Origin of the sequence: Pseudomonas sp. 43mfcvi1.1 (assembly GCF_900115935.1) — a bacterium.
Taxonomy (GTDB): domain Bacteria; phylum Pseudomonadota; class Gammaproteobacteria; order Pseudomonadales; family Pseudomonadaceae; genus Aquipseudomonas; species Aquipseudomonas bijieensis.
This window is the reverse complement of record NZ_UETT01000003.1, coordinates 512,406-570,076: the sequence shown is the minus strand read 5'-3', so window position 1 is coordinate 570,076 and position 57,671 is coordinate 512,406. Positions and strand designations below refer to the sequence as shown.

The following is a 57,671-nucleotide window of genomic DNA, read 5'->3' as shown; positions in this document are numbered from 1 at the left end:
GCGGGTCAGGTCGGGTTCGTCGATGCCCAGTTTGCTCAAGGCGAACTGGATCGAACGGGTGATGCCCTCGCGGGGGTCGGTGAGGGTGCCGTCGAGGTCGAAGAGTACGGTTTGGTAATGCATGAACATTCCTGGGAGTGGCGGGCGATTCAGACCTGGTCGTAGCCTTCGGCCAAGTGCAGATCCTTGAGCTTCACGTAGTTCGCCGCGCTGTAAGTGAAAAAAGCGCGCTCCTTGTCAGTCAGTGGCCGGGCCTGTTTCACCGGGCTGCCCACATACAAGAAGCCGCTTTCCAGGTGCTTGCCCGGCGGTACGAGGCTGCCGGCACCGATGATCACATCATCTTCGACCACCGCGCCGTCCATGACGATGCTGCCCATGCCGATCAGGATCCGACTGCCTACGGTGCAGCCATGGAGCATGACTTTGTGGGCGATGGTCACGTCGTCGCCGATCAACAGCGGGAAGCCATCGGGATTGAAGGGACCGGCATGGGTGATGTGCAGCACGCAACCATCCTGGACGCTGGTACGCGCACCGATACGGATGCGGTGCATGTCACCGCGAATCACCGTCAGCGGCCAGACGGAGCTGTCTTCGCCGATTTCGACGTCGCCGATCACCACCGCGGTGCTGTCGACAAAAGCGCCACGGGCTAGCCGCGGGCTGTGGTTCTGGTACGTACGAAGGGTCACGATAGGCTCTCTCTTATCCAGTGATAGGCGCTGCTAGCTGCGGTGAACGTCGATTGTAATTAAGATGGGCCCATGTTTCTTCCAGCCAAGGTGTCAACCGTGAGCGTGAACAACCCTCTTTTGCAATCCTACGACCTGCCGCCATTCTCGACGATCCGTGCCGAGCACGTGCAACCGGCCATCGAGCAGATCCTGGCTGACAACCGTGCCGCCATCGCCGAACTCCTCAAGACCCAAGTCCAGCAGCCTACCTGGGCCGGCCTGGTATTGGCGATGGACGAGCTCAATGATCGCCTGGGCGCCGCCTGGAGCCCGGTCAGTCATTTGAACGCCGTGCGCAACAGCCCTGAACTGCGCGAGGCCTACGAGGCCTGCCTGCCGGCGCTGAGTGCCTACTCCACGGAACTGGGCCAGAACCGCGAACTGTTCCAGGCTTTCGAAGCCTTGGCCAACAGCCCCGAAGCCGCTGGTTTCGACGTGGCGCAGAAAACCATCCTGGAACACTCCCTGCGCGACTTCCGCCTGTCGGGCATCGACCTGCCGCCCGAGCAGCAGAAGCGTTACGCCGAAGTGCAAAGCAAACTCTCCGAGCTGGGCAGCCGCTTCTCCAATCAACTGCTGGATGCAACCCAGGCCTGGACCAAGCACGTCACCGATGAAGCCGCCCTCGCCGGCCTGACCGATTCGGCCAAGGCGCAAATGGCCGCGGCTGCCCAGGCCAAGGAACTGGACGGCTGGCTGATCAACCTGGAATTCCCCAGCTATTACGCGGTGATGACCTACGCCGAAGACCGCGCCCTGCGTGAAGAAGTCTACGCGGCGTACTGCACCCGCGCTTCCGACCAGGGCCCGAATGCCGGTCAGAACGATAACGGCCCGGTGATGGAACAGATCCTCGACCTGCGTCAGGAACTGGCCCAACTGCTCGGTTTCGCCAACTTCGCCGAGTTGAGCCTGGCGACCAAGATGGCCGAATCCAGCGATCAGGTCCTCAACTTCCTGCGTGACCTGGCCAAGCGCAGCAAGCCGTTCGCCGCCCTGGACCTGGAGCAGCTCAAAGCCTTCGCCGCCGAACAGGGCTGCCCCGACCTGCAAAGCTGGGACAGCGGTTTCTACGGTGAAAAACTGCGCCAGCAGCGTTACAGCGTGGCCCAGGAAGCCCTGCGCGCCTACTTCCCGATCGACAAAGTGCTGAGCGGCCTGTTTGCCATCGTGCAACGCCTGTACGGCATCGAAATCGCCGAACTGAAAGGTTTCGACACTTGGCATCCGGATGTGCGCCTGTTCGAAATCAAGGAGAACGGCCAGCATGTCGGCCGCTTCTTCTTCGACCTCTACGCCCGCGCCAACAAGCGTGGCGGCGCCTGGATGGACGGCGCCCGCGACCGTCGCCGTACGATCGAGGGTGTACTGCAAAGCCCTGTGGCGAACCTGGTGTGCAACTTCACCCCGGCCGACAGCGGCAAGCCGGCGCTGCTGACCCACGACGAAGTCACCACCCTGTTCCACGAGTTCGGCCATGGCCTGCACCACCTGCTGACTCGCGTCGAGCACGCTGGCGTGTCCGGCATCAACGGCGTGGCCTGGGATGCCGTGGAACTGCCAAGCCAGTTCATGGAGAACTGGTGCTGGGAGCCTGAAGGCCTGGCGCTGATTTCCGGCCACTACGAAACCGGCGAACCGCTGCCCCAGGACCTGCTGGAAAAAATGCTCGCGGCGAAAAACTTCCAGTCCGGCCTGATGATGGTCCGCCAACTGGAGTTCTCGCTGTTCGACTTCGAGCTGCACGCCACCCACGGCGACGGACGCGGCGTGCTGCAAGTGCTCGAAGGCGTGCGCGACGAGGTGTCGGTCATGCGTCCGCCGGCCTATAACCGCTTCCCCAACAGCTTTGCGCACATTTTCGCCGGCGGGTATGCGGCGGGCTACTACAGCTACAAATGGGCGGAAGTACTGTCAGCGGATGCGTTCTCCAAGTTCGAAGAGGACGGCGTGCTCAACGCTGCCACCGGTCGTGCCTTCCGCGAAGCCATCCTGGCCCGTGGCGGTTCCCAGGAGCCCATGGTGCTGTTCGTCGACTTCCGTGGCCGTGAGCCGTCGATTGACGCACTCTTGCGCCATAGCGGCCTGACCGAGGACGCGGCAGCATGAGCGAGGGGCCTGTGATTACCAAGAGACGCTTTATCGCCGGGGCGGTCTGCCCGGCCTGCAGCGAGCCGGACAAACTGATGATGTGGAACGAAGACGGCGTACCGCACCGTGAATGCGTGGCCTGCGGTTACTCCGACACACTCAACGAGCAAGGCCTGTCGGTGCCCAAGGAATTGGGCACCCGGGTCAACACCTCGGCGCTTAAAGTGCCGGATGCCAAGGTCCAGGCGGTGCAGTTTTTCCCCAACCCCAAGTTGAAGAAAAAAACCGACTGAATTATCCGGCAGCACTTCCGGGCCCACGGGCCCGGAAGCGGTACATATATATCGCCCTGCGCCACACCTTCCTGAGCAGACTGTTCATCCAGTCCAGACCACGGAAGGCGCCTTATGCCCAATGACAATAATCCGCTGTTGCAGGCCTATGACCTGCCCCCTTTTTCGCGGATTCAAGCCGAACACTTTTCCCCGGCCCTCGATCGGATCCTCACTGAGAGCCGCGATCAAGTGGCCGCCATCATCGAGACTCAAACACCGTTTCCCACGTGGGACGATCTGGTGTTGGCCATGGATGAAATCCATGCCCGATTGAAAGGGTTCGACTACCTACTGAACCGTCTGACCTCAACCAGGACCGGTGATACTTGGACACAGGCTTCGCTCGACTGCAGCGAGCGGTTGCAGGATTTCCAGAGATCGTTGAAGCAAAATTCTCAACTGTTTCAACTCTACCAACGCCTGGCAGACAGCCCGATAGCCCAGCATTTCACTGTAGCGAGAAAAAGAACGCTGAAAAAAATCCTCCGGCAATTTCGCCTGGAGGGGTTGGCATCTACCTCACAGGCGGACTTGAACGACCTGAAATTGCGTATCCGAGGCGCCCGGAGCCTGTTCCTGGAGCACTTGCACGAGGCCAATAGAGCCTGGAGCAAAACGTTTGACGATGAAGCTCAACTGAGCGGCCTCCCGTCGTCTTTCAAACAAGACATGGCCGAGCGGGCACGCAAGGCTGGGCGCAAGGGATGGTTACTGACGCTCAATGAGCACTCGTTTCGCGTCGTCAGCCGTTACGCTGACAATCAACTTTTGCGCAAGCAAATGTATGTTGCCTACAGCACACGGGCGTCGGATCAAGGGCCCCATGCCGGTCAGTTCGATAACGGCGAAGTACTTTCGCAGTTGCTTAGGGACTGTCACCAGTACGCGACCTTACTGGGTTATTCGAATTACGCTCAAATGGTGCTCGAGGCGGAACAAGCCGAGTCGCCTGAACAGGTTCTGACGTTCCTGCAAGGGCAGCTCGAACACCAGCAAAGCGTGTTTATCCGGGACGCCGAGCAGCTGGAGACCTTTGCCGCGCAGCAAGGTTTCAGCGAGTTGCAGCCTTGGAATTATCAGTACCTGGCGCAAAAGCTTCGTCAGCAAACGGCCGGCGTTTCAGAGCAGACCGTCAGCGCCTGGTTTACGCTGGAGTCCACGTTTTCGCAGCTGTTACTGATCGCAAAGGAGCTGTTCGGCGTGGACATCGTCGAGCGTCGGGAGGTGGCTACCTGGCATGCGCAGGTGCGTCTTTTCGAAGTCCGCGAGCGGGACGAGACCATCGGCTATGTGTATTTCGATCCGTTCGAGGATGCGAATCAGGAGGGTTTCCCCCACACCACCGCCATGCGAAACCGCCGCATCACCGCCGAGGGCCGGCCTCGGCACCCTATCGCCGTTTTGCATGGCTGGCTGCCGCGTGGTTCAGGTGCAAGCGCTGTATTGCTGGATCATCGGCAACTGCGAATCCTTTTTCATGAGTTCGGCCATTGCCTGCACCATGTATTGGCCCGGGCTGAATATCACGACATTTCGGGTATCTCGGAGCTTTCCCGGGATACGGCCGAATTTGCCGGGGTCTTGTTCGAGCAATGGTGCTTTACCAAGCAATGCCTGATCCGTATATCGAAGCATCACCAAACCGGGGCGCCCCTGCCGGACAAAGTCGCCGACCAGTTGCTGCTTTATCTCAATACCCAGACCAGTTGGGAGATTGCCGGGTTCTTGCGCGATGCGTTATTCGACATGGAACTGCACTGCAGCCATGGCGATGGACAAAGTGCCCAACAAATATTCGATCGAATCAATACACAGGTAGGGCATTTGCCCGTGTTCATGAACGAACGCTGGCCCAATGGCCTGGACTATTTAGTGACCGGCTATGCAGCCGGGATCTACGCCTATGCCTGGTCCAGGGCAATGGCCAAGATCGTGTTCCAGAGATTCAAGCGCGCTGGGCTGTTCAATCCGCAAACCGGGCGGGCGTTGCGCGAAACGATTTTCGGGCCGGGCGATTCGCGACCGTTGTCAGAATCGATCCAGGCGTTCTTGGACACGTGACCGATCAGCGCTCGGGAAGCGCAGCCTGAGGGTCAAGGTGATGGGTCGTGGTGGTCGAGTTGACCCAACTTTCCAGGGAGCAAAGGGCAAAGACGCTGGTGCTGCAATCGCCGTTTGCCAACGCCGTGCGGAGTTTGTCGACATCGGCCTGCATCATGTAGCGCACTCCGTCCTTGAAATGATGGCTGTCACCGAAGCCACCTTCGGTCATTTCGTTCAAGGCATCCTCTTTGCTCCAGCCCTGCACCACCACCCGGTACATGGCGGCCACCAGCCCGGTGCGGTCCGAGCCGTGCTTGCAGTGCATCAGCACCGGCCCCTTGGCTTCGGCCGCCTGGACGGCGCGCAAGGCCCTGAGTATGTCGCTGTCATCGACGTGATTGGTGCGATAGGGCAATTGCACTTGCTCGATGCCGGGGGTGGACAGCCAGCGCTTGTCCGACTCCGGCAGGAAAGTGATGACCGTGCCGATCCTGAGCTTCGTCAGCAAAGGCAGCGCTCCGCCGTCCGGCAGGGAGCTGCGGTAGAGCGTCGGTGACATCTGGTAGAGGTTGTAGTCCTTCTCCACCGGTTGCGCCCATTCAGCAGGCCTCGCCTCAGGGGAATCGGCCGCTTGGGCGGGCGCCTCGGCCAGCCCGGTGAGCAAGGCCAGGCAGAGCAACGAACGGGAGCAGAATTTGAGCATGCACGGACGACCGAATATGAAGAAATACGAGAGGCTCAGTCTCGGCTCGCTGCGGTTAAAAGCCTGTGAGGAGAACGTCAAAGTGTTGTGAACGATGATCCGGTATTTGGACTGCTGAATGGCACTGGCCTTAATCGCATACAGCGAATACTGTATGCACATACAGCTTTCGGAGTATTCCCATGCCCAGCCCCCCTGCGCCGCGCGGTCGCGGCACCGCCGCCAACCCGCACAACCGCTTCGCCCCGAGTCGCTCGGTGGCTGAAGATGACGGTTGGCACCAGGAAGTCCCGCCAACCCAGGGCACCGAAGTGCGCATCGAAATGGCGAAGACCATCATTACCCGCAACACCTCGTCCGATATTCCCTTCGACCGCTCGATCAACCCGTACCGCGGCTGCGAACACGGCTGCATCTACTGCTATGCGCGGCCCAGCCACGCCTATTGGGACATGTCGCCGGGGCTGGATTTCGAAACCAAGCTGATCGCCAAGACCAATGCCGCCGATGTGCTGGAAGAGCAATTGTCCCGGCGCGGCTATCAATGCGCGCCGATCGCACTGGGTTCCAACACCGATCCCTATCAGCCTATCGAGCGCGAACAACGGATCACCCGGCGGATTCTCGAAGTGCTGCTGCGTTATCGGCATCCGGTGACCATCGTCACCAAGGGGTCGTTGATCCTGCGCGACCTGGACCTGCTGACCGAGCTGGCGCAACAACGCCTGGTGCACGTGATGATCAGCCTCACCACCCTGGACGATGAACTCAAGCGCATTCTCGAACCCCGCGCGGCGGCACCCAAGGCACGGCTGCGGGCGATCAAGGTCATGCGCGAGGCGGGTATTGCCGTGGGGGTGCTGTGTGCACCGATGATCCCGATGATCAATGACAGCGAGATCGAAAGCCTGCTGGCCGAAGCCCACGCCGCCGGCGCCCAGAATGCCGCCTACGTCATGCTACGCCTGCCGCTGGAAGTCGCGCCGCTGTTCGAGGAGTGGTTGCAGGCGCACTACCCGCAACGCGCCGCCCACGTGCTGAGCCTGGTTCGCCAGAGTCGCGGCGGTGAACTGTATGACAGCCGCTTCGGTGCGCGGATGCGCGGCGAGGGCCCGTTCGCCGACCTGCTGGCCCAGCGTTTCGCCAAGGCACTCAAGCGCTTGGGGCTTGAGCGCCGCGAGGGATACACTCTTGATTGCGATGCCTTCTGTCCGCCCGGCCGACAGATGTCTTTGATTTGATTAAAGTTGACCTTGGAAAGGCCACTGGACATGAACTGCGCCAGTGTTTCGCCACCCCTGGAATCGTTGTCCTAGAGCCTTCGATTTCAGTTTGAGTTAAGTTTCGGCCGCTACCTTGTTCAGCGAGTGACTGACGGGTCGAACATCTCGACCTGGATGTTTTTTAACCAGCCACTGGCGTCAGACCGTCAAAAAGAGGATGAATCATGAGTGACAAGGATAAACAGCCGTTGGCTGCGTCGGCTTCAGCCCAACCCGAGGCGGAAACCGCCGATGCAGCGCTGCAGCATATTGTTGACGGCTTTTTGCATTTCCATCACGAGATCTTTCCGCAGCAGGAAGAACTCTTCAAGAAACTCGCCACCGCCCAGAAACCCCGGGCGATGTTCATCACCTGCGCCGATTCGCGCATCGTGCCCGAGTTGATCACCCATAGCTCCCCCGGCGACCTGTTCGTGACCCGCAACGTCGGCAACGTCGTTCCGCCTTACGGGCAGATGAACGGCGGCGTCTCCACGGCCATCGAGTACGCCGTGCTGGCCCTCGGCGTGCAGCACATCATTGTCTGCGGCCATTCCGATTGCGGCGCCATGCGTGCGGTGCTCAACCCCGACACCCTGGAAAAAATGCCCACGGTAAAAGCCTGGCTGCGCCACGCCGAAGTGGCCAAGACCATGGTCCACGACAACTGTCCGTGCGGTGACGAAAAGCAAACCATGCCCATCCTCACCGAAGAGAACGTGATCGCGCAGTTGCAGCATTTGCGAACGCACCCTTCGGTGGCCTCGCGCATGGCCAGCGGTCAGTTGTTCATCCACGGTTGGGTGTACAACATCGAGACCAGCGAGATCAAAGCCTACGACGCGGACCAGGGACGTTTCCTGCCGCTCGATGGCAGCCATCCGATACCGGTGGCGACGCCCAAAGCGCGCTTCTAACCACTCCTAAACATCCTCGTGTGGTTCAAGCCTTACCGCTGTTTGCGCGGTAGGGCCTCGCCATGCCTGAAGAAAACTGCGGGAGAGTCGCCATGCGTGCTGCTCAATTAAAAGCTGTTCTGCCACGGGAGCTGCTGGCTTCGGTGGTTGTGTTCCTGGTGGCGCTACCCTTGTGCATGGGTATTGCCATCGCCTCCGGCCTGCCACCGGCCAAAGGCCTGATCACCGGGATCATCGGTGGTTTGGTGGTGGGTTTCCTGGCAGGTTCCAAGCTGCAAGTCAGTGGCCCGGCCGCCGGGTTGGCGGTGCTGGTCTTCGAGTTGGTGCGCCAGCATGGCGTGGCAATGCTCGGGCCGATCCTGCTGCTGGCCGGTCTGCTGCAATTGTTGGCCGGGCGCTTTCGCCTGGGCTGCTGGTTTCGGGTCACCGCACCTGCGGTGGTGTACGGGATGCTCGCCGGTATCGGCGTGCTGATCGTGTTGTCCCAGGTCCACGTGATGCTTGACGCCGCGCCCAAGCCGTCAGGGCTGGATAACCTGGCGGCGTTCCCGGCAGCGGTGGCCCAGGCTTTGCCATCCTTTGGCTGGCAGGCCGGCCTGCTCGGGTTGTCGACGATTGCGGTGATGTGGCTGTGGGAAAAATTTCGCCCCCACAGCCTGCGCTTCATTCCTGGCGCCTTGCTTGGCGTAGGCCTGGCGACCGTCGCCAGCCTGCTGCTGGCCTTGCAGGTCAAACGCGTGGAAGTCCCCGAGAACCTCGCCGAAGCCATTGATTGGCTGCGTCCGGCCGACCTGCTGAACCTGGCCGACCCTACGCTGCTGATCGCCGCGTTCGCCGTGGCCTTCATCGCCAGCGCCGAAACCCTGCTGTCAGCAGCCGCCGTGGATCGCATGCACAGCGGTGAACGTGCGGACTTCGACCGGGAACTGTCGGCGCAAGGCATCGGCAACATGCTCTGCGGCCTGCTCGGCGCCTTGCCAATGACCGGCGTGATCGTGCGCAGCTCGGCCAACGTCCAGGCCGGAGCCACTACACGAATGTCGACGATTTTCCACGGCCTGTGGCTGTTGCTCTTCGTGCTGTTGCTGTCCAGCGTGCTGCAAAGCATTCCGGTGGCGAGCCTGGCGGGTGTGCTGGTGTACACCGGTTTCAAACTGGTGGACCTCAAGGCGTTTCGCAGCCTGGGCCGCTATGGCCGGATGCCGATGTTCACCTACGCCGCCACGGCGCTGGCGATCATCTTCACCGACCTGTTGACCGGTGTACTGATCGGTTTCGGCCTGACCCTGGCGAAACTAGCCTGGAAAGCCTCGCGCCTGAAAATCAGCCTGATCGACCTGCCCAGTGACGGTGAGATGGAACTGCGGTTGGTCGGGGCGGCAACCTTCCTCAAGGTCCCGGCGTTGACCCAAGTGCTGGGCACCATACCGACAGGCGCCACCGTGCATGTGCCGCTCAATAACCTGAGCTACATCGACCACTCGTGCCTGGAGCTGCTGGAAGAATGGGGCCGGGCAAACGCCAGCAAGGGCTCGAAACTGCTGATCGAATCCCGCGGGCTCAAGCGCCGGTTGGAAGGACGGTTGCGGACCACCGTGGGGGTTGGCGCAGCCTCTGCCTGACCCTTCAAGTCCAAAATGGGGGAGCGCGCCTGCTCGCGATAAGGGCATCAATCCAACATGGATGTTGCCTGTGACATCGCTATCGCGAGCAGGCTCGCTCCCACAGGGGACTGGCAATGGTCGCCTTGAAATAAAACGTGTTCCGAATCCGAAGAGATTCATTTTTCGCAAGAAGAACCATTTAAAATAATTTGAACCACTATTGATAAATTGGTTCTCAGACAATAGGATGGTTACGTCTCCTCTACTTCCGAGGGGCTTTACCGGAATCATTCCCATGACTGATGCTGAAAAGGCCGAAACGGTCTCCTACACGCTGCGTAATTTGAGCAGCAGCTTGGACAAGACCATCGCTGCCGTTGCCAATACGCTTGGCAAATCGAAAAACACCTTGATCCTTGAGACGCTGGAGCGGGAGTTTTACAACTACATCTCCACTTACGCGCGGTCGAATTTGCTGGTTTCGGCGATGGATACCGAGCTGGGGAAAAAATTCGGAATCGAGATTCTTTCGGAATGGTATGAAAGTGAGCACACCATCCAATATGACCGCTACCTCAGCACCAAACTGAAGCTCGATAGCATCGATAAAGTGGATGCCGTGTTTAAAGGGAACCTTCCACTGCTCGAGCTGCGTGCCAAGCAGCTAGTCCAAAAGGGCTACATGCGACTGCCACGAGGCATTTCCTTGACGTTCGCCTTGTTCATTGAGATCGCCAAACAAGATGACGAGGCTCTGATTCACGAGATTCGCAAAGGGTTGTTTGGAATCACTAAGGATTTCTACGAGTCCTTGAACGAAATTCGGGCAGCCCTTTCGCTTCCCGCCATCAAGCCCCAATGATTCAAAAGATGCACGCAATGGCCGGTCTCTCTGGGGGGCCGGCCATTCATTTATTCTTCTCCTTCCCTTTTCCAGACACACCGCATCAACCACACCACGACAGCTACGCCGCCGAGCGGAAGCAAGTTTCCCTCTCCACAAATCGCCGCATAAAGCTGCCCTTCTGCCCCAACCCCGCGCACACCTGCGCCAACAAGGGGCGATTTACGGTCAAATCTTTTGGCCATTTCGATCCCCTTTTGGCCTCTCCTGCCGTTCTCTGAAACGCCGCGCGCCGCAAGACTGTGTTCAAACGGATCAGCCTTGCGGAGAACAAAAAATGCTGACGATTTACTCGGACGATCACCACCTGCACCACGGGCGCTGCGAATTGATGGATGGGCAGTTGATGCCCTGTTTCGAGATGCCGTCCCGGGCCGATCATGTGCTGGAGCGGGTCAAGGCGCGGGCACTCGGGCCGGTGGAGGCGCCGCAGGATTTTGGCCTGGGACCGATCCAGCGTATCCACAGTCCGGCCTACCTGGATTTTTTCAAAGGTGCGTGGGATCGCTGGGCTGAGTTCGAGCGCGACGGCGATTTGCTGCCTTTCACTTGGCCGGCACGGACCCTGCGCACGGTCATCCCGACAAGCCTGCACGGCCAGCTCGGCTATTACAGCTTCGACGGCGGTGCGCCGATTACCGCCGGCACGTGGCAGGCCGCCTACAGCGCCGCGCAAGTGGCCCTCACCGCCCAGGCGGATATCCAGCGCGGTGCGCGCAGTGCCTTTGCATTGTGCCGCCCACCGGGGCACCACGCCGCCAGCGACTTGATGGGCGGCTATTGCTACCTCAACAACGCCGCCATCGCCGCCCAGGCCTTTCTCGACCAAGGCCATAAGAAGGTCGCGATCCTCGACGTGGATTACCACCACGGCAACGGCACCCAATCGATTTTCTACGAACGCAGCGACGTGTTGTTCGCGTCGATCCACGGCCATCCGGAAGCCGAGTTTCCGTTTTTCCTGGGCTATGCGGATGAGCATGGTGAGGGCCAAGGTGAGGGCTTCAATTTCAACTACCCTTTGCCGGCCGGCTCAGGCTGGGACACCTGGAGCGCGGCGCTGGAACAGGCCTGCGGGCAAATCCAGGGCTACGACGCCGATGTCATCGTCGTGTCCCTGGGCGTGGACACTTTCAAGGACGACCCGATCTCGCAATTCAAGCTCGACAGCCCGGACTACCTGGCGATGGGCAAGCGCATCGCGGCGCTCGGCAAACCGACGCTGTTCGTGATGGAAGGCGGTTATGCGGTGGCAGAAATCGGCATCAATGCCGTGAACGTTCTTGAAGGTTTCCAAAACGCCCAATGAGGAATAACAGCATGAACAGACTCAAGCGTTTAATGGCCCCGGCCCTGTGCGCCGCGCTGCTTTGCGGCGCGGTCCAGGCCGAGGAGCGCACCTTGCGCGTCTACAACTGGTTCGACTACATCACGCCCAAGGCCCTGGACGATTTCAAGGCGCAGAACAGCCAGGTCAAGCTGGTCTACGACATCTTCGACACCAACGAGGCCCTGGAGGCCAAGCTGCTGACGGGCAATTCCGGCTATGACGTGGTGGTGCCGTCCAACGTGTTCCTGGCCAAGCAGATCGAAGCCGGGGTGTTCCAGCCCCTGGACCGCAGCAAGCTACCGAACTGGAACCACCTCGATCCCAAGCTGATGAAGCTGATCGAAGCCAACGACCCGGGTAACAAGTTCGCCGTGCCCTACATGTACGGCACCATCCTGATCGGCTTCAACCCGGACAAGATCAAGGCCGCCCTGGGTGACAACGCACCGGTGGACAGCTGGGATCTGATCTTCAAGGAAGAGAACATCAGCAAGCTCAAGCAGTGCGGCGTGGCATTGCTCGATTCGCCGTCCGAGATCCTGCCCCTGGCCCTGCAGCACTTGGGCCTGGACCCCAACAGCAAGAAGCCGGCGGACTACGCGAAGGCCGAAGCGTTGTTGATGAAGATCCGTCCGTACATCACTTATTTCCATTCGTCCAAGTACATGGCCGACATCGCCAACGGCGACATCTGCGTGGCCGTCGGTTACTCCGGCAGCTTCTCCCAGGCGGCCAACCGCGCCAAGGAAGCCAAGAACGGCGTGACGGTGGACATGCGCCTGCCCAAGGAAGGCGCACCGATCTGGTTCGACATGCTCGCCATCCCCAAAGGTGCCGCCAACCCGGGCGACGCCTACACCTTCATCAACTATCTGCTGCAACCGAAGGTGATCGCGCCAGTCAGCGATTTCGTCGGTTATCCGAACCCGAACAAGGACGCCACGGACATGGTCGACCCGGCGATCCGCAACAACCCCAACCTGTACCCGACAGAGGCGGCGATGGCCACGCTCTACACCTTGCAACCGTTGCCAAGGGACGCCGAGCGCGCGCGGACACGAGCCTGGACCCGGATCAAGTCTGGACAGTAAGTGCAGGGATGTAAGGCGGCATATACATAGTTACCACCTTCCCAGTCATACGCCCTCCTAGCATGGAAAACCCGAAGCGCTCGCTTCGGGAATTCCAAGTATCGCGAGACGGAAGACTGAGATGACACAACCCCCAACGATCACAAACGCCACGTCCTATGCCAACCCCAGGGACGCGGTACTCAACCAGTTGTTTGCGGGCCCCACCTATCCAGAGGTCGCCGCCATACTCCTGCGCGATGCCCTCAAGAAGCTGTACCCCGCGCTGAACCTCGACCCCCATACCACCGTGGTCGGCGAGCCGAACTGGGACATTGTCGACGGCGAAATCGTGGAGCGTCAGACCCGCTATGAAACCCTCAGCGACATGCTGGCGGGGCTCGCGAACGAAGGAGAACCCATTCTGCTGATCGAAGGGCTGCACTTTCTGACCCAACTGCCGCTCACAACCCCCGACGTGCATTTGCCGGTGCGCATCGACCAGATTGGCAACCTGATCAACGAGCTGGTACCCACCATGTTGACGGCCTGCCAGGAACAACAACTGGCGTACTGGAATGCTTCAGTCGGCGAATCCGGCCCACGCTGGCATGATCTCTCCAGTACATTGCGCAGAGCCTGGGACGTCAGGCAGATCAGGGGCTGGACCGCGACTGAATGCGAAATGGCCATGCACCTGTTCCGCTACCCCGATCGCCAGGGCCGCAAGGACAACAACCGTTTTGACACCCACGCTTATCTGATCGACGTCGACGGCGTTAACGACGATGAAGTGACACGTTTGAATGAAAACTCGATCGTGGTGCTGATCGGCAAAATCGACAGCCAGGAGGTCATCCTCAAGTACTCGACGCTCAACGGCTACGAGAAGTTCGGCTCGCAACACGCACTGGGGCAGTCGCTCCCAGCTCATCTGGATTCGCGCGGATACAGGACCATCCGATGGCGGCTCTATGAGCCCGACGGCAACATCTTCGACCATAAGGCCTGCGGGTTGATCGCCGAGCAAATCAAGATCATCGGCGCCTCCGGCGCGAAAATCAGGGCACCCTACGAGCCCGGACAACCGCCTGCCAGCGGCCAGGACCAGGACAACGACCCGATCGAGGCCTGGTTCAAGAAGCAGGTGCCCCACTGGTTGCAGGCTGCCTCGACATCCGACCAGATCCTGTTCGCCCAGCACATGAAGAACCTGTCAATATTGACCAGTATCCACTCCGGCAGAACCTACCTGGACGGCATTCCCTCCATCAAGGACTATGCGTTGGATGCTCTGAAAAAGCAGATGCAATCGGAACACACCGACGCGTCGAGCCTCGACCTGGAACACATCCAGATCGAGATAAGGAGTCCCGTTGTCTGGGGGAGTTTCGTCGTTCCCGGCAGGATCGACACCACCCGGTTCAGCCTGGTTGAGCTGGCGCTGCAAAACCTGATCGCAATGCCCGTGGGCAACAAAACCGTCACATCGCTCGGTGACGACACGTTACCCAAGTGGCTGACTGTCGAGTACGTCGAAGATCTCATCACCACCGTCGATATCGGTCGGGTTTACCCTGAGCTGATCAGGCAAAAGCTGCTCGACGATCCCGAAGAATCATCGCTGCGCGAAGGTTTGTACATCGCCCAGTTACGCATTCAGCTGCCGATGCTGGCGCTGGAATGCAAGATCCGTGGGCAAGGCAATCTGGACGAAAGGGGCTACCGCTACATCGCGGCACTGATGGAGCCCGAAGAAGCCGATCGCAAGGTGGACGGCAAAACCATCGTCCTGCGCAAACTGGCCTTCGTACCCGAGCTGCAGGTGGGCAACTCGGAAGACGTCGTGACCAATATGTTCATCATCGGCCCCCAGGACTCGGACGCCGGCCCTTGCCTGCTCTATCGACCGATGCTGGAACCGCAATTGAGCCAATACCCGTCGTTCAGCAACCTTTTGTATACGATCAAGCAAACACCTTCCTTACGCCAATCGGTGCTGGCGTGGCTGCCCGATGGGGTCCGTGACGATTACGGCCGATTTGTTTTCCCGGACCTCCTGCCATCCCCCTGGAGCATCGTAGCGTTCGTGGCGGCCCCTTTGACGTCATTGGCCAATAGCGGCCCCGTCAGTTTGAGCGACAAGACCCTGGGGGTGGATTTCCTGCCACAGTTGTTCAAGGCCAATGCCGATGCCCTGGTCGAGTTGGCCAACCGTCAATCGGTCTCCAACAGCGAAAATCGCTGGGAGACTTTTAAACAGGCCGGTTGGCTGATTTTCAACCTGGCATTGCCTTATTTGGGGGTCACCGCGGGCACCGCGGTCTGGCTCTGGCAAATGCTGGACGATATCGACAAGTTGACGCAAAACAACGAAATGCTCGATCGCCCGGCCAAGTGGGAAGTGTTCGCGGACCTGCTGCTGAATCTCTCACTGGCGCTCATTACCCACACCCTGGACCATGCCAGGGAAACCAAGCGTGGCCGCCGGGTGGAAGCACAGGAGGTGATAAGCGAACTGGAGAGCCTGCTCAAACCCCAACATGAACTGGCTATACAAGAGCTCGCAACGCTCACGAGCAAAGCCCTGCCGGCCGAGCATTACGAGAACATTCGCTCCAGTGGCGCCTTGATGAGCCGGTCGAGAGAAAGTATGACGCTCCTTGACCCATTCAGCGTCAAAGAGCCCGAAGCGGCAGGAAATCCCCTCGCCGACGGCCCGCTCAAAGGGCTCTACGAGCACCATGGGGAGCGGTACGCAAAAATCTCAGGCAAATGGTTCAAGGTGAGCCTGAAGGAAGAGCAGGTCTCTATCGTCGATGGGAAAGATCCCACACGTACCGGCCCCCTCCTCATGGGTGACCGCAATGGCGAATGGCACATCGATACTCGCCTGCGTAAGAGTGGCCCCAGCTCCAAGACTGTCAGGCAAAAAGTCATTGCTGATGCGCAACATCGCCGGGTTGAACTGCTGACTGAACTGAACCGGTTTGAAGCCAAGAAACCGCAGAGCCAGAAACTGCTGACCATGGAATCGAGACGGATGGACGAGGCCTCGGGCCCTGCCAGGGAGACCCTGCGCGATGCGTATGTCGGTGCGTTGAAAACCCAGCGCGAGCGCTACGAAGAGGCGTTGAAGGTGCTGATCGAATGGCCCGTCTTCCAGTCGAGACCCGACTACCCCCGTACCAGGCTCGGCTATCTGAACGCGCAGGTAGACTTCACCTTCGCCGAGATGGAAGCACTGCAAGAACGCTTTAGCCCGGCCATGAGCAAAGCCAAAAGCATGGTCACCTCCAGGATCCGGGTATTGGAGCAACAGCACATTGCGGCGGCCGAAAGTATGGTCAGCGTCGGCGACGACATGATTGAACGCCTGGACTACGTCGAGACGCGCTTCTCCCAACTCAAGGAGATCGGGCGCGAGGGCTTCGAATTTGTTCGACAGCACCGTAAAAAGATGCCGCTCTACACAGGCGACGACCTTCGCCTGATCAAGCTGGACATGTTCCGTCACCTCTGCCTTTCACTTGAAAGCGTCGAGTCAGTGCCCGAAGCCTGGGAAGCATTCAACCATGTCGCTGACAGTGCCACAGTGGCTTTCCAAAGCCTGCGCGATGCGATCGATGAGCGAAGCAGAATCCGCCTGGACGAGCAGATCGATGCCTTTGGCAGCCTGGCCGAACAGTTCATGGCCATCGATGAACACCTCAGCTACCTGGGTAGCGAATACAAAGACAGCGTCCGCGCGCCACAACTGGCACGCCTGCACAAGGGCATCGGCACGGTCGTAAAGCGCGCCTTGCGTCATCTGGCATCCGCCCTCGATGAAAGAAGCAACCAGCGAACCGCAGGCTCTCCTTACGAGCAACGCCCCAGGCCTCGAAAAACCTTTATCAGGGCGCGTTTCTGGGGGCTGGTCAGTGGTGAACCCCGACTATCGAAAATGATGGAAGAAACGGATTGGGTCGATGTGAAGAACCCGTTCACGGGGGAGATCATCGTCACGTTCCATCGCAAGGAAACCGGCGAATGGATACCTCACATGAGGCCCGACGCCGAGCCGGCCGCAGTGCCTGCGCTGGCTATCAGCGTCACGAAGGGCACCGACCTGATCAACGGATTGGACACGTTCAAGGCACAGTTCGATCTCGCCACAAAACAGCCGGGACAGACACCCGCGGGTATCGGGATGATCCTCAACACCCACGCGAGCCGGATGGAGAAAGTCAGCGCTGCCATTCAAAAGGCGCTCGATCAGGCCAATGGGGTTGCTTCAAACGAAACGACGGAGCTTCCTGAAGCACAACGGCAATCGGCCGAGCGCTTGCGCACTCAACTCACGACGCAATCGAAAGCCCTTTATGAGCTGGGATTCGAGACCTTATTGAATGTCATCAAGCAACGCCCGCCGACCATGAGTGGCATCATCTGGCTTAAAAGCCGCAACCAGATTTCCATCACCAAGCAAAAAAGCCGGCAGCGCATCAAAAAAGCGCCCTATGGCTACCTGGACAGGTATGAGATCAAGGATCGGAAAACCAACAGAACGCTCTGGTTCGCGGATTTCCGCTACACGACCAATTGGGTGCCCGCCCATGCGTTCGTTTCAGCGCGCTTGAAAACAATCGAGCAAGCCGCTCAAGAAATCACCACCGAATCCACCGAGCTGTTTAGCCAGCGTCAACTGATCGACCATTACCGCAGTGAAATTGCCACGGACCAGGCCAGGGAGGTGTTCTTTCAAAAGAAACATACGTGAATGCGTGACAGACAACCGAGGCGCCGCAGGGCGGCGTATACATAGTTACCACCTTCCCCGTCATGCCCCTCCCTAGCATGCAATCCCCGAAGCACTCGTTTCGGGGATTGCACAAGACAGGGAAACCCAAATGACAAGAACCGTCACAACCACCACGAGCTCCGCACCCGAAGCGCGCCTTCGGGATGCGGTGCTCAATCAGATGCTCGCGGGGCCTACCTCCCCGGAAGTGGCCAGCCTACTGCTGCGCCAAGCCCTCAAAAAAATGTACCCGACGCTGGACCTTGATCCGCACAACACAGTGGTCGGCGAGCCTAATTGGGACGTCGTCGACGGCAACATCGTGCAGCTTCCCACCCGCTATAAATCCCTCAGCGACATGTTGGCCGAGCGCGTGGGCGAGAGTGAATCGACCTTGCTGATCGAAGGGCAGCACTTCCTGACTCAACTGCCCCTCACCGTCCCAGAGGTGCACCTGCCGGTGCGTATCAGTCTGATCGGGCTGCTGATCAACGAACTGGTGCCCGCCATGACGTCCGCTTTCCAGGAACAACAACTGGCGTACTGGAATGCCTCACTCGGCGCCTCCGGCCCTCGTTGGCATGAGCTCTCCAGCAACCTGCGCAAGATCTGGAACGTCAGCCAGGTCCAGGGCTGGACCGCGACTGAATGCGACATGGCCAGGCAATTGTTCCTTTACCCGGACCTGCAGGACCGCAAGCACCATGACCGCTATGACACGCACGCCTATTTGATCGATATCGATGAAGTTGACGGCGATACGGTCCGTCGCGTGAACGAAAACTCGATCGTGGCATTGATCGCAAAGATCGACGGCAAAGAAGTCATCCTTATGTACTCTCTGCGCAACGGTTATGAGAAGTTCGATTCACAAGACGCGCTGGGTCAATCCCTGCCGACTCATCTGAACACTGTCAACCGCACAAAAATCCAGTGGCGGCTGTATGAGCCCGACGGCAATGTTTTCGACCACAAGGCCTGCGGACTGATCGCCATGCAGGTCAAAGTCATCGGGGATCCCGGTTATCTGGAAGGCCTGATAGCCGACGAGAGCGAACAGGCCGATCACGACGGACCAGACAGGGGTAACGCCCCTTCCCAGGACTGGTTCGAGAAACAGACGCCCGATTGGTTGCAGGCCGCGTCGACATCCGATCAATTCCTGTTCGCCCAACACCTGAAAAACCTCTCGGCACTGGGCAGCGCCCATGCCGGCAAGACCTATCTGGACGGTATCCCCGCCATCAAGCAGTACGCCTTGAACAGGCTGAAGCAGCAGATGCTGGCGGACCACGCCGATGCCTTGACCCTCGACTTGGAAGCCATCGAGATCCAGATACGCAGTCCCGTCGTCTGGGGGACTTTCGTGGTCCCCGGCAAAATCCAAACCACTCGGTTCAGCCTCGTTGAACTGGCCTTGCAAAACCTGATTGCGCTTCCCTTGGGCGATAAGACCCTCAGGTCTGTCAATGGCCGTGCATTGCCCAAGTGGATGACGGCCAATTACATCGAGAACCTCATCACCCAAGTCGATATCGGTCGCGTTTATCCCGAGCTGATCAAAACCCGACTACTCGACGATCCGGCCGAATCAACCCGGCGCGAAAACCTGTACACCTCACAGTTGCGAATCCAGTTACCCCTGCTGGCGCTGGAGAGCAAAATCCGCGGGCTGGGGGACATCGATGAACGGGGTTACCGCTATGTCGCTGCGCTGATGGAGCCCAAGGAGTCCGATCGCCAGGTCGATGGGCAGCCCATCGTCCTGCGCCCACTGGCGTTCGAATCCAAGCACGCACTGAGCACCTCGGCAGACGTCGTGACCAACATGTTCGTGATCGGCCCGAAAGATCCGGATGCCGGCCCCTGCCTGCTTTATCGACCGTTGCTTGAGCCGCCGCTGTGTCAGTACCCGTCGTTCAGCAACCTGATCTACGCCATCCGGCAAACGGCCTCCTTGCGCCAATCGGTCCTGGCGTGGCTACCCGATGGGGTACGCGCCAGTTACAGCCGATTCGTTTTCCCGGACACCCTGCCTTCACCCTGGGCCATCGTGGAGTTTGCGGTCGACCCTGTATCGTCATGGCTCAATAGCGCGCCCATCGGTTTGAGCGACAAAACCCTGGGGGCTGACTTCCTGCCGCGGCTGTTCAAAGCCAATGCCGCTGCCCTGGTCGAGCTGGCCGACCGGCAATCGGTGTCCAACCGCGAAAATCGTTGGGCCACCTTCAAACAGACCGGCTGGTTGATTCTCAACCTGGCGCTGCCTTACCTGGGCACCGCCGTGGGCACCGCGGCCTGGCTCTGGCAAATTCTGGACGACCTTGAAACGTTGACCCAGAGCGACGAAGCCTCCAACCGCCAGGCCAAGTGGGAGGCCTTCGTCGACCTGCTGCTGAACATGGCCATGGCAATCACGACTCACGCCATCGACCGCGCCAGGGAAAACGCCGACAGCCGTCGACCCGAGGCGCCAGAGGTCGTGCGTGAACCGGCAAGCCCGACAAAACCTGAACTCGTGATCGAGAAGCTTGCCCCTCTAACGAACAAAAAACTGTCACCCGAGCACTATGACGCCATCCACTCCAGCGGTGCCTTGACAGACCAATCCGCCAAACGCGCCGAGCTGCTTGAATCCTTCAGCGTGAACAAACCCGAAAACGCCGAACAGCCCATGACAGAAGGCGCGCTCAAGGGGCTCTACGAGCAGGGAGGGCACTGGTACGCAAAAATGGCCAACCAGTGGTTCAACGTGACGGTGGAGGGCGAGCAGGTATCCATCGTTGATGAAAACGACCCCGCACGCACCGGCCCACCCCTGATCAATGATGCAGAGGGCGAATGGCGTATCGACACGCTCCTGCGCTTGCGCGGCAGTGGGTCAAAGGGCGTCAGGCAAAAAGTCATCGCGGATGCGAAACGCCTCAGCACCCAACTGCTTGCCGAACTGAACCGGTTCGAGGAACGCAAAACCCAGGACCAGAAGCTGCTGACCATGAACGCCAAGGAGATGAACCAAGCCTCCGACTCTTCCAGGGAGGCCAGGCGCAACGCTTACTTGAGCACCTTGAAAACACAGCGGGAAAGCTACGAAGAAGCATTGGAGATTTTGATTCAGTGGCCCGTCTTCCAATCAAGGCCCGACGCACCTCGAGCCAGGCTCGGTTACCTGAACGCGCAGATCAACTTCACGTTCGAGGAGATAGGCACCCTGCAGGAGCGATTCACCCCGGCCCTGAGAACAGCGGTGGACATGGCCACCTCGAGCATCGAACAAGTGGAGCAAGCACACGTTGATGCCGCCGAAAACATGATCAACGTCGGTGAAGATATGATCGAGCGCCTGGATTACATGGAAACGCGCTTTTCCAGGCTGAGGAAGGTGGGGCGCGAAGGCGTTGAACTGCTGCGCAAACACCGGGCGAGAATGCCCGCCTACAAGAGCGATGCGATTCGGCTCATTCAGTTGGACATGTATCGTCACCTCTGCCTGTCACTGGAAAGCCTCAACGACCTGCCCGAAGGCTGGGCCGACATCAACCAGCTTGTCGATAACACCACCGTCGCTTTTCAAAGCCTGCATGACGCCATCAATGAACGAAGCGTGATCCGCCTGGACGAGCAGATCGATGCATTCGGCAGCCTGACGGAGCAGTTCACGGCCATCCAGGAGCACCTCCAATACGTGGGCGAGGAATACAGGGACAGCGTCCGTGTGACGGAACTCACTCGACTGGGCAAGCAGATCGGCCAGCTTAAAGAACGGGCGTTGCGCCATTTAGCACGCGCCCTCGACGAAAGAAGCAACCGGCGAAGCGAAGCCGGTCCTTACCAGGCGCGCCCCAGGCCCAGGAAAAAATTCATCCGGGCGCGCTTCTGGGGGCTGGTCAGTGGCGAACTCCGTTTAACCAAGACCCTGGAAGAAACCGATTGGCTCGATGTCAAACATCCGCTCACGGATCGAATCATCGCCACCTTCCATCGCAAGGAAACCGGCGAGTGGCTGCCCCATGTGAATACTGAGACGCCGTTGGCCGTCCCGGTGTTGGCGACCAGCATCACCAAGGGCAAGGCTCTGCTCGACGGATTGGCTGCGTTCAAGGCACAGGTCGAGCAATACACGACAAAGCCAGAGCGGTCGCCCACCGGCATCGGACTGATTCTGAACGCACACGCCAACCGGATGGAGAAAGTCGCCATCGCGATCACGAAGGGCCTGGACAATGCGTCAAACGAAACGGTTGACCTCTCGGCTGAGCAACAGCGTTTGGCGCAATCCACACGCACGGCACTCAAGAAAGCCTCGAAAACCCTTCACGACGAAAGCTTCGACACCGTACTGAATGTCATCAAACAACGCCCGCCGACCATGAGCGGCCTTCTCTGGCTCAAGAACCGAAACCAGATTTCCATCACCAAGCAAAAAAATCGGCAACGCATCAAAGGCCCTCTGCGCGGTTATCTCGACCGGTATGAGATCAAAGACCTGAAAACCAATAAGACCCTCTGGTTCGCCGATTTCCATTACTCAACGAGCTGGGTGCCGCCTCATGCGTTCGTTTCCGCGCGCTTGAGAACACCCGAGCAAGTCAATCAACGGATTGGCGTCGAATCCACCCAGACATTCAACCAGCGCCAACTGATCGAGCATTACCGCAGCGAAATCGCGGTGGATCAGGCCAAGGAAGTGTTTTTTTCCAAACAACCGTCATAACGGCGAAAACCCGGGGCATCCACAGATGCCCTGTTTCAGCCGTCAGGTTTTCCAGGCTGTCGCCAGGCCCGCCAGCGCAATGTCTATCGCCGCTGGCGGGACGGCCGCGAACCCCAGCACCAACCCGGCATGCACTTGCGACGAGGTTGTAGTGGGCAGCCAATAACCACTCAAGCCATTGATCTCGACGCCCACGCTGGTCGCTAGCGCTATCAGTTCACACTCACGTTCAACGCTGTCCACCGGCACGGTGACATGCAGCCCGGCCACCACCGTGGGCATGACGCCAATGCCCGCAACCGCCTTCGGCCAGCCGCTCAGCAGCGCGTCACGCCGGGCCAGGGCGGCCCGGCGCATGCGCCTGATGTGCCGCTGGAAATGCCCGGCGGCCATGAACTCGGCCATCACCGCTTGGGTGCTGACTTCGGAGTGACGCATATCCACCGCGCGGCGGCGGGCGAAGGCGTCGACCAGGCCAGGCGGCAATACGAGATAACCCATGCGCAAGGCCGGAAACGCGACTTTGCCGAACGTGCCAACGTAAAGCACCCGCCCCTGGCGATCCAGCGCGGCCAATGGCGCCAACGGTGCGCCGCTGTAGCGGTATTCACCGTCGTAGTCGTCCTCGACGATCCAGCCGTCATTGCGTTCGGCCCAGGCTAGCAGCTCCAGCCGCCGTGCCAGGCTCATGACCACCCCGGTCGGGTATTGATGGGACGGTGTGACGTAGGCCAGCCGACAGTGGCTCAACGCACCGAGTGCCGTGCAATTCAACCCATCGCCATCAACCGGTACGCCTCTCACCTCGGCACCCGCAACAGCAAACGCATGCCCGGCGGCGCGATAGCCTGGGTTTTCCACCGCCACGATGTCACCCGGGTCCACCAGCAACTGTGCACAAAGGCTGATGCCCTGCTGCGCGCCGCTGGTGATCACAATTTGTTCAGCCGTGCAGTGCAGGCCTCGCGAACTGCGCAGGTATGCGGCGATCAGCCCACGCAAGCGCGCATCCCCCTGGGAATCGCCATAACAGAGCTGTTGCAGGTCCGGTTTGCGCCAGAAAGCCGCATTCAGCTTGGCCCAGACGTCGAAGGGGAACAGATCGAACGCTGGAATGCCGACCCGAAACGCCCTCGGTGGGCCACTGGGCGGCAGGGGCAAATGGTGCTTTTCGACCCGATCCAGCGCATCGCTGTGGATAACTTTACTGGATGGGCCCACAGGTAAATCGAGCCAATCTGTGGATAAGGCTGTGGGTAAGCCTGTTGAAAACCCTGTGGATACTTTTGTGGATATGTTTTTCAGCGGCAGCGTCGTCGAGGACAGTTTCGCCACATAAGTCCCGTCACCGACCCGCCCTTCGATGAAACCCTCGGCGTAGAGCTGGTCGTAGGCGCGCACCACACTGTTGCGCGAGATCGACAGGGCCGCCGCCAGGTCACGACTGGCCGGTAGGCGCGTGCCGCTCGCCAGGCGCCCGTCCAGCACCCGTGCCCGTAAGGCCTGGTAAAGCTGGCGGCTGAGTCCCTGGCGGCGATCGAGCTCGATGCCCGCGGGGTTGAACGACAGTGGCGGCACGGCGTTGTTCATGACAGCTCCCGAAAATGGACCTGTGAAATTGGCTGAAAGTGGCTCTTACAACAGACCAATAGCCTGCCTAGGATGCTCGCATTCGCCAAGGAAAATCGTCATGTACAACCCTAAAGCCTTTGTCGTCGAAGACCTGCCCCAACTGCATGGCATGATGGGGGATTGCCGCCTGGCCGTATTGATCACGCAGGGCGAACACGGCTTGCAAGCCAGCCACTTGCCGTTGTTGCTGGACCCGCAACAAGGTCCCAACGGGAGCCTGTACGGGCACATGGCCCGGGCCAATCCGCAATGGCGCGACCTGGAAGCCGGCGCCGAAGCCCTGGTGGTCTTCAGCGGGGTCGATGCCTACGTGAGCCCGGGCTTCTACCCCAGCAAGGCCGAACACGGCAAAGTCGTGCCGACCTGGAATTACCTGGCGGTACACGCCTATGGCCGCGCCGAGGTGTTCAGCGATCCTCATCGCCTGCGCAACCTGGTCAGCGCCCTCACCGATCGCCACGAAACCGGCCGCGCCCAGCCCTGGAAAATCGATGATGCGCCGGCTGAGTACATCGACAGCATGCTCAAGGCGATCGTCGGTTTCGCCTTGCCCATCCAGCGCCTGGAAGGCAAACGCAAGCTCAACCAGAACCGCAGCCCGGCGGATGTCGCCGGCGTGCGCAACGGGCTCGCCGCCAGCCCCGATCCACAGGACCAGGCGCTCGCACGCCTGATGCCAGACCTATCATCCAAGGAGTGAACATGAGCCAAGTCGAAATCCGTCTCGTCAGCGCCGACGATCACGCTGCCTGGCTGCCGTTGTGGCAAGCCTACCTGCGGTTCTACAACACCGAGCTGCCGGACGCGGTGAGCCAGAGCACCTGGCAACGCCTGCTCGATGACCGCGAGCCAACCCACGGGGCCCTGGCCTGGAACGGCGACACGGCGGTGGGCCTGGTGCACTTCATCTATCACCGTTCGAACTGGAGCATCGAGAATTCCTGCTACCTGCAAGACTTGCTGGTGACGGAACAATGCCGTGGCACCGGCGTCGGTCGCCAGCTCATCGAATTCGTCTACCGCACCGCCAAGGCCGACGGTTGCTGCAAGGTGCACTGGCTGACCCACGAAACCAACGCCACGGCGATCCAGCTCTACGAGCGCATCGCCGAACGCCCGGGTTTCATTCAATTTCGCAAGGCCCTTTAAGGAGCACAGCATGTCGATTTCACTCGCCGATTGGAAAGGTGCCCCGGCACCGTCTACGCAACTGATCGAAGGGCGTTTCATCCGCCTGGAAAAACTCGATCCGGCGCGTCATGCCGATGGCCTGTGGCAAGCCCTCGAAGGCCCCGGCGCCGACCCGAAGCTCTGGGATTACTTGCCCTATGGCCCGTTCAAGGATCGCGGCGCGTTCGATGCCTGGCTGAACAACCATGCCGCCAACAGCGACCCGTATTTCTTCAGCGTGATCGACCGTGCCAGCGGCGATGTGCAGGGCATTCTCAGCCTGATGTCCATCGTGCCGGCCCAGGGCCGTATCGAGATCGGCCACGTGACCTTCGGCGCACCGATGCAGCGCTCACCGAAAAGCACCGAGGCGGTTTATCTGCTGGCCAAGGAATCTTTCGCCCTGGGTTATCGCCGCCTGGAGTGGAAGTGCAACAACGCCAACGCCCGCTCCAGATACGCCGCCGAACGGCTGGGCTTCACCTTCGAAGGGGTGTTCCGCCAGCACATGGTGGTCAAGGGCCAGAACCGCGACACCGCGTGGTACTCGATGCTGGATTCGGAATGGCCCGCCATCGCCACCGGGTTCGAGCGCTGGCTGAGCGAGGAAAACCAGCGCGAGGACGGGCAAGTGCGCGGCTTGGTGGAGTGCCGCTCCTAGGCTGCACACAAAACCCTGTGGCGAGGGGATTTATCCCCGCTGGGCTGCGCAGCAGCCCTAAAGCATTGAACTCAATCTTCCTGACACACCGAGTTGCCTGGCTTGGGGCTGCTTGCGCAGCCCAACGGGGATAAATCCCCTCGCCACAGGGCCTGGTTCACTGCACGACAGCGCAGCGTCGCAGACGCGGTGGTTACTCCCTCCCCACAGAAACGGCTCGAATCACTCGGGGTTCGACGTTTTGCGTGTGGCCAGGAATGACCGCAGCGACTCGGGGGTCACCCCCGGTCGGGCGTATTGCCAGGCCCAGTCCGGGATCGATCCATGAGCACTCAGATCCAGCGCGAGCGTCAAGCGACTATGGCCCGCAACAGTCCCTGGGAAATCGAAACCCTGCAGAAAATGCATGACTTGTCTTGGGGTCACGCCATAAGCGCCCAGGATCACCTGATGAGCCTGGGCTTCGTCGAGGGTCAGGCTGTCGATCAATGCGCTGGTAAACGCTGACTCAGAGCTCAGTGAATCCCGTTGCGCCAGCGTTCGCCGGATATTCTCATCACTGAACTGCGGTCCCACCAGATCCTCCCAGATTCGCCGGGCGCTGCGCGGCGAGATACCCGGCATATTTTGAATGGATCGCCATAGATTCGGCGTCCCGAGCAAAATCGCAACCCTGCTGTTCGAAGGCGATTGTCCCGCAGCGCTGAATAAACCTGTGACGGTCGCCATATTGCGCTGATCGAGATACCGCACGCCCTGGAGGAAATCCAAAAAACTGATTAATGCCCGCTGATGGAAGATCAGGTCGTGCAGGTTTTGATCATCGAACGGCTGCATCCAATCGATATCGATACGGCCGCTGCTCACCAATTCTTGATAACGGCTGCCGGCATACTCGGCAATGAGCTGAAGGCGTGAGTCAGACAACGCCGGATTACGTATCCATTGCGCCAGGACATTCACGGGGAACAGGCTGCCCAGGTTGGAAGCAATAACAGGGGATCGCAGGAGGACTGTGGCCCGCCTCAACAGGACGGGGTAACGCTGGAGGGCCACGGTAAGCAGGTCAGTGAAATCCTCGGCCCTGTCGTAGTGCATGAACTGTTCCATCAGGTCTACGTCGTCGTCGATGACCGTGCCGGTTTCACGCTTGAATCGTTCGCCCACACTCTTCAAGTCGTCGCGATCGACCAGGTAGGCACCATCGAGCAGTTCATCGAGCTGATCGTCATTGAGGTGGCCGTGGACAGCCTCATCGTACCTGACATAAGCCAATTCATTGCGCGGATGATGGTCGGTCAGATCACGGGCCCGGACGCCGTACTCAAGCATGATATGCAGCGTATCCTGAGAGAGCAGGAGGAATTGATTATTGAGCAGTTCGGCGATTTCCTGACTGCGGATGGGCTGCAACAGGACATCCTCAAAAAAACTCTGCAAGGCTTGATCTTTTTGCGCGTAGTAGGGAATTCTGCTCAGCATCAAGCGACCCTGCGTACGGGGTGATACAAAACGCCCTATCATCTGCAGCATCTCCGGGGGCAAGTCAGCCGCAGTGGCTTGATCCAATACCCTGCGCGCGATGCCGTTTGCGTGCAGGCTCAAGTAATTCTCCAGCGGCTGAAACAAGCCATGGGGATTGGGAGCACCGTAGATCATTTGAGTCAGGTCACGCGCCGCGGATCTACCCAGCAGACTCTCCAACGCTTGGGCATTATCAAAAACCAATTGCTGCACCCCGGAAGGTTGCGTCACCAGGTAATCGGTCACCTGCGGGTGTCGATCGATGTAATCGGCGACTTCATTACGCAGCCCCTGCATCGAAAACCTCGCCTGCGCCTGCCCTTCGTTCAATCCTCGGGCGACGGCATTGAAGAAGCAATCGCCGTTGATATCGAACGCGATTTCATTCTGCTCGCCCAGCACCAGGAGGTAATGGTTTTCACCGATTCGCCTCAAGACGATATCCGAGCCCGACCTGAGCGGATGATCAGCCGCCGGGTAAGCACGCTCCTCTTGCCCCGGGGTAAAGCGCACTGACCAATCCTGGCGGACAGGCCTTTGCTCGATGATTAACAAGCTGCGGTTTTGTGGCCAACTCGCAAGCCGGGTGACGAGGGCCGGGACCAGATCCATGATCTGGACGTCCCATTCGTTTGGCGTGCGCACCAGATCGGAAACGGAGCGAGACGATGTAGCCGGTTGCCTGGGCTGTGAAGGACCGGGCTGAGGGGAGGTGTCCCGCGGGCGCTTTCCGCGCCCAAAGCCGTGTCCTACCGCGCGCCACTCGTCGTCGGACATCCGCTGCACCGTATCGCGCATCACGCCATGGGCGCGGATGGGCAATCCCGTAGTGGCTTCGACAATGGTGGCCTCGGTGGCCTTCAACCGCGTATGGTCGTGCACCCGGTACACGGTCCCGTCGGGTTGCCGTACGAACACGGGGCGCGTCACGCTACCCGTGGCGGTGTCCGTGATCGCGGGACGGTAAAAACCCTGGCGATCCGGTGTGATCCCTTTTATCAGCGACGTATCCGTCACGGCAAAACGGTCATAGAGCGCCTCTTCCAGTGGCAGCCCGAGCAGTTTTTCCCTCGAGTCTTGACGAGCCGTCACCGCCAGGAAAGAGGATCGCCCTCGCACGGGGAGGGTCACGCCACCGGACAGTGCCTTCTTCCCCGCATAATTGGCCACTTGATGAACGAACGCCAGCGTTGGCAGGTTCATCGGAACCGCACCGGTCCTGACCACCAGCAAACCGGTCTTGATGGCGTGCGTGAGCATTTGAAAACCGGGCACCAGGAATCCGGCCAGGTCAAAGATAATTCCGACCGTCATCATCGCCAGCTTCCCAGCAGTTTGACGGCTGACATCCCGGTTGCTGTTGGAGCGGTGATCCGCGTAGGCGCTTTGGAAATTGACGTAGGCCTGGTGCAGCGTTTCGAGAAGATCGCCTGCGAACAACGAACCACGAATCAGCGGACGACCGCCTTGCTGGCCCAACAAACGCTTTATCTGCGCGGGGTCCAGTGTGGAAATGCGCGAACGGAAATACGCCTGCCATTTTTCTTCCGGTAAAAGCCCGGCAATGCCGTCGCTCAGGTCAGCGAATTCATGGAAATCATCGCCATCGGGGCTGTCCGGGAAATAAACGCCAACGGTTCCCTCGATATCCGGCCCCTCCTGATCGGAAAAAACCAGCACGCCATCGACGCTGACCGCATTGCCCATCATGTCCTGCTGCGCACCCACGCCCACGCTGCCCCCCAGCACAAGACCATGGACGCATACCTTACGCCCACCTACCCAGGCACGCCCCGCCGCGGTGGGCGAGCGCAAGACAGCGTCCAGCCAGCAAGCGACTCGTTTGCGCGAGATCGGTGGGGTGAAAGCACTGTCCAGCACGCTGGCCTTGAACACCTCGTCGCCCCTGAGCGAAGCCTCGTAACCTTTGAATTTCAAGTTAGCCAGATACGCCGCCTGCCACGCGGCCTTGTATTCAGGTTTGTTCATCTCCTTGCGCAGCAGGGTTTCATAACTGCCACCGGCATCAATGCGGATCGCCATCCTGGCAAGTTCACTCCCACTCAACGTGACGAAGAAACCGCTTGCCGGGTGCCTGACACGTTGGCCGTGTTGATCGACAACGTAAACGGTCAGCACTTCCCTCATCGCATTCGGATACTGATGCGGGCGCAGATTATCGAGCATCAACTGGGTCAGGCTGCTGATACGGGACTGCTTTCGATTAGCACGTTGCCCATAGAAAAGCGTGACCATGGTTTTGTCCGGATCCGGCTCTATACCCGGATGCACGGTTTGCTGCAGGTATTGTTTGATCTTCTGGCGAGTGAACTGCAACAACGTCTGGATACCGCCACCCAATTGGAAGACGGCCTGGAATACCTGCGCTTCCAGGCGACGATAGTGGGCTTGCTCAGGACGCGTCGCGGCTTTATAGAAACCGGGACGATTGTATTCGACCAGGGTCTGCTGACGCACAGCCAGGGGCGCGGCCAGCGACAACATGGGTAAAACAAGCGCACGTTCGGCACTTGCAGCAAAGGCACTCAACGCGAGCGTCTCGTTTCCTGGCGCGTTCATGACCGTTTCCAGGGCAGCGCTTTGTACCTGCAACAGGTCATCGGCGGCCACTTCAAAAACATGCCCGGACAGTTCAGCAGTGATATCCACAATCGTACGTTCCTGCCCTCCATGGGTCGGACGGACGTTGCTGAGCAGATCCTGCACAGAGCGGAATCGCTGGATCCCGCCTTCCAGGGAATACAGGAACAAGGTCAGGCTATCGGTAAACTTGATCACCATCGCAGCAGGCCACTTCTGCGGCGCTGCCGTGCCCATATCAAGCATCACGGCGTAGACATGGGGGATGGGCGCCCGTGCCAAACGGTTTCGGTCCGCCTTGGAGGGATGAGTCGTGATGAGGTCCAGCAGACGATCTTCATCTTTTTGCTGGATTCGTTCACTGGGCGTGAGTGGGGTGGCCGAACTCCGATCAACTTTGTACAAATCGAAAAGATGCAGGAATCGCAGGGAAAGCAAATGAGCGAGGGCCTCTGCCGTGGTGCACGGGGTCGCTGTCTCAAGAATGCCTGCGTGACATCGGTTATCGCGAAAGCGCCTCAACTCATCGCGGAACTGGCTCTTCACACGCTCATTCGTGGTTGGATTGGCGATGTAAAGTACCGACTCCATGGCCTGTAGAACCTGGGCGTCCACCGGGCCGGCAAACAGGCTGTCGGCCTCGGCCACCGAGTCCGGGCGGGTGCAGAATCCGACGCCGCCGCCGGTGTAACTCGCAGGCGTATCCGTCTGCAAACACCCCCACATGACGTCGCTGAAACTCTCCGAGACCGTCAGCGAGCGCACACCGTTCGAGTCGCTGGTGAAGCGGCTCACATAACAGTAATCAGGGTCGATCTTACCCAGCAGTGAAGCGCGTAGCTTGCGCTCGGGGATCTTTGTCTCGAGCGTGTCCACCAGCAAACGATTGAGCACCGAATCGAAGGTCGGAAGCGCGGCGAACAAACGCGCCAGTTTCACCTGGTTGGTGTCCAGAAGCTCCAGTAACCTGGCCTGCTCCTTGCCCTTGGGGCTGAGCAGATCGTATTGAACCGCGCTTGTGGGGGTGGCAGGTTGCGGAGTGCTTCGATAGTTGCGGGGAATGCCTGCGTGCAGTTCGTTCAAACGGTTTTGCGAGAGCGCTCGCCCCTCGACGCGAAGGGACGAGAAATCCAGGGACATCAGGCTTCTGTGTGGATAAACCCAGCCATCGCGGGGGGACCGGGCAGGAATGCCGCCCGTCTCCTGGCTTTGATAGGCCACTAAAAAACCCTGGGTAACGGCATCGCGCAAAGGCACCGAAGTGCGTTTTCTTTTTGCGGCCGAGTCGACGGTCTCGACCTCTTGATAAGTGACCTGAACCAAGGTGTCACCGGCAAGGCCTCGTTCAAGCAGCCATTGATCGGCAAACGTGTGCGGTTGAAATCGAGCCCCACCGGGTAACAGATTGATGGGTTTAAAGGGAGCGACAGAGGTCGATGGCACGCCCGGCTCATCTTCAGGAAAAGTAGACATTTAAGAGTCCGGTTTAATTGAGGAACCCGGACCCTATCCCGTCACTGAGCGGCAAATGACATACATATATATAGCTGTCGCCGCCCATTCGGCGAAAACCGTAAGCGTGGATGTCTGCCAACAAAACTGTCGGGCAACTCAGCCCAGCGTTTGCGCCAACACTGCGATGTGCTCCGGTCCTATCCCGCAGCAGCCGCCCAAATGACTGGCCCCGCGCTTGCGCCAGTCGGCCGCCCATTGCAGGTAGCCCGGCGGATCGAGGTCGTCGCGCAGCGGGTCCAATCCGTCGTTGGCCGTCGCCTCCTTCGGCTGCGGCGGGAAGGCGTTGGCGTAGGCGCCGATGTGGATGCTCACCCCCAGTCGCTCGAAGGTTTCCCGCGCCGCATCGATCGCCCCACCAATCACTTCTGGTTGGCTGCAGTTGAACAGCAGCACTTCGACGCCCAGCTCGGCCGCGACCGCTGCAGCGTCCGCCACCGGTTCGCCGGAGCGCAGGCGTGGCACTTCGTCCGTGTCTTCATCCTTCAAGGTGAACGACAGCCAGAACGGCTTGCCATCCTTCGGCAGCCCGGCGTGAATCGCCCGCGCTTCGACGGTCGAGCTTTGCGTCTCGGCCAGCCAGAGGTCGACATGGGGCGCCAGGCCGGTCACCAGTGGCGCCAGCAGCTCGTGGGCGCGGGACGCATCGAACAGATCCGGCCGATAGGAACCGAACAGCGGCGGCAGCGACCCGGCCACCCGCACCGCTTTGCCTGAAGCCTGCACCGCCCGTTGCGCCAACTCTCCCGCCAACGCGGCCAGGGCCTGGCCTTCTGCGGCGAAACGCGCCTCGCCAATGTGAAACGGCACCACGGCGTAGCTATTGCTGGTGATGACATTCGCGCCGCTGGCGATATAGGCCGCGTGCACGGCCTCCACCGCCTGAGGTGCTTCGCTCAGGGCCAGTGCCGACCACTCGGGCTGCCGAAACGGCGCGCCACGGCGTTGCAGTTCGCGGCCCATGCCGCCATCGAGAATGACTGTCGTTGCTGCGCCCATATGCGATTCACTCATAAGCTTATGAAAAATACTCACTACCGGAGTTGTTCTTATAACTATTTAATACGCACCAATCGGTTAACTACAACTTATTTTTCTACCCAGGGACTTCACGTGAAACTACAACCATTGCTGGCCCTGGGCCTGACTCTGCTGGCCGCCTCATCGCAAGCCTTCGCCGGTGCCACCCTGGATCGCATCGAACAGAAAAAAGAACTGGTCGGCGTGCTGATGGAAAGCTACCCGCCCTTCTCGTTCCTCAACGATCAGAACCAGCTCGACGGTTTTGACGTGGACGTGGCCAAGGCCGTGGCGCAGAAACTGGGCGTGAAACTGCGCCTGGAAACCCCTTCCTGGGACGTGATCGCTGCCGGACACTGGAGCGGGCGCTATGACATCTGCATCTGCTCCATGACGCCGAGCAAGGCCCGCGCCGAAGTGTTCGATTTCCCGGTGCAGTATTACGCCTCGCCAGCGGTGATCGTGGTCAACGCCAAGGACGACCGTATCCACGGTGCCAAGGACTTGAGCGGCAAGAAGGTCGGCCTCACCAGCGCGTCCAGCTACGAGAGCTACCTGAACAAGAACCTGGTGATCGAAGGCGCCGAGGATACCCAACTGAGCTATCCGTTCGAGGACGTGCAGATCGCCCCGTACGACACTGACAACGTAGCGTTCCAGGACCTCGGCCTGGGCGCCGGAGTGCGATTGGACGCCGTGCTGACCAACCTGGTGACCGCACAACCGCGCCTGACCGAAGACAAGCGCTTCAAACTGGCCGGCGAGTCGCTTTATTCCGAACCGAACTCGGTCGCCATCGAAAAAGGCGATGCTCAATGGGACAACAAGGTGCGTGAAGTCTTCGCCCAGTTGAAACAGGACGGCACCTTGAGCAAACTCTCGCAAAAATGGATCGGCGCCGACATTACCCAATGACTTCTTTTCCACCGCCTCAGCCACCGCCAACGGTGGCTGAGTCACGCCTGCAAAAAATCTTCGGTTTCCGCACCCGGCTCTACCTGACCTGGGCGGCCATGCTGGTGCTGTTCGCGAGTTTCTTCCTGAGCTTCGACCTGAAGTTCTCCATCATCCTCGACAAACTGCCGAACTTGCTGGGCGTGCATCTGGCGCCCAATGGCTTTCTGCAAGGCGCGGTGCTGACGCTGTTTCTGTGCCTGTGCTCGATCGTCGCGTCATCACTGTTGGGCTTCATCACCGCCCTGGCGCGGTTGTCCAGCAGCGCGGTGGCGTTTGGCATCGCCAGTTTCTACGCGTCGTTCTTTCGAGGCACGCCGCTGCTGATCCAGATCCTGCTGATCTACCTGGGCCTGCCACAACTGGGCGTGGTCCCGGGCGCCATCGCCGCCGGGATCATCGCCTTGTCGCTGAACTACGGCGCCTACCTGAGCGAAATCTTCCGCGCCGGCATCCTCGGCGTCCCCAACGGCCAACGCGAAGCCTCACTTGCACTGGGCCTGGGCGAAACCGTGATCTTCTGGCGCGTCACCCTGCCCCAGGCCATGCGCACCATCATCCCGCCGACCACCAACCAATTCATCTCCATGCTCAAGGATTCTTCACTGATCTCGGTGATGGGCGTTTGGGAGGTGATGTTCCTGGCGCAGTCTTATGGTCGGTCCAGCTATCGGTATATTGAGATGCTGACGACGGCGGCGATTATTTACTGGTTGATGTCCATTGCGTTGGAGTTGGTCCAGGCGCGGATGGAACGGCATTATGGGAAGGCTTATCTGAATAATCGCTGAGCTGGGGTGGGATTTTAAGGTCGCTGTGTATATCCGTTTCTGCGGTCACGGCCACTTAGGGTTCCGCCCTGACGGCGGCTCACTTTCGAAAAGCCGGAATGCCGGCCCAGGCGAAGGTAACCAAAGCGCTTCTGCCCCACCACTCGGTGCCTCGCCTAGGCTCGGTGTGCCCACTGCGCAATACCTGCGTTCGGCCAGCGTGGTTAACGGGGCGCCGAAATCAACGTCCTCCGCGAGGCGGCCTGATAGCCGACCTGGTTCTTGGTGAGATCGCGTTTCCCCTGTGGGAGCGAACCTGCTCGCGATGAGGCCAGCAAGCCCAACATCCATGTGACTGAACCACCGCCATCGCGAGCAGGCTCGCTCCACAGGAGGAACGCGGTCCCACCAGGAACCAGGTCGATCCTAGGCGAAACACGGAGCAGGTTTACAGAGTCGATATTTGACAGACAGATCTCGGATCTCCGACCACACAGAAAGGCCTGAGTATGCTGTAGGGCAATGCATCACCGCCACGGAGGCCGGCGCCGTGACTCTGTGATCACAGCGTGGGCAGCCTACAAGCTCCATCGCTATGTCTCGCCAGCAGCTAGGAGACGGCTGGCATCGCCGCCCAAGGTGAAATTTTTAAAGTGCGACCTCCTTCATGAGAGGTCACATTCGATGCCAACCCAACATTCATTCCTGCCCCAACAGCTCGCGCTGACAATAGCCTTGTTACTCGGCTGTGCCGATGTTTCGATGGCCCTGCAATCGACCGACGACGCTACGCCCCCAACCTCTGAAACAGCGACCCAGAAGCAAACCCAACCCAATCATTCGAAGGCATCCCTCAGGCCACCCAAGTTCACAACACTGGAGGGAGAAACGCCGCCCACTATCCGTTTCAATAGAGGCTTGGTAGAAGCGAGCACTCGATTTCGCAATCTCGGTCAAATGGGGGCCGAGGTACACGTTGCCGGCGAGTTTCATAACGAGGGCAGTGTGGGCAAGTCTGTCTTCGTGAACGAGACAGGCAGTTTCAGCGGCCATGGCACAGTCGACACGCTGAACGTGAAGGGCCTGTTGAACGTAGACCCTGCGAGCGGGGCGCCTACGGTCAAAAAAAATCTTGAACTGTCGCAAAGCGCAACGCTGCTCTACGGCATCCATCCAGAAAGCGGCAGCGCCACAATCAAGGTCGGCGGCACCGCGACGCTAGGCGGTGCGACGCTGAAGATTACATCGTTGCCAGGCGAGTCCATCGGCGCGGGCAAGCACATCGTGATCGAGGCGAAAAAAGTCGATGGGGAGTTCGGGAAGGTCGTCAACGAGCTCGCCTTCGTGACCGCGAAACCTGACTACGCCACCGAGAAACAAGTGGGACTGACGCTCACACTCAAGGATGTTCCGCCCAAGGAAGTCGCGCCCACTCCTAATGGCCAAGCTGTTTTAGCCGCTATCCTGGGATCAGGATCGACCCAACCAACGCAAGCGGAACCCTCCATCACCTCTCCGACGCCACCCTCTCCTGCCGTCGAGCCACAAGCCGATCGCTCAGCGTCCAAGCCCACCGAACCAGCAAAAGTTGTTGCCAGCACCCAACCCAAGCCCGCCGCCCAGGTGCAAGCTGTCAAGCCAGCCCCCAAACCCAATGCCGCCGTAAACGCCTTGCTCGGCACCAATATGGCCACAGCCGCCGACGCCATCGACCAACTGGGCAACTACAACACCGCCGACCTGGGCAGCGCCACCCTGAGCAGCATCACCCCCATCAGCACAGGAATGCTCTCAGCCATGGATCGGCGAAGTCCGACGGGTGCACACGACAACGGCCAGGTCTGGGTCCAGGCGATCGGCAACAGCGGCAGCATCGGCAGGCAACTGGGAAGCTATGCCCTGAAGCACTCGACCAAGGGTTTGATGCTGGGAACCGACTGGGCTATCAGCCCCGATTGGCGCCTGGGATTGATCGGCGGCAAGACGCACACCCGGTTGGACAGTCGTCAATTCGACGGCCGGCTCGACAGCTGGCTGGTGGGTGCCTATGCCTTACGCCAGGACGGACCACTGGCGCTGCGCCTGGGTGCCGTTTATGGCAGTCATGACGGCAGCACCAAACGCCACGTGGCCTACAACGGTTTCAGCGATCGCCTCAAAGGTCGTTACGATGCCAATACGCAGCAGGTCTTTGGGCAACTCGGCTACAACCTGAACGTAGGGCATTTCGATGTCGAGCCCTATGTCCAAGTGGGCTACCAACGCTATCAACGCGATCGCTATACCGAGAAAGGTGGAAGCGCGGCGCTGCAGTTCAGTGGCCAGTCTCAGGACAATTACAACAGCAACCTTGGCCTGCGCCTCGCCCGAACTCTACCTCTTGACCAAGGCATGCGACTGACGCCCCGCTTGAATCTCGGTTGGAAACACTTATACGGCGAGACCCGGGGCACTTCCCGCCAGCGCCTGGCCAGCGCAGGCAATACCTATACCGTCGAAGGCGTCGAGCTGGACCGGGACAGCCTGCTCTTCGAAACGGGGCTGGACCTGACCGTTTCGCCACGGCATACCCTGGGGGTGAGTTATAACGGTGAAACCGGTCAGGACAACCGCAACGGCGCGCTGATGGGCCAGTGGCGAATGACGTTCTGACAGGCAAAAAAAGGGGAGCACATGCCCCCCCGAGGTTAAAACGTTGTATCGAGGCTGTTAGATCAGCCTTCGATCTCGATCAGGATCTCACCCGGGTTGACCCGGTCGCCCTTGGCTACATGAATAGCGGTGACCTTGCCGGCGATGGCCGCCTGCACTTCGGTTTCCATCTTCATGGCTTCGGTAATCAGCACCGCTTGGCCGGCCTTGACCACGTCGCCTTCCTTGACCAGGACATCGACGATGTTGCCCGGCATGGTGGTGCTGACGTGACCCGGCGCAGTGGCTTGCTTGCGCTTGCTGCTGCCGCCGCTGACGAACTCATTGAGCGGTTCGAACACGACTTCTTCGGGCATGCCATCGATGGACAGGTAGAAGTGACGCTTGCCTTCGGCCTTGACGCCCACACCGGTGATGTCGACGCGATAGGTCTCACCGTGAACGTCGATGACGAACTCGGTCGGCACACCTTCGCCGCCCGCCGAGCTCACGCTGCCCGCCTCGGGGATTGGCAGCAGCACTTCCGGGGTCAGGGTGCCGGCTTCGCGCTCTTCGAGGAACTTGCGGCCGATGTCCGGGAACATGGCGTAGGTCAGTACGTCTTCTTCGGATTTGGCCAGCGCACCGATTTCGCCACGCAGCTTGGTCATTTCCGGCTTGAGCAAGTCGGCCGGACGCACATCGATCACTTCTTCGCTACCGATGGCCTGACGACGCAGCTTCTCGTTCACCGAGCCTGGCGCCTTGCCGTAGCCGCCCTGCAGGTAGAGCTTCACTTCGTTGGTGATGGTCTTGTAGCGCTCACCGGCCAACACGTTGAAGAACGCCTGGGTACCGACGATCTGCGAGGTCGGGGTGACCAACGGCGGGAAGCCGAGGTCTTCACGCACGCGCGGAATCTCCGCCAGCACTTCGTTCATCCGGTTCAGTGCGCCTTGCTCTTTCAACTGGTTGGCGAGGTTGGAGATCATCCCGCCCGGAACCTGGTTGACCTGGACGCGGGTGTCCACTGCGGTGAACTCGCTTTCGAACTGGTGGTACTTCTTGCGCACAGCGTAGAAGTACAGACCGATTTCCTGGAGCAATTCCAGGTCCAGCCCGGTGTCGAACTCACTGCCCTTGAGGGCCGCGACCATCGATTCGGTGCCCGGATGGCTAGTACCCCAGGCGAAGCTGGAGATCGCGGTGTCGATGTGGTCGGCGCCGTTCTCGACCGCCTTGAGCTGGCACATCGCGGCCAGGCCGGCGGTGTCGTGGGAGTGGATAAAGACCGGCAGCGACTGTTCGCTTTTCAGCGCCTTGACCAGTTCGCCGGTGGCGTACGGCGTCAGCAGGCCGGCCATGTCCTTGATCGCCACCGAGTCGCAACCCATGGCTTCCATTTGCTTGGCCTGGGCCACGAACGCGCCGATGGTGTGCACCGGGCTGGTGGTGTAGGCGATGGTGCCCTGGGCGTGCTTGCCGGCGGCCTTCACGGCTTCGATGGCAACCTTCAGGTTACGCACATCGTTCATCGCATCGAAAATACGGAACACATCGATGCCGTTGACCGCCGCCTTGGCCACGAACGCCTTGACCACGTCATCGCTGTAATGGCGGTAGCCCAGCAGGTTCTGGCCGCGCAGGAGCATTTGCAGGCGAGTGTTGGGCAGTGCTGCGCGCAGTTGGCGCAGGCGTTCCCACGGGTCTTCCTTCAGGAAGCGCACGCAGGCGTCGAATGTCGCGCCGCCCCAGACTTCCAGCGACCAATAGCCGACTTTGTCGAGCTTGTCGCAGATCGGCAGCATGTCTTCGGTGCGCATGCGGGTGGCGAGCAGCGATTGGTGGGCGTCGCGCAGGATTGTGTCGGTAACAAAGATCTTCTTGGACATGTTCATGATTCCTTACAGGCCTGCGTGGGCGGCAATGGCGGCGGCGATGGCCAGGGCCAGCTCTTCGGGTTTGCGCTTGATCGAGTAGTTGGTCAGTTCAGGGTGGCTTTCAACGAAGCTGGTATTGAACTGGCCGCTGCGGAATTCCGGATTGCGCAGGATCTCCTGATAATACGCGGCGGTGGTCTTGACCCCCTGCAGGCGCATGTCATCCAGGGCCCGCAGGCCACGGTCCATCGCTTCTTCCCAGGTCAACGCCCAGACCACCAGCTTCAGGCACATCGAATCGTAGAACGGTGGAATGGTGTAGCCGGTGTAGATCGCCGTGTCGGTGCGCACACCCGGGCCGCCAGGGGCGTAGTAGCGGGTGATCTTGCCGAAGCTGGGCAGGAAGTTGTTTTTCGGGTCCTCGGCGTTGATCCGGAACTGCAACGCAAAGCCACGGTGCTGGATGTCTTCCTGCTTGACCGACAGCGGCAGCCCGGAGGCGATGCGGATCTGTTCGCGAACAATGTCGATACCGGTGATTTCTTCGGTGATGGTGTGTTCCACCTGCACCCGGGTGTTCATCTCCATGAAGTACACCTCGCCTTCGGCGAGCAGGAACTCCACGGTGCCGGCATTCTCGTAGCCCACGGCCTTGGCGGCGCGCACCGACAGGTCGCCGATGTAGGCGCGCTGCTCGGGGGTCAGTTGCGGGCTCGGGGCGATTTCGATCAGCTTCTGGTTGCGGCGCTGGATCGAGCAGTCACGTTCGAACAGGTGCACCACGTTGCCGAAACTGTCACCCAGGATCTGCGCCTCGATGTGCTTGGGGTTGACGATGCATTTTTCCAGGAACACTTCCGCCGAACCGAACGCCTTGGTGGCTTCGGAAATGACCCGCGGGAAGGCCTGTTCGAGCTCTTCGCGGCTGTTGCAGCGACGGATACCACGACCGCCGCCACCGGAGGTGGCCTTGAGCATCACCGGGTAACCGATCCGATCACCTTCGGTCAGGGCTTCTTCGATGCCCGACACGTTGCCTTCGGTTCCCGGCGTGACCGGCACACCGGCCTTGATCATGCTGCGGCGCGCTTCGGTCTTGTCGCCCATGCGGCGGATGACTTCGGCCGACGGGCCAATGAATTTGATTCCGCGCTCGGCGCAGATGTCTGCCAGTTCGGCGTTTTCCGAGAGAAAACCGTAGCCGGGGTGCAAGGCATCACAGCCGGTTTCCACCGCCAGGTTCACCAGCTTGCGCGGGTTGAGGTAGCCAGCCAGCGGATCGGCGCCGATGCTGTGGGCCTCGTCCGCACGCTTGACATGCAACGCATGGCGGTCCGCGTCGGAGTAGACCGCGACCGAGCGAATGCCCATCTCGGCGCAAGCGCGCACGATGCGGACGGCAATCTCACCACGGTTGGCGATCAGGATCTTTGTTATCAATTGGAGGTTCCCTTGAGCCGGTGATACCACGGCCTGGGGTCCAGGCCGACGCGTGACCAGATGTAACAATTGGTCGCAGCTCCACACTAGTCCTGGCCGTTGATTAACAAAAATGAATAATTATTGGGTCATGCATAAGCAAAGACTTATAGTTGTGCTAATCGTCCCGGCCCAGAGTGCTTAGAAAATGCGTAAGTCATTGATGCGTATGACATTGCGTCAATTGCAGATTTTCAACGAGGTCTGCGACCTGAGGTCCTACAGCCGTGCAGCCGATGAAATGTCTCTCACACAACCGGCCGTTAGCCTACAGATTCGATCCCTCGAGGAGCTTATCGGCCAACCCCTGTTTGAGTACGTTGGCAAAAAACTCTACATGACCGAAGCCGCCGAAGCGTTGCAACGGGCCAGCCGGGACATCTTCGGGCGCCTGGAAAACCTCGACATGCAGCTCTCGGACATGCAGGGCTCGCTGCAAGGCCAGCTCAAGCTGGCAGTGGAGTCCAGCGCCAAGTACTTCGTCCCGCACCTGTTCGCCGCGTTCAAGCGCCAGCACCCGGAGGTCAATCTCAACCTCACCGTGGTCAATCGCGGCCAAGTCATCCGCCGGCTTTCGGACAACCGTGATGACCTGGTGATCATGTCCATGGTGCCCCAGGACATGGGGCTGGAGTTCCTGCCCTTCCTCAACAATCCGATTGTCGCCGTGGCGCCGCCCGATCATCCACTGTGCCACCAGGGTCCGCTGCGCTTGCAGGACCTGGAGCCCTACACGCTGCTGTTGCGCGAACCGGGGTCCGGCACGCGACTGGCCTGCGAGGAGTACTTCAAGGAGAAACGGGTGCATTTCACCCAGACGCTGGAAGTGGCATCGGCGGAAGCCCAGCGCGAGTGCGTGGTGGCCGGGCTGGGCGTGGCGCTGTTGACGCGCCACGCCGTGAGCCGGGAACTGTCGTCCGGCGCACTCATCGAGTTGCCGGTGGAGGAATTGCCGCTGTACCGCAGTTGGTGCCTGGTGCAGGCCAGGGCCAAGCGCCTGTCACCAGTGGCTCACGCCTTCCTGGCATTCATTCGCGGCGAGCGCGCTCAGATCATTGGCCTGGTTGAGCGTTTCGACGGGAAGCCGCCGGCGTTGCCTGCCAGTAATTGAACTCTGTGGCGTCAGGAAATTCGCTGATTTCGGCCAGAAGTTGGCGCTGCTCATAGCGGTCTTCGATTGCACGACGGAACGCCATGCGGCGCTGGTCTTCCTGCTGACGACGGGTTTTGACAGCGCTGCGTTCTTCGTAGGACTGGGTCATGTCGAGACTCCCAAGACGTATACGGGAGCTTTACGATGACGGCGCGCGATGACGGTTTGGCGGCGCGAGGGTTACAGAACGATGAATTCGGGCAAATGATCCCTGTGGCGAGGGAGCTTGCTCCCGCTGGGCTGCGAAGCGGCCCCCACGATTTATCCAGATACACCGGATGGGTTGGTTTGCGACTGCTGCGCAGCCGAGCGGGAGCAAGCTCCCTCGCCACAGAAGCCCCTCAACCTCAGGGTTCGGGATTCAGTCGTCCAGCGCCTTCACCGACTTGGGCGACAACCGCAAGCTGCGCAGGCTGCGCTTCACGCTCTTGAGGTGGTTGACCAGGCTTGGGCCCCGCGCCATGGCGACGCCCATTGCCAGCACATCGATCACCACCAGATGGGCGATACGCGAGGTCAGCGGCGTGTAGATCTCGGTGTCTTCGTGCACGTCGATGGCCAGGTTCACCGTGGACAGTTCTGCCAGCGGCGTCTGGCTCGGACACAAGGTGATCAGCGAGGCACCGCTTTCGCGCACCAGGTTGGCGGTGATCAGCAGGTCCTTGGAACGGCCCGACTGGGAGATGCAGATCGCCACATCGGTGGGTTTCAAGGTCACCGCCGACATGGCCTGCATGTGCGGGTCGGAATAGGCCGCTGCCGTCAGCAGCAGCCGGAAGAACTTGTGCTGGGCATCGGCCGCCACCGCGCCCGAGGCGCCGAAGCCATAAAACTCGACACGCTGGGCCTGGGACATGGCCGTGACGGCTTTTTGCAACGCCACCGGGTCGAGCTTCTCGCGAACCTCCATCAGGGTATGCAGGGTCGTGTCGAAGATTTTCAGGCTGTAGTCCGCGACCGAGTCGTCCTCATGGATCGCAAACTGACCGAAGCTCGCACCGGCCGCCAAGCTTTGCGCTAGCTTGAGTTTCAGGTCCTGGAAGCCCGAGCAACCGATGGCCCGGCAGAAACGCACGATGGTCGGCTCGCTGATGCCGACGCTGTGGGCAAGATCGGCCATGGAGCTATGCATCACGGCCGCTGGATCAAGCAGTACGTGATCGGCGACTTTCAGCTCCGACTTGCGTAGCAAGTGGCGTGACTGGGCGATGTGTTGCAGCAGGTTCAAGGGGCTGGACTCTTGTTATGGGCAGATGCCGGGATGTAGCAAGCTTGTAGTTATACTACAAGAATTGGCTTTTTGCCCGTCCAAAACGTAACTGGATGACCTCGTCGCCCCTTTGTTTTGGCCGAGGATCCGTCGATGTAGCAGCTTGTGCCATAGCGCAAACCTTCAACGCTGCCGATCCGCTGATTTCCAGCCCCGTCCTGAACTTCCAACCCGGGGGGAAATCGTCTATTGGTCATTAGCCAATCACCCAATAACTTGCTCCCCCTCAACAATATATCTCTGCAACACTAGACAGTAGATCTTAAGACCGAACCAAGTAAGCCGTCGAAAACTCATTTCTCCTTACAATACCAACCGCAATTGAGCAGACGCTACCAAGGCAAAGTAGATATATTGGCTCCCGCAGGAAGCAATCAACTTAACTACAGGAGTTACTACATGAAAATCACGACTAAAGATTGGACCGCACAAATCGATCGCATGCCAGGTGCCGCGTCTTTCCGTACCTTTGGCACCGTCAGTGTAGCCAATAGCGGCGTTATCCCCACGCTGGTACGCAGCGACCTACAGGACAAGTCCTTTGATCTGCGACTGGAATTGAAACTTAAACACTCCGACGGAGTTTCACTGCCGGTACTGACAGACAAGTTCGTTGAATATAAAGAGCTGGGCGACTCCAATGTCACTGGCGTCAGTATTTTTTTCGAAGGCCAGTTACTGCACCACATCGATGAAGTGCTAGTCACTAACTAAGCGTAGACCCCATAACTTCCCGTCAGACGATTTCGTTGCCTGACGGGAAGTTATCGTCGTGGTTCAGGCTCATTCAACCAGGTGTTGCGCCCGCAACAACCCAGCCAACCCTTCAGCCTCCACCGGCCGGCTGATCAGATACCCTTGAACCTCATCGCAACGTTCGTTCCTGAGGAACTCGAGCTGCTCCTGCCGCTCAACGCCTTCGGCCACTACCTTGAGCGACAACCCATGGGCCATAGCAATGATTGCCCGGGTAATGGCCGTGTCCACGCTGCCCTCGCCCAACCCACGAATGAATGCCTGGTCGATCTTCACGTAATCCACCGGGATACGCTTGAGGTAACTCAGGGATGAGTAACCGGTGCCAAAATCGTCGATCGCCAGCTTGACCCCAAGGTCACGCAATTGCTGGAACGTGGCGATGATGTGCTCGACGCTGTCGAGCAACTGGCTTTCGGTCAGCTCCAACTCCAGGTATTGGGGTTCCAGGCCGGTTTCTTCCAGCACTTGCCGCACCAGGCTGACCAGCTTGCCCTGGCGCAATTGATGCACCGACAGATTGACAGACACCCTGATCGGCGCGAGCCCCTGGCGCTGCCATTCGCATGCCTGCCAACAAGCCTGGCGCAACACGAATTCGCCAATCGGCCCGATCAACCCGGTTTCTTCGGCCAGGCCGATGAAATCCCCCGGAGGCACCCGGCCCATGACCGGGTGATCCCAACGCACCAGCGCCTCGGCGGCGTTCAGGCGACCGGTCGCCAGGCACAGTTTTGGTTGATAAAAGACCTTCAGCTGCCGCTCTTCCAAGGCCTTGCGCAGTTGATTTTCCAGTTGCAGGCGCTCCAGCGTGCTGGCCTGGAGGCTGTCGGTGTAGAACTGGAAGTTGTTGCCCCCCAGATGCTTGGCATGCTGCATGGCCATGTTCGCCTGGCTGACCAGCGTGGCAACTTCCCGCGTATTGTCAGGCAACAGGCTGATGCCGATGGAGGCACTGAGCACCAGTTCATGGCCTTCGATGGTCAGCGGCACTCGCAACTTGGCGGCCAGTCGGGTCGCCACCCGCGCCAGGCTTGAAAGGTTGCCATAGGCATCGAACAACACCGCAAACTCATCGCCGGACAGCCGGGCGATGGTATCCGCCTCGGGCAGTGCATTGATCAGGCGTCGGGCCATTTTCTGCAACAACTGGTCGGCGATGTCATGACCAAGGCTGTCGTTGAGCAATTTGAAACGGTCCAGGTTGATATGCAGCAACGCCAGGCTGCGCCGTCCACCCTGGCGCACACGCTGATGGGCCTCGTGCAGGCGCTCACGAAACAGCGAGCGATTGGCCAACCCGGTCAATTCGTCGTAATGGGTCAGGTAGCGCATTCGCTCTTCGGATTCGCGTCGCGCCGAAAGATCGGCGAAGAAGCCTACGATATGACTGACATTTCCCCGAGCATTGCGCACGACATTCAGTTGCAGCCATTGCGGGTACAGTTCGCCGTTGGCTCGCGCCTCTACCAGCTCACCCTGCCAGGTGCCGTGCTGCTTGAGCGATTGGCGAATGACGGGGTAGTGCCGGCGCGCGTCGCGGCTGCACGGCAGCTCAACTACATTGCGCCCGAGCATGTCATCGATATCGAACCCGGTGACCCGGGTGAACGCCTGGTTGGCAGCGAGTAGTACGTAGTTGGGGTCGAAAATCACGATACCTTCGCTGGCGGCCTCGAACACCGTGGCCGCCAGTTGCCGTTGCTGCTCGAGCTCCTTGCTGGCGCTGATGTCGCGCCGGGTGCCGACCATACGCAGCACCCGTCCGCTCTCGCTACGCTCCACCGCCCGGCCACGGTCTTCGATCCAGACCCAGTGACCATCGCCGTGACGCACGCGGTATTCGATCTGGTAATCCTCGCTGCGGCCCTTGAGGTGTTCGACCAAGGCTCGCTTGAGCGCCGGCAGGTCTTGGGGGTGCAGCCGCGGGGTGAGATGGCTGAGCATCGCCGTGACGTATTCGGGCTCCAGGCCGAACAGTTCCTTGAGCTGAGTGTGGTGGACTTCATCAGTCTGCAGATTCCAATCCCACAACCCCAGCTCACTGGCCTTCAGAGCCAGGGCCAGACGCGCCTCGCTCTTGCGCAGGGCCTGGCTGGCGACCTCCAGTTCAAGACTGCGCTGCGCTACCCGCGCCTCCAGGCCAACCTGGGCCGCCCGCAGTTGCTCCTCGGCACAACGACGTTGCTCGACCTCCCGGGCCAGCGCGGTGTTGAGTTCTACGCTCCGGGCCTGCGTCTGCTGCAAGTGCTCGATCAGCGCCTGGTTCTGGAAACGGCGCAGCATGCCGCTTTTGATCAACCGGTTGACTTGCCAGGCCACCACGCTCAGCGAGACCAGCACAATCAGCCCAAGCCAGCCCCACCCGCGTTGCTGCTCATCGCCCCCCCAGAAGAGATAGCCGATGGCCGGCAACAGGCAGGGCAAGGTAAAGGACAGGAACGCAGGCAGACTCACCGCGTAGGCCACGCTGGCCGACAGGGCGGCCGCGCCAATCAGGCCGAACACCCAGGCCTGCTGCTGGAAGCTGTCGGCCGGGACCAGCGCGATGCCAGCCCCGGCCAACGTCAGGCCGGTCATCGCCGAACCCAGCAAAAACATACGCAGCCAGATCGGGTGCGCCTGGCGGCTTGGCATGGCCGAATCGAAAGCCGCCACCTGGATCACCCGCAACGCCACCAGTGACAACAACCAGACGAGCCAGACGCTGACCAGGAAATAGCGCCGCGGCTCCCATAACAGCGCAGCGCAGACCAGACCGTTGAGCAACATGAACAGCGTAGGCAGCAGTGAGCCTTGATACAGCAGACGTGTGCGCTCGACCGCCATCTCCATGGCGTACTGCTTATAGATGACCCGCGGTTCCACACTGGGGCCCGCCGGATCGGAATTGAGGGTCATTGGCACTGTTCTTGTTCTTATTCAGTGGAGCGTGGAGAACCCGAAGCGAGCACCGAGCATACACAAGCCATGGGCCATCCCACACTGCCCCAGCTCATAAAAACGCTGAAAAAAGTCGCTGTTTCATTGGGTGGCGACGCTCTCGAGCGAGCCCCGCCAATGGCTGTAGCCTGTGACCCACCGGTCATCCACAACCGGTCTTTTATCGGCTGATGCAAAGCTCGGTTTGCCCGGGGTGACGCCGCACCCTAGAATGCCCCGATGCGCGATGATCTCTCCCTTCTGCTGAACTCCCTCAACGATGCCCAACGCCAGGCCGTAGCAGCCTCCGTGGGTCGTCAGTTGGTCCTGGCCGGTGCTGGCTCCGGTAAAACCCGAGTGCTGGTGCACCGTATCGCCTGGTTGATCCAGGTCGAGAACGCCTCGCCCCATTCGATCCTGTCGGTGACATTCACCAACAAGGCCGCGGCCGAGATGCGCCATCGCATCGAGCAACTGATGGGCATCAACCCCGCCGGCATGTGGGTCGGCACGTTCCACGGCCTGGCACACCGCTTGTTGCGGGCGCACTGGCAGGAAGCCGGGCTGAGCCAGACCTTCCAGATCCTGGACAGCGACGACCAGCAACGCCTGGTCAAGCGGGTGATCCGCGAGCTGGGCCTGGACGAACAGCGCTGGCCGGCCCGCCAGGCCCAATGGTTCATCAATGGCCAGAAAGACGAAGGCTTGCGCCCGCAGCACATCCAGGCCAGTGGCGACCTGTTCCTGGCGACCATGCGTAGCATCTATGAAGCCTACGAGGCGGCGTGCCAGCGCGCCGGGGTCATCGACTTCTCCGAGCTGCTGCTCCGGGCCCTGGACCTGTGGCGCGACCACCCAGGCCTGCTGGCCCACTATCAAAAGCGCTTCCGGCATGTATTGGTGGACGAGTTCCAGGACACCAACGCCGTGCAATACGCCTGGTTGCGCCTGCTCGCCAAGGGTGGCGACAGCCTGATGGTGGTGGGTGACGACGACCAGTCGATCTACGGCTGGCGCGGTGCCAAGATCGAGAACATTCACCAGTATTCGGCGGACTTCCCCGACGCCGAAGTCATCCGCCTGGAACAGAACTACCGCTCCACCGCCGGCATCCTCAAGGCCGCCAACGCCCTGATCGCCAACAACACCGGGCGCCTGGGCAAGGAATTGTGGACCGATGGCGGCGAAGGCGAAGCGATCAACCTCTACGCCGCCTTCAACGAACACGATGAAGCCCGCTACGTGGTGGAAACCATCGAAAGCGCGCTGAAAACCGGCCTGGCCCGCAGCGACATCGCCATCCTGTACCGCTCCAACGCCCAGTCGCGGGTATTGGAAGAGGCGTTGCTGCGCGAACGGATCCCGTACCGCATCTACGGCGGCCAGCGTTTCTTCGAGCGCGCCGAAATCAAGAACGCCATGGCCTACCTGCGCCTGATCGAAGGTCGCGGCAACGACGCGGCCCTGGAGCGGGTGATCAACGTGCCGACGCGGGGCATTGGCGAGAAAACCGTCGAAGCCATTCGTGATCACGCCCGCCACAGCCACGTCTCCATGTGGGAAGGCATGCGTCAGCTGGTCGCCAACAAAGGCGTGACCGGTCGCGCCGCCGGTGCGCTGAAGGCGTTCATGGACCTGATCGAGGACCTGGCCGCCAAGTGCGGGGAGATGCCACTGCACTTGATGACCCAGACCGTCATCGAGCAATCCGGCCTGATCGCCTACCACGAAGCGGAAAAGGGCGAGAAAGGCCAGGCCCGGGTGGAAAACCTCGAGGAACTGGTCAGCGCCGCGCGCAACTTCGAAAACACCGAAGAAGACGCAGACCTGTCACCGCTGTCGGCCTTCCTGGGCCATGCCTCCCTGGAGGCCGGCGACACCCAGGCCGACGAGCATGAAGACAGCATCCAACTGATGACGCTGCACAGTGCCAAGGGCCTGGAGTTCCCCTACGTATTCCTCGTAGGCATGGAAGAAGGCCTGTTCCCCCACAAGATGAGCCTGGAAGAACCTGGGCGTCTGGAAGAAGAACGGCGCCTGGCCTATGTCGGTATCACCCGCGCCATGCAGAACCTGGTACTGACCTACGCCGAAACCCGACGCTTGTATGGCAGCGAGACCTACAACAAGGTGTCGCGCTTCGTACGTGAAGTACCGAAGGGCCTGATTCAGGAAGTGCGGCTGTCCAACAGTGTCAGCCGACCGTTCGGTGGCGGCCAGCAACAGAGCACCAGCAGCCTGTTCGGCGGTAGCGACATCCCGGAAACCGGCTTCAGCCTCGGCCAGACCGTGCGGCATTCGGTATTCGGCGACGGCGTGATCCTCAACTTCGAAGGTGCCGGGGCCCAGGCCCGGGTGCAGGTGAACTTCAGCGAAGGCAGCAAGTGGCTGATGCTGGGGTATGCCAAGTTGGAAGCGATCTAAAAATTTGCTAAACCCTGTGGAGCAAGGCTTGTGGGAGCAAGGCTTGCCCGCGAGGCGGTGGCGCATCCGACATAGATGCGTCAGATAGATCGCTATCGCGGGCAAGCCTTGCTCCCACAGATACCTTCCCCTACCCATACTAGTTTTCCGATAGAACTTGTCCCCCTTTCCTACAGCCCAAAGCGAACAAGCCCTCTTGCGCGGCGAAGCTGAACCTAACCTGTCACGCAAAAGCCCGAAACACTCTGTCGCTAGCCAGCAACAGTTCAGCTGTGCAACATGGCGCGCGTGCTATCCACAAATGGGAATGCCTTTATATGAAACGTTTTCTTAGCATCGCCATGGCGCTGTGCATCGGCCTGACGATGGCCATCGACGCCAATGCCGCCAAGCGTTTTGGCGGTGGTAAAAGTTCGGGCGCAGCCCCGACTCACCAGACCAGCCAGATGGCGCCGTCCTCTGCCGCCGGGTCCACTGCCGCCACCGCAGGCGCGGCCGGTGCCGCGGGCGCAGCCACCAAGGCCAGCGGTGCTTCGCGCTGGCTCGGCCCCCTGGCCGGCATCGCCGCCGGTGGCTTGCTCGCTTCCATGTTCATGGGCGACGGCTTCCAGGGCATGCAAATCTTCGACATCCTGATCATGGCGGTCATCGCCTTCCTGGTCTTCCGCTTCATTGCCGCCCGTCGTCGCAAGCAGCAGGAGCAATTGGCTCCGGCCGGCCACGCGCCGATGCAGCGTGAAGTGTTCAACCAGCAGCCTGCCAGCGGCTCGATCTTCGGTGGTTCGGCAGCGCCTGTGGCCGCCCGTCCGGTCATCAACGCGCCGGCCTGGTTCAACGAGCAACGCTTCATCGAAGCCGCGCGCAGCCACTTCATGTCCTTGCAGCAACACTGGGACGCGAACGAAATGGACAAGATCGCCGAGTTCGTGACCCCGCAACTGCTGGAGTTCCTCAAGCGCGAGCGGGCCGAGCTGGGTGATGGCTTCCAGTCCACCTACATCGACAATCTCCAGGTGCAACTGGACGGTGTCGACGATCGCGCCGACAAGACCATCGCCACCCTGACCTTCAGCGGTGTGTCGAAGGATTCTCGCTTCGACAAGGGCGAAGCGTTCAGCGAAAGCTGGAACATGGAACGTGCCCAGGGTGACGACCAGCCTTGGCTGGTAGCCGGCATCCGCCAGAACGGTTGAACCTTTGCGCGGTTTGCATGTTGAAATAAAAGAACCCCGGCCCAGGCCGGGGTTTTCCATTTCGCGGTTGCATCTATAGCGAGCTACTGTATAAACCGCTCCATGTAGAACCGCGCCATCGAGAAAAGAGGATCCCGGACGTGGAAGAAATCATCGAACAATTGCGTGAAGCCAACGAGCCCGTGCCGGTCCCGCTGGAGTTGCCCGACGAAGACCTGCTGGTAGAGATCGAAGAACAGCTGTTCATCGATATCCCATTCGTCTTCAGGGAGTTTTTGCTGACCGTCAGCGATGTTGTCTATGGCAGCCTGGAACCGGTGACCGTCACCGATCCACAATCCCACACCTACCTGCCAGACGTGGCCGCCAATGCCTGGGATGCCGGTGTCGACCGCAGCCTGATCCCGATCTGCCAGGACGGCGACGATTACTACTGCGTCGAAGAAGACGGCACTGTGGTGCTGTGGCAAGCCGAAGAAGAACTGATCGCCGAAGAAACCTGGGAATCGGTCTGGCACTGGGCCCGGGACGTCTGGCTGGAAAGCTGAGCCCCGACGCTGGTCAATGCCCGGACGATTCCTTGTGATTGTCCAGGGTTTCAAGCAAGGCCACCTGCATCCGCGTATGCAGGCGGATGAACCAGCGCCAGAGCAGTGCCGCCACGGCAGTCGCCACCACGGCGATCAATACCAGTAACTTGTTGGTCGGCAGAATGCTGGCCGACAAGGCTGCCAATAACAGGAAAATCACCAGCAGCGAGAGAATCGGGATCACTTCGGCGATCACCCGACGCACCCGCTGTGTATGGCGGCCAGCCATCTCCGGCTTCACGCCCATCTCCGCCAGCAACATCGACAGCGCCTTGAGCTTGCGGTAGGCGGCGATCAGGAACGGCAGCGACAGCAGCAACGCCCCGCCCCAGATCAACGCCTTCTGCCAGCTCGGATCGCTGATCCAGGCTTGCAGGTAAGCCGACATCCGCTCGGCAAAATAACCGCCCGAGACAAAAATCGCGATGACCAGCGCCAGGTTGACCCCGACCTGCAGCAAGATCCGCCGGATCATCGACGCCACCATCGCTCCTTCGCCATGAGGCTGGATGCTGCGCAGCCATTCGCCATACATCCCCAATACCCGCGTCAGCCGTTGCGGCATAACCGTCGCCAGCCTGACGGACAGCGGGTCGGCGGCCCGGATCAGGTAAGGCGTGAGCAGTGTGGTCAACACCGAGACGGCGACCGCGACCGGATAAAGGAAGTCGCTGGTGACCTGCAGGGTCATCCCCAATGACGCAATGATGAAGGAGAATTCGCCGATCTGCGAAAGCCCCATCCCAACTCGCAGCGAGGTGCGTCCGTCGTTGCCGGCGATAAAGGCACCGAGGCCGCAGGACAGCATCTTGCCGAGCACCACGGCGCCCGTGATCACCGCAATCGGCCAGGCGTACTGCAGCAATATCGCCGGATCGAGCATCAGCCCGATGGCGACGAAGAAAATCGCGCTGAACAGATCACGCACCGGCTCCACCAGCCGCTCGATTTTCAGCAGTTGCCGGGACTCGGCCATGATCGCCCCGATCAGGAACGCCCCGAGCACCATGCTGTATTCCAGCTTCACCACCAACAGGCAGAAACCGAAGCACAGGCCCAGCACGGTGATCAGCAGCATTTCGTTGCTTTCGAACTTCGCCACGTAGGCCAGCACCCTCGGCACCAGCAGAATGCCGATGACCAACGCCACGATCATGAACAACGACAGCTTGCCGACCGTGGAAAACACCTCGCCGGAGCTCACGGTGCCGCTGACGGCAATGCTCGACAGCAAGGCGATGATGCCAATGCCCAGGATATCCTCGACGATCAACACCCCGAAAATCAGCTGCGCGAAACGCTCGTTCTTCATCTTCAGGTCGTTGAGGGCCTTGACGATGATGGTGGTGGAGGAAATGGCCAGGATCGCGCCGAGGAACAGCGAGTCCATGGTGCTCCACTCGAACCAGCGACCGATTTCATAGCCGATCCAGATCATCAGCACGATTTCGAGGAACGCCGCGATGAAGGCCGTGGCCCCGACCTTGAACAGTTTGCGCAGGCTGAATTCCAGGCCCAGGCAAAACATCAGGAAGATCACCCCGAGTTCGGCCAGGGTCTTGATCGTGTCTTCGTCGTGGATAAAGCCGAACGGCGGCGTATGCGGGCCAATGATGAAGCCGGCCACGATGTAGCCCAATACCACCGGCTGTTTGAAACGATGAAAGAGTACGGTCACCAACCCCGCCGCCATCATGATGATCGCCAAGTCCTGAATGAAGCTGATGGCATGCATGTCGGGGCTCCCTGTTCAAAATGACTCACTGCAGAGCTGGAGAAATCCGTTTCCTCTGTAGGAATTGCCCTCGCAATGGGCTTTTGAAGGGTAACACCGCGACTTCCGACAAAAAGACGGTGCAATATATGGAAACAGATCCATCGGCGCGTGACGGCAACCACAGCCGTAGCGTCCCGATATCGGTGGTTTTTAAAACCTGGGTGACCTGTGTACAGGCCCCTCACCAGCACCCGCAGAGGTGCCCCTCCACAATTGCTGCCTTGAACCGTGAGTACGTTATGGAACCCGGAAACGCCCAACTGTCGATGACGGTGTTGATGACCCCCGATATGGCCAACTTCTCTGGCAATGTCCATGGCGGCACCCTGCTCAAATACCTCGACGAAGTCGCCTACGCCTGCGCCAGCCGTTACGCCGGGCGCTATGTGGTGACCTTGTCGGTAGACCAGGTGATCTTTCGTGAGCCGATTCACGTCGGCGAGTTGGTGACCTTCCTGGCCTCGGTGAACTACACCGGCAACACGTCGATGGAAGTGGGCATCAAAGTCGTGACCGAAAATATTCGCGAACGCTCGGTACGCCACACCAACAGTTGCTTCTTCACCATGGTGGCGGTGGATGACCAGCGTAAACCCGCGCCCGTACCGCCATTGCAGCCGCAAAACAGCGAAGCGAAACGCCGCTACGAACAGGCCCAGCAACGTCGGCAGATTCGTCAGGAACTGGAGCGACGCTACCAGGAGATCAAGGCGGACGGGCCTTGATCGGCCATTCCAAAAAAATGTGGGAGCGAGCTTGCTCGCGATAGCAGTTGGACATTCAACGTCTATGTCGACTGATCCAATGCAATCGCGAGCAGGCTCGCTCCCACAGGGGTTACGGGGTTTCCTGGTGGATCAGGCCGCTGGCTGATCCAGCTCCAGCCCAACGCCCAGCTGGCGCGACAGGCACGGCCAGCGCTTCCAGGCAGCGCCGGTGTCCGGGCTGCCCAGCTTGTCCCGGTAAGTTTCCACCGACTCCAGCGCAAAGCTGTCTTCGTCGAGCATCTCGTCCACGGCGTGATGCACGGCTTCATCCAACTGGTTGGCGAACGGTTCGCCGATCAAATGGTGGGCGATCAGGTTGGCGACCGTCATGTCCAGCGGGATCAACGGCTGGCTGAAATGCTTGATATACAGATCGTTGACCTCCTCCACCAACCGATGCGCCAGGTAGGCCTCATCCAACAGGCCGTCCAGGCCGACGTGACCTTCCATTACCTTGGGCGGCTGGAGGAAAAACTGTTCGGCGATCTTCAGTACGGGCTTGATCTGCGATTCGATACCGGCTTCGCGGGCCACCTCATTGGCGGCGTCCAGCAAGTCCGGCACCTGCTCGATGTAAGCGGTGACAAAACGGGTCATGACGCCCTTCGCGTCGATGTCTGGCAATTGGATCGCGGCATGCAGATGCGGTAACTGGGCCTCCAGCTGGCGGGTCAATTGGCCGGTCTCGGCTTCGTGTTGTTGGGCTTTTTGGATCTGCTCGCGCAATGCGGCGGTGTTCATGACAACTCCAGGAAACAAAGGCAATGAAATAGGGAAGACATAACTTAGCTGGCGCAAAAACACTCCTAAGACCTATTTTTCATAACCGTCTCTTCCTTGCTACGTCACAGTTATATCGGTTTGCCATCACTCAGGCTCGCATCCTTCTCCATTCGTGGGCTCTAGCGCAAGCCCCGGGTGTTTCAAACGATTTACGCCATCGCGTTGCGAGGTTGCAGGTGCTGTCTATACTCGGTTTGGAATGGAGTTAGCTGATGACACCCGATTGCATGTGCAGCAAGGCGCGGCGAGTCAATTAAGCAGTCTGAATAGCCGATCCCTTGCCGCAGGCTTTACGCCTACGGGATAACAAGAACGATAAGGGGAACCCGCAATGACGCGACATCCACACGTATGGATGGGCCTCCTGTTGTGGTCGATTTTCAGCCAGGCGCAAGCGGCCTGGACTGTGAATATGGCGCCTGGAGCGACACAGATCAGCAATGCAGTGTTCGACTTGCACATGACCATCTTCTGGATCTGTGTAGTCATCGGCATCATCGTCTTCGGCGCCATGTTCTGGTCGATGATGATGCATCGCCGCTCAACCGGCCAAAATGCCGCGCATTTCCACGAAAACACCCGCGTCGAAATCCTCTGGACCATCGTGCCCTTCCTGATCCTGGTGTTGATGGCGATTCCTGCCACCGCCACCCTGATCAAGATGTACGACTCCAGCGAGTCGGACATCGATATCCAGATCACCGGCTATCAATGGAAGTGGCACTACAAGTACCTGGGCCAGGACGTCGAGTTCTTCAGCAACCTGGCCACCCCCGCCGAACAGATCCATAACCAGAGCGCCAAGGGCGAGCATTACCTGCTGGAGGTCGACAAGCCGCTGGTGCTGCCGGTCGATGCCAAGGTGCGCTTCCTGGTGACCTCCGCCGACGTGATCCACTCCTGGTGGGTGCCGGCCTTCGCGGTCAAGCGCGATGCGATCCCCGGGTTCGTCAACGAAGCCTGGACCCGCGTCGACAAGCCCGGCCTGTATCGCGGCCAATGCGCCGAGCTGTGCGGCAAGGACCATGGCTTCATGCCGATCGTGGTAGAGGTCAAGAGCAAGCCCGACTACGAGAAATGGCTGGGCGAGCGCAAGGCCGAAGCCGCGCAGCTCAAAGAATTGACCAGCAAGGAATGGACGCGCGAAGAACTTGTTGAGCGTGGCGACAAGGTTTACCACACCACCTGCGTGGCCTGTCACCAGGCCGAAGGCCAGGGCCTGCCGCCGATGTTCCCGGCGCTCAAGGGCTCGAAAATCGCCACCGGACCCAAGGCTGATCACCTGAGCATTGTCTTCCACGGCAAGCCCGGCACCGCCATGGCCGCGTTCGGCAAGCAGCTGTCGGAAGTCGATATCGCCGCCGTCGTGACCTATGAACGTAACGCCTGGGGCAACAACAAGGGCGACATGGTGACGCCGAAAGAAGTGCTGGAACTCAAACAGGCGGAAAGCAAATGAGCCGGCCTGACGTTAGTTCCCGCAACCGGTCGGGGCTCAACGCCCCGCGCCGTCCAGCCCACTCGTTCGAAGGAGACAGGACATGAGTGCTGTGATCGATGACCACGGTCATGCCGGCGCCGACCACGCCCATGGCCCCGCCAAGGGCCTGATGCGCTGGGTGCTGACCACCAACCACAAGGATATCGGCACGCTGTACCTGTGGTTCGCCTTCTCCATGTTCCTGCTGGGCGGCTCGTTCGCCATGGTGATCCGCGCCGAACTGTTCCAGCCCGGCCTGCAGATCGTGCAGCCGGAATTCTTCAACCAGATGACCACCATGCATGGCCTGGTGATGGTCTTCGGCGCGGTGATGCCGGCGTTCGTCGGCCTTGCCAACTGGATGATCCCGTTGATGATCGGCGCGCCGGACATGGCCCTGCCGCGCATGAACAACTTCAGCTTCTGGCTGTTGCCGGCCGCATTCCTGCTGCTGGTCTCGACGCTGTTCACCCCAGGCGGCGGGCCGAACTTCGGCTGGACCTTCTACGCGCCACTGTCCACCACCTATGCGCCGGAAAGCGTGACGTTCTTCATCTTCGCCATCCACCTGATGGGCATCAGCTCGATCATGGGCGCGATCAACGTGATCGCCACCATCCTCAACCTGCGCGCCCCCGGCATGACCTTGATGAAAATGCCGCTGTTCGTCTGGACCTGGCTGATCACCGCGTTCCTGCTGATCGCGGTGATGCCGGTGCTGGCCGGCTGCGTGACGATGATGCTGATGGACATCCACTTCGGCACCAGCTTCTTCAGTGCCGCCGGCGGCGGTGACCCGGTGCTGTTCCAGCACGTGTTCTGGTTCTTCGGCCACCCCGAGGTGTACATCATGATCCTGCCGGCCTTCGGTGCCGTCAGCTCGATCATCCCGGCGTTCTCGCGCAAGCCGTTGTTCGGCTACACCTCGATGGTCTACGCCACGGCCGCCATTGCGTTCCTGTCGTTCATCGTCTGGGCGCACCACATGTTCGTGGTCGGCATTCCGCTGGTGGGCGAGCTGTTCTTCATGTACGCCACCCTGCTGATCGCCGTGCCCACCGGGGTGAAGGTGTTCAACTGGGCCAGCACCATGTGGCAGGGCTCGCTGACCTTCGAGACACCGATGCTGTTTGCCGTGGCGTTCGTGATCCTGTTCTCCATCGGCGGTTTTTCCGGGCTGATGCTGGCCATCGCCCCGGCGGACTTCCAGTACCAGGACACCTACTTCGTGGTCGCGCACTTCCACTATGTGCTGGTGCCCGGCGCGATCTTCGGGATCTTCGCCTCGGCCTACTACTGGCTGCCGAAATGGACCGGCCACATGTACGACGAAACCCTCGGCAAGCTGCACTTCTGGCTGTCGTTCATCGGGATGAACATGGCGTTCTTCCCGATGCACTTCGTCGGCCTGGCGGGCATGCCCCGGCGGATTCCCGACTACAACCTGCAGTTCGCCGACTTCAACATGGTCTCGTCCATCGGCGCGTTCATGTTCGGTACCACGCAGATCTTCTTCCTGTTCATCGTGATCAAGACCATCCGTGGCGGCGAACCGGCACCGGCCAAGCCGTGGGATGGGGCCGAAGGGTTGGAGTGGAGCGTGCCGTCGCCGGCGCCGTATCACACCTTCACTACGCCGCCGGAAGTGAAATGAACACCGCAGCTTCTGTGGGAAACACCGCAGCTTTTGTGGGAGCGAGCCTGCTCGCGATAAGCGCGACTCGGTGTGTCAGATACACCGCTATCGCGAGCAGGCTCGCTCCCACAGGGTTCTCGGTAGGGACTGGAAACCATGGCTGAGTCGATTTCGCTGAAAAAACTGGTCACTCGCCTGCTGATAGTGGTGGTGGCCATGTTCATCTTCGGCTTTGCCCTGGTGCCGATCTACGACGTGATGTGCAAGGCGTTCGGCATCAACGGCAAGACCGGCGGGCAGTACGAAGGCGAGCAGACCGTCGATGAATCACGCCAGGTACGTGTGCAGTTCCTGTCGACCAATGCGGTGGACATGGTCTGGGACTTCTACCCCAAGGGCGACCAACTGGTGGTCAAGCCGGGTGCGGTGAACGAGATGGTGTTCGTCGCCCACAACCCCACCGACCGGCCGATGAGTGCCCAGGCGGTGCCGAGCATCTCGCCGAGCACCGCGGCGGCGTATTTCCACAAGACCGAATGCTTTTGTTTTACCCAGCAAGTGCTGCAACCCGGCGAACGCATCGAAATGCCCAT

Annotated in this window: 39 protein-coding genes (2 of these 39 cut by a window edge); 26 read left to right on the top strand and 13 right to left on the bottom strand. The window is 60.0% G+C overall.

The genetic code is table 11. The features are described 5' to 3' along the window. A protein-coding gene (locus DTP52_RS08660) for an HAD family hydrolase (RefSeq protein ID WP_109752943.1) crosses the window boundary here: on the bottom strand, positions 1–123 show its 5' end (the start). 528 nt of this gene lie to the left of the window's left edge; the window shows 123 of its 651 coding nt (coding positions 1–123); its start codon is at positions 121–123; the stop codon falls past the left edge of the window. A gap of 26 nt (positions 124–149) precedes the next feature. Beyond that, positions 150–695, bottom strand: coding sequence for a gamma carbonic anhydrase family protein (locus tag DTP52_RS08655; protein WP_109752942.1), 546 nt, complete (start codon positions 693–695; stop codon positions 150–152). 99 nt (positions 696–794) lie between these two features. On the opposite strand from DTP52_RS08655, the gene prlC reads away from it, so the two are divergent. The 3 genes from prlC to DTP52_RS08640 all read left to right on the top strand — a co-directional run bounded on the left by prlC (position 795) and on the right by DTP52_RS08640 (position 5,224). Continuing rightward, positions 795–2,846 (top strand): oligopeptidase A, encoded by a 2,052-nt coding sequence (gene prlC, locus DTP52_RS08650; RefSeq protein ID WP_109752967.1) that lies wholly within the window; start codon positions 795–797, stop codon positions 2,844–2,846. Continuing rightward, positions 2,843–3,121, top strand: a complete 279-nt coding sequence (locus tag DTP52_RS08645) for a YheV family putative zinc ribbon protein (RefSeq protein ID WP_047230061.1) — start codon at positions 2,843–2,845, stop codon at positions 3,119–3,121. The genes prlC and DTP52_RS08645 overlap by 4 nt, the downstream gene beginning before the upstream one ends. A gap of 114 nt (positions 3,122–3,235) precedes the next feature. Next, the gene (locus DTP52_RS08640) at positions 3,236–5,224 is read left to right on the top strand and encodes a M3 family metallopeptidase (protein ID WP_109752941.1); all 1,989 of its coding nucleotides are present in this window, start codon (positions 3,236–3,238) and stop codon (positions 5,222–5,224) included. 4 nt (positions 5,225–5,228) lie between these two features. Here DTP52_RS08640 and DTP52_RS08635 read toward each other — a convergent pair whose 3' ends face one another. Beyond that, the gene (locus DTP52_RS08635; RefSeq protein ID WP_109752966.1) at positions 5,229–5,909 is read right to left on the bottom strand and encodes a tyrosine-protein phosphatase; all 681 of its coding nucleotides are present in this window, start codon (positions 5,907–5,909) and stop codon (positions 5,229–5,231) included. 182 nt (positions 5,910–6,091) lie between these two features. On the opposite strand from DTP52_RS08635, the gene DTP52_RS08630 reads away from it, so the two are divergent. From DTP52_RS08630 to DTP52_RS08595, 8 genes are all read left to right on the top strand, one after another. Then, on the top strand, positions 6,092–7,150 hold the full coding sequence (locus DTP52_RS08630; protein ID WP_109752940.1) for a PA0069 family radical SAM protein: 1,059 nt from the start codon (positions 6,092–6,094) through the stop codon (positions 7,148–7,150). 206 nt (positions 7,151–7,356) lie between these two features. Next, the gene (locus tag DTP52_RS08625; protein WP_109752939.1) at positions 7,357–8,088 is read left to right on the top strand and encodes a carbonic anhydrase; all 732 of its coding nucleotides are present in this window, start codon (positions 7,357–7,359) and stop codon (positions 8,086–8,088) included. Positions 8,089–8,180: 92 nt separating this feature from the next. After that, positions 8,181–9,710, top strand: a complete 1,530-nt coding sequence (locus DTP52_RS08620) for a SulP family inorganic anion transporter (protein ID WP_109752938.1) — start codon at positions 8,181–8,183, stop codon at positions 9,708–9,710. A 277-nt stretch (positions 9,711–9,987) separates the two neighbouring features. Next, positions 9,988–10,554: a hypothetical protein gene (locus DTP52_RS08615; protein ID WP_109752937.1), complete on the top strand. Its 567-nt coding sequence runs from the start codon at positions 9,988–9,990 to the stop codon at positions 10,552–10,554. A 319-nt stretch (positions 10,555–10,873) separates the two neighbouring features. Next, a complete protein-coding gene (locus tag DTP52_RS08610) occupies positions 10,874–11,905 on the top strand; it encodes a histone deacetylase family protein (protein WP_109752936.1) in 1,032 nt (343 codons plus the stop codon). Between the two features lie 11 nt (positions 11,906–11,916). After that, a complete protein-coding gene (locus DTP52_RS08605; protein WP_109752935.1) occupies positions 11,917–13,017 on the top strand; it encodes a polyamine ABC transporter substrate-binding protein in 1,101 nt (366 codons plus the stop codon). A gap of 121 nt (positions 13,018–13,138) precedes the next feature. Continuing rightward, entirely contained in the window at positions 13,139–17,758 is a 4,620-nt protein-coding gene (locus tag DTP52_RS08600) for a dermonecrotic toxin domain-containing protein (RefSeq protein WP_109752934.1), read from the top strand. 130 nt (positions 17,759–17,888) lie between these two features. Continuing rightward, the gene (locus DTP52_RS08595; protein WP_109752933.1) at positions 17,889–22,493 is read left to right on the top strand and encodes a dermonecrotic toxin domain-containing protein; all 4,605 of its coding nucleotides are present in this window, start codon (positions 17,889–17,891) and stop codon (positions 22,491–22,493) included. A gap of 42 nt (positions 22,494–22,535) precedes the next feature. On the opposite strand, the gene DTP52_RS08590 is transcribed toward DTP52_RS08595, so the two are convergent. Then, on the bottom strand, positions 22,536–24,083 hold the full coding sequence (locus tag DTP52_RS08590) for a PLP-dependent aminotransferase family protein (RefSeq protein ID WP_109752932.1): 1,548 nt from the start codon (positions 24,081–24,083) through the stop codon (positions 22,536–22,538). A gap of 100 nt (positions 24,084–24,183) precedes the next feature. On the opposite strand from DTP52_RS08590, the gene DTP52_RS08585 reads away from it, so the two are divergent. The 3 genes from DTP52_RS08585 to DTP52_RS08575 are packed head-to-tail and all read left to right on the top strand — an operon-like array spanning position 24,184 to position 25,956. After that, entirely contained in the window at positions 24,184–24,825 is a 642-nt protein-coding gene (locus tag DTP52_RS08585) for an FMN-binding negative transcriptional regulator (RefSeq protein WP_109752931.1), read from the top strand. Between the two features lie 2 nt (positions 24,826–24,827). Then, positions 24,828–25,274 (top strand): GNAT family N-acetyltransferase, encoded by a 447-nt coding sequence (locus tag DTP52_RS08580; RefSeq protein WP_109752930.1) that lies wholly within the window; start codon positions 24,828–24,830, stop codon positions 25,272–25,274. 10 nt (positions 25,275–25,284) lie between these two features. Beyond that, the gene (locus tag DTP52_RS08575) at positions 25,285–25,956 is read left to right on the top strand and encodes a GNAT family N-acetyltransferase (RefSeq protein WP_109752929.1); all 672 of its coding nucleotides are present in this window, start codon (positions 25,285–25,287) and stop codon (positions 25,954–25,956) included. 222 nt (positions 25,957–26,178) lie between these two features. Here the strand turns inward: DTP52_RS08575 and DTP52_RS08570 are convergent, their stop codons facing one another. Both DTP52_RS08570 and DTP52_RS08565 read right to left on the bottom strand, forming a co-directional pair. Then, positions 26,179–31,554, bottom strand: a complete 5,376-nt coding sequence (locus tag DTP52_RS08570; RefSeq protein WP_109752928.1) for an OTU domain-containing protein — start codon at positions 31,552–31,554, stop codon at positions 26,179–26,181. A gap of 138 nt (positions 31,555–31,692) precedes the next feature. After that, positions 31,693–32,592 (bottom strand): homocysteine S-methyltransferase family protein, encoded by a 900-nt coding sequence (locus DTP52_RS08565; protein ID WP_109752927.1) that lies wholly within the window; start codon positions 32,590–32,592, stop codon positions 31,693–31,695. A gap of 114 nt (positions 32,593–32,706) precedes the next feature. Between DTP52_RS08565 and DTP52_RS08560 the strand changes: the two genes are divergently transcribed. From DTP52_RS08560 to DTP52_RS08550, 3 genes are all read left to right on the top strand, one after another. Beyond that, a complete protein-coding gene (locus DTP52_RS08560; RefSeq protein ID WP_109752926.1) occupies positions 32,707–33,528 on the top strand; it encodes an ABC transporter substrate-binding protein in 822 nt (273 codons plus the stop codon). Further along, on the top strand, positions 33,525–34,358 hold the full coding sequence (locus DTP52_RS08555; protein WP_109752925.1) for an amino acid ABC transporter permease: 834 nt from the start codon (positions 33,525–33,527) through the stop codon (positions 34,356–34,358). The genes DTP52_RS08560 and DTP52_RS08555 overlap by 4 nt, the downstream gene beginning before the upstream one ends. A gap of 663 nt (positions 34,359–35,021) precedes the next feature. Continuing rightward, a complete protein-coding gene (locus tag DTP52_RS08550; protein ID WP_109752924.1) occupies positions 35,022–36,989 on the top strand; it encodes an autotransporter outer membrane beta-barrel domain-containing protein in 1,968 nt (655 codons plus the stop codon). 62 nt (positions 36,990–37,051) lie between these two features. Here the strand turns inward: DTP52_RS08550 and oadA are convergent, their stop codons facing one another. After that, positions 37,052–38,860 (bottom strand): sodium-extruding oxaloacetate decarboxylase subunit alpha, encoded by a 1,809-nt coding sequence (oadA, locus tag DTP52_RS08545; protein WP_109752923.1) that lies wholly within the window; start codon positions 38,858–38,860, stop codon positions 37,052–37,054. Between the two features lie 12 nt (positions 38,861–38,872). Next, positions 38,873–40,288 carry an acetyl-CoA carboxylase biotin carboxylase subunit gene (locus DTP52_RS08540; RefSeq protein WP_003206982.1) on the bottom strand — a complete coding sequence of 472 codons (1,416 nt, stop codon included), beginning with the start codon at positions 40,286–40,288 and terminating at the stop codon, positions 38,873–38,875. Between the two features lie 187 nt (positions 40,289–40,475). On the opposite strand from DTP52_RS08540, the gene DTP52_RS08535 reads away from it, so the two are divergent. Further along, positions 40,476–41,438, top strand: coding sequence for a LysR family transcriptional regulator (locus tag DTP52_RS08535; RefSeq protein WP_109752922.1), 963 nt, complete (start codon positions 40,476–40,478; stop codon positions 41,436–41,438). On the opposite strand, the gene DTP52_RS08530 is transcribed toward DTP52_RS08535, so the two are convergent. Continuing rightward, the gene (locus tag DTP52_RS08530; RefSeq protein ID WP_109752921.1) at positions 41,380–41,589 is read right to left on the bottom strand and encodes a PA3496 family putative envelope integrity protein; all 210 of its coding nucleotides are present in this window, start codon (positions 41,587–41,589) and stop codon (positions 41,380–41,382) included. The genes DTP52_RS08535 and DTP52_RS08530 overlap by 59 nt on opposite strands. Positions 41,590–41,841: 252 nt before the next feature. Beyond that, entirely contained in the window at positions 41,842–42,708 is an 867-nt protein-coding gene (gene hexR / locus DTP52_RS08525) for a transcriptional regulator HexR (protein WP_003187110.1), read from the bottom strand. Between the two features lie 441 nt (positions 42,709–43,149). On the opposite strand from hexR, the gene DTP52_RS08520 reads away from it, so the two are divergent. After that, positions 43,150–43,464 carry a hypothetical protein gene (locus tag DTP52_RS08520; RefSeq protein ID WP_109752920.1) on the top strand — a complete coding sequence of 105 codons (315 nt, stop codon included), beginning with the start codon at positions 43,150–43,152 and terminating at the stop codon, positions 43,462–43,464. Between the two features lie 69 nt (positions 43,465–43,533). On the opposite strand, the gene DTP52_RS08515 is transcribed toward DTP52_RS08520, so the two are convergent. Then, positions 43,534–46,407, bottom strand: a complete 2,874-nt coding sequence (locus DTP52_RS08515; RefSeq protein WP_109752919.1) for an EAL domain-containing protein — start codon at positions 46,405–46,407, stop codon at positions 43,534–43,536. A gap of 261 nt (positions 46,408–46,668) precedes the next feature. Between DTP52_RS08515 and uvrD the strand changes: the two genes are divergently transcribed. From uvrD to DTP52_RS08500, 3 genes are all read left to right on the top strand, one after another. Further along, complete coding sequence (gene uvrD / locus DTP52_RS08510) at positions 46,669–48,852, top strand: DNA helicase II (RefSeq protein ID WP_109752918.1); 2,184 nt, start codon at positions 46,669–46,671, stop codon at positions 48,850–48,852. A 317-nt stretch (positions 48,853–49,169) separates the two neighbouring features. Further along, a complete protein-coding gene (locus DTP52_RS08505; protein WP_109752917.1) occupies positions 49,170–50,045 on the top strand; it encodes a Tim44 domain-containing protein in 876 nt (291 codons plus the stop codon). Between the two features lie 140 nt (positions 50,046–50,185). After that, positions 50,186–50,593, top strand: coding sequence for an SMI1/KNR4 family protein (locus DTP52_RS08500; protein WP_003187120.1), 408 nt, complete (start codon positions 50,186–50,188; stop codon positions 50,591–50,593). 13 nt (positions 50,594–50,606) lie between these two features. Here the strand turns inward: DTP52_RS08500 and DTP52_RS08495 are convergent, their stop codons facing one another. After that, the gene (locus tag DTP52_RS08495; protein WP_109752916.1) at positions 50,607–52,370 is read right to left on the bottom strand and encodes a cation:proton antiporter; all 1,764 of its coding nucleotides are present in this window, start codon (positions 52,368–52,370) and stop codon (positions 50,607–50,609) included. A 281-nt stretch (positions 52,371–52,651) separates the two neighbouring features. Here DTP52_RS08495 and DTP52_RS08490 point away from each other — a divergent pair, with 281 nt between their 5' ends. After that, the gene (locus tag DTP52_RS08490) at positions 52,652–53,137 is read left to right on the top strand and encodes an acyl-CoA thioesterase (RefSeq protein WP_109752915.1); all 486 of its coding nucleotides are present in this window, start codon (positions 52,652–52,654) and stop codon (positions 53,135–53,137) included. Positions 53,138–53,269: 132 nt separating this feature from the next. Here the strand turns inward: DTP52_RS08490 and DTP52_RS08485 are convergent, their stop codons facing one another. Continuing rightward, complete coding sequence (locus tag DTP52_RS08485) at positions 53,270–53,920, bottom strand: hypothetical protein (RefSeq protein ID WP_109752914.1); 651 nt, start codon at positions 53,918–53,920, stop codon at positions 53,270–53,272. 373 nt (positions 53,921–54,293) lie between these two features. Here DTP52_RS08485 and coxB point away from each other — a divergent pair, with 373 nt between their 5' ends. The 3 genes from coxB to DTP52_RS08470 form a co-directional block, all read left to right on the top strand. Beyond that, positions 54,294–55,421 carry a cytochrome c oxidase subunit II gene (coxB, locus tag DTP52_RS08480; protein ID WP_109752913.1) on the top strand — a complete coding sequence of 376 codons (1,128 nt, stop codon included), beginning with the start codon at positions 54,294–54,296 and terminating at the stop codon, positions 55,419–55,421. An 82-nt stretch (positions 55,422–55,503) separates the two neighbouring features. Beyond that, the gene (gene ctaD, locus DTP52_RS08475; protein ID WP_109752912.1) at positions 55,504–57,096 is read left to right on the top strand and encodes a cytochrome c oxidase subunit I; all 1,593 of its coding nucleotides are present in this window, start codon (positions 55,504–55,506) and stop codon (positions 57,094–57,096) included. 138 nt (positions 57,097–57,234) lie between these two features. Beyond that, positions 57,235–57,671, top strand: partial view of a cytochrome c oxidase assembly protein gene (locus DTP52_RS08470; RefSeq protein ID WP_109752911.1) — the 5' portion only. It continues 115 nt past the right edge of the window; the window shows 437 of its 552 coding nt (coding positions 1–437); the start codon lies at positions 57,235–57,237; the stop codon falls past the right edge of the window.

Bases quoted from the DNA above. Each gene is read 5' to 3' on its own strand.
- DTP52_RS08630 (WP_109752940.1), top strand. From the start codon at position 6,092: ATGCCCAGCCCCCCTGCGCCGCGCGGTCGCGGCACCGCCGCCAACCCG.
- DTP52_RS08530 (WP_109752921.1), bottom strand. From the start codon at position 41,589: ATGACCCAGTCCTACGAAGAACGCAGCGCTGTCAAAACCCGTCGTCAG.
- coxB (WP_109752913.1), top strand. From the start codon at position 54,294: ATGACGCGACATCCACACGTATGGATGGGCCTCCTGTTGTGGTCGATT.
- DTP52_RS08485 (WP_109752914.1), bottom strand. From the start codon at position 53,920: ATGAACACCGCCGCATTGCGCGAGCAGATCCAAAAAGCCCAACAACAC.
- DTP52_RS08555 (WP_109752925.1), top strand. From the start codon at position 33,525: ATGACTTCTTTTCCACCGCCTCAGCCACCGCCAACGGTGGCTGAGTCA.
- DTP52_RS08575 (WP_109752929.1), top strand. From the start codon at position 25,285: ATGTCGATTTCACTCGCCGATTGGAAAGGTGCCCCGGCACCGTCTACG.
- DTP52_RS08515 (WP_109752919.1), bottom strand. From the start codon at position 46,407: ATGACCCTCAATTCCGATCCGGCGGGCCCCAGTGTGGAACCGCGGGTC.
- ctaD (WP_109752912.1), top strand. From the start codon at position 55,504: ATGAGTGCTGTGATCGATGACCACGGTCATGCCGGCGCCGACCACGCC.
- DTP52_RS08645 (WP_047230061.1), top strand. From the start codon at position 2,843: ATGAGCGAGGGGCCTGTGATTACCAAGAGACGCTTTATCGCCGGGGCG.
- DTP52_RS08585 (WP_109752931.1), top strand. From the start codon at position 24,184: ATGTACAACCCTAAAGCCTTTGTCGTCGAAGACCTGCCCCAACTGCAT.
- DTP52_RS08605 (WP_109752935.1), top strand. From the start codon at position 11,917: ATGAACAGACTCAAGCGTTTAATGGCCCCGGCCCTGTGCGCCGCGCTG.
- DTP52_RS08550 (WP_109752924.1), top strand. From the start codon at position 35,022: ATGCCAACCCAACATTCATTCCTGCCCCAACAGCTCGCGCTGACAATA.
- DTP52_RS08640 (WP_109752941.1), top strand. From the start codon at position 3,236: ATGCCCAATGACAATAATCCGCTGTTGCAGGCCTATGACCTGCCCCCT.
- DTP52_RS08565 (WP_109752927.1), bottom strand. From the start codon at position 32,592: ATGGGCGCAGCAACGACAGTCATTCTCGATGGCGGCATGGGCCGCGAA.
- DTP52_RS08620 (WP_109752938.1), top strand. From the start codon at position 8,181: ATGCGTGCTGCTCAATTAAAAGCTGTTCTGCCACGGGAGCTGCTGGCT.
- DTP52_RS08615 (WP_109752937.1), top strand. From the start codon at position 9,988: ATGACTGATGCTGAAAAGGCCGAAACGGTCTCCTACACGCTGCGTAAT.
- DTP52_RS08600 (WP_109752934.1), top strand. From the start codon at position 13,139: ATGACACAACCCCCAACGATCACAAACGCCACGTCCTATGCCAACCCC.
- DTP52_RS08625 (WP_109752939.1), top strand. From the start codon at position 7,357: ATGAGTGACAAGGATAAACAGCCGTTGGCTGCGTCGGCTTCAGCCCAA.
- uvrD (WP_109752918.1), top strand. From the start codon at position 46,669: ATGCGCGATGATCTCTCCCTTCTGCTGAACTCCCTCAACGATGCCCAA.
- DTP52_RS08590 (WP_109752932.1), bottom strand. From the start codon at position 24,083: ATGAACAACGCCGTGCCGCCACTGTCGTTCAACCCCGCGGGCATCGAG.
- DTP52_RS08535 (WP_109752922.1), top strand. From the start codon at position 40,476: ATGCGTAAGTCATTGATGCGTATGACATTGCGTCAATTGCAGATTTTC.
- DTP52_RS08610 (WP_109752936.1), top strand. From the start codon at position 10,874: ATGCTGACGATTTACTCGGACGATCACCACCTGCACCACGGGCGCTGC.
- oadA (WP_109752923.1), bottom strand. From the start codon at position 38,860: ATGTCCAAGAAGATCTTTGTTACCGACACAATCCTGCGCGACGCCCAC.
- DTP52_RS08570 (WP_109752928.1), bottom strand. From the start codon at position 31,554: ATGTCTACTTTTCCTGAAGATGAGCCGGGCGTGCCATCGACCTCTGTC.
- DTP52_RS08490 (WP_109752915.1), top strand. From the start codon at position 52,652: ATGGAACCCGGAAACGCCCAACTGTCGATGACGGTGTTGATGACCCCC.
- DTP52_RS08595 (WP_109752933.1), top strand. From the start codon at position 17,889: ATGACAAGAACCGTCACAACCACCACGAGCTCCGCACCCGAAGCGCGC.
- DTP52_RS08580 (WP_109752930.1), top strand. From the start codon at position 24,828: ATGAGCCAAGTCGAAATCCGTCTCGTCAGCGCCGACGATCACGCTGCC.
- DTP52_RS08520 (WP_109752920.1), top strand. From the start codon at position 43,150: ATGAAAATCACGACTAAAGATTGGACCGCACAAATCGATCGCATGCCA.
- DTP52_RS08505 (WP_109752917.1), top strand. From the start codon at position 49,170: ATGAAACGTTTTCTTAGCATCGCCATGGCGCTGTGCATCGGCCTGACG.
- DTP52_RS08635 (WP_109752966.1), bottom strand. From the start codon at position 5,909: ATGCTCAAATTCTGCTCCCGTTCGTTGCTCTGCCTGGCCTTGCTCACC.
- DTP52_RS08495 (WP_109752916.1), bottom strand. From the start codon at position 52,370: ATGCATGCCATCAGCTTCATTCAGGACTTGGCGATCATCATGATGGCG.